This is a genomic window from Nocardioides sp. R-C-SC26 (assembly GCF_021246465.1).
In the GTDB taxonomy this organism is placed as follows: Bacteria; Actinomycetota; Actinomycetes; order Propionibacteriales; family Nocardioidaceae; genus Nocardioides.
The window spans coordinates 57,672-114,699 of sequence record NZ_JAHRHK010000002.1; the positions used below are offsets into that span (position 1 = coordinate 57,672).

Annotated in this window: 53 protein-coding genes and 1 pseudogene (2 of these 54 only partly in view); 45 read left to right on the forward strand and 9 right to left on the reverse strand. The window is 71.0% G+C overall.

The window, feature by feature from the left end:
- From KSO97_RS01970 to KSO97_RS01975, 3 genes and pseudogenes are all read left to right on the forward strand, one after another.
- On the forward strand, positions 1-203 hold the 3' portion of the coding sequence (locus KSO97_RS01970) for a tyrosine-type recombinase/integrase (RefSeq protein WP_232676190.1). It extends 451 nt beyond the left edge of the window; only the last 203 of its 654 coding nucleotides appear in the window; its start codon lies beyond the left edge, outside the window; it ends in the stop codon at positions 201-203.
- A 175-nt stretch (positions 204-378) separates the two neighbouring features.
- Positions 379-1,146, forward strand: a pseudogene (locus KSO97_RS18420) (SIR2 family protein); the annotation flags it as partial.
- A gap of 292 nt (positions 1,147-1,438) precedes the next feature.
- On the forward strand, positions 1,439-2,191 hold the full coding sequence (locus KSO97_RS01975) for a hypothetical protein (protein WP_232676191.1): 753 nt from the start codon (positions 1,439-1,441) through the stop codon (positions 2,189-2,191).
- Between the two features lie 52 nt (positions 2,192-2,243).
- Here KSO97_RS01975 and KSO97_RS01980 read toward each other — a convergent pair whose 3' ends face one another.
- The 3 genes from KSO97_RS01980 to KSO97_RS01990 form a co-directional block, all read right to left on the reverse strand.
- Positions 2,244-2,858: a hypothetical protein gene (locus KSO97_RS01980; RefSeq protein WP_232676192.1), complete on the reverse strand. Its 615-nt coding sequence runs from the start codon at positions 2,856-2,858 to the stop codon at positions 2,244-2,246.
- Between the two features lie 109 nt (positions 2,859-2,967).
- Positions 2,968-3,612 carry a dihydrofolate reductase family protein gene (locus KSO97_RS01985; RefSeq protein ID WP_232676193.1) on the reverse strand — a complete coding sequence of 215 codons (645 nt, stop codon included), beginning with the start codon at positions 3,610-3,612 and terminating at the stop codon, positions 2,968-2,970.
- 32 nt (positions 3,613-3,644) lie between these two features.
- Positions 3,645-4,070 (reverse strand): hemerythrin domain-containing protein, encoded by a 426-nt coding sequence (locus tag KSO97_RS01990; protein WP_232676194.1) that lies wholly within the window; start codon positions 4,068-4,070, stop codon positions 3,645-3,647.
- A 366-nt stretch (positions 4,071-4,436) separates the two neighbouring features.
- On the opposite strand from KSO97_RS01990, the gene KSO97_RS01995 reads away from it, so the two are divergent.
- From KSO97_RS01995 to KSO97_RS02035, 9 genes are all read left to right on the forward strand, one after another.
- A complete protein-coding gene (locus KSO97_RS01995; protein WP_232676487.1) occupies positions 4,437-5,807 on the forward strand; it encodes a serine hydrolase in 1,371 nt (456 codons plus the stop codon).
- A gap of 219 nt (positions 5,808-6,026) precedes the next feature.
- A complete protein-coding gene (locus KSO97_RS02000; RefSeq protein ID WP_232676195.1) occupies positions 6,027-6,587 on the forward strand; it encodes a hypothetical protein in 561 nt (186 codons plus the stop codon).
- A 184-nt stretch (positions 6,588-6,771) separates the two neighbouring features.
- The gene (locus KSO97_RS02005) at positions 6,772-7,524 is read left to right on the forward strand and encodes a DinB family protein (protein ID WP_232676196.1); all 753 of its coding nucleotides are present in this window, start codon (positions 6,772-6,774) and stop codon (positions 7,522-7,524) included.
- Positions 7,525-7,598: 74 nt separating this feature from the next.
- Positions 7,599-7,817, forward strand: a complete 219-nt coding sequence (locus KSO97_RS02010; protein ID WP_232676198.1) for a hypothetical protein — start codon at positions 7,599-7,601, stop codon at positions 7,815-7,817.
- A complete protein-coding gene (locus tag KSO97_RS02015; protein ID WP_232676199.1) occupies positions 7,814-8,530 on the forward strand; it encodes a nitroreductase family protein in 717 nt (238 codons plus the stop codon). Before KSO97_RS02010 ends, KSO97_RS02015 begins: the two co-directional genes overlap by 4 nt.
- On the forward strand, positions 8,527-9,486 hold the full coding sequence (locus tag KSO97_RS02020) for a zinc-binding dehydrogenase (protein ID WP_232676200.1): 960 nt from the start codon (positions 8,527-8,529) through the stop codon (positions 9,484-9,486). Before KSO97_RS02015 ends, KSO97_RS02020 begins: the two co-directional genes overlap by 4 nt.
- The gene (locus tag KSO97_RS02025; protein WP_232676201.1) at positions 9,483-10,247 is read left to right on the forward strand and encodes an enoyl-CoA hydratase/isomerase family protein; all 765 of its coding nucleotides are present in this window, start codon (positions 9,483-9,485) and stop codon (positions 10,245-10,247) included. Before KSO97_RS02020 ends, KSO97_RS02025 begins: the two co-directional genes overlap by 4 nt.
- Before the next feature lie 67 nt (positions 10,248-10,314).
- On the forward strand, positions 10,315-10,806 hold the full coding sequence (locus KSO97_RS02030) for a MaoC family dehydratase (RefSeq protein WP_232676202.1): 492 nt from the start codon (positions 10,315-10,317) through the stop codon (positions 10,804-10,806).
- A gap of 39 nt (positions 10,807-10,845) precedes the next feature.
- Complete coding sequence (locus KSO97_RS02035) at positions 10,846-11,466, forward strand: TetR/AcrR family transcriptional regulator (RefSeq protein WP_232676203.1); 621 nt, start codon at positions 10,846-10,848, stop codon at positions 11,464-11,466.
- A gap of 197 nt (positions 11,467-11,663) precedes the next feature.
- Here KSO97_RS02035 and KSO97_RS02040 read toward each other — a convergent pair whose 3' ends face one another.
- The 3 genes from KSO97_RS02040 to KSO97_RS02050 are packed head-to-tail and all read right to left on the reverse strand — an operon-like array spanning position 11,664 to position 13,736.
- The gene (locus KSO97_RS02040; RefSeq protein WP_232676204.1) at positions 11,664-12,182 is read right to left on the reverse strand and encodes a flavin reductase family protein; all 519 of its coding nucleotides are present in this window, start codon (positions 12,180-12,182) and stop codon (positions 11,664-11,666) included.
- Between the two features lies 1 nt (position 12,183).
- Positions 12,184-13,011 (reverse strand): VOC family protein, encoded by an 828-nt coding sequence (locus KSO97_RS02045; protein WP_232676205.1) that lies wholly within the window; start codon positions 13,009-13,011, stop codon positions 12,184-12,186.
- Complete coding sequence (locus tag KSO97_RS02050) at positions 13,008-13,736, reverse strand: enoyl-CoA hydratase/isomerase family protein (protein ID WP_232676207.1); 729 nt, start codon at positions 13,734-13,736, stop codon at positions 13,008-13,010. Before KSO97_RS02050 ends, KSO97_RS02045 begins: the two co-directional genes overlap by 4 nt.
- Before the next feature lie 312 nt (positions 13,737-14,048).
- Between KSO97_RS02050 and KSO97_RS02055 the strand changes: the two genes are divergently transcribed.
- From KSO97_RS02055 to KSO97_RS02105, 11 genes are all read left to right on the forward strand, one after another.
- The gene (locus KSO97_RS02055; protein WP_232676208.1) at positions 14,049-15,593 is read left to right on the forward strand and encodes an ABC transporter substrate-binding protein; all 1,545 of its coding nucleotides are present in this window, start codon (positions 14,049-14,051) and stop codon (positions 15,591-15,593) included.
- Between the two features lie 11 nt (positions 15,594-15,604).
- Positions 15,605-16,459 carry an ABC transporter ATP-binding protein gene (locus KSO97_RS02060; RefSeq protein WP_232676209.1) on the forward strand — a complete coding sequence of 285 codons (855 nt, stop codon included), beginning with the start codon at positions 15,605-15,607 and terminating at the stop codon, positions 16,457-16,459.
- Positions 16,456-17,475 (forward strand): ABC transporter permease, encoded by a 1,020-nt coding sequence (locus KSO97_RS02065; protein WP_232676210.1) that lies wholly within the window; start codon positions 16,456-16,458, stop codon positions 17,473-17,475. The genes KSO97_RS02060 and KSO97_RS02065 overlap by 4 nt, the downstream gene beginning before the upstream one ends.
- Before the next feature lie 5 nt (positions 17,476-17,480).
- Positions 17,481-18,419 (forward strand): ABC transporter permease, encoded by a 939-nt coding sequence (locus tag KSO97_RS02070; RefSeq protein ID WP_232676211.1) that lies wholly within the window; start codon positions 17,481-17,483, stop codon positions 18,417-18,419.
- Positions 18,419-19,279, forward strand: coding sequence for an ABC transporter ATP-binding protein (locus tag KSO97_RS02075; protein WP_232676212.1), 861 nt, complete (start codon positions 18,419-18,421; stop codon positions 19,277-19,279). Before KSO97_RS02070 ends, KSO97_RS02075 begins: the two co-directional genes overlap by 1 nt.
- The gene (locus KSO97_RS02080) at positions 19,272-20,687 is read left to right on the forward strand and encodes a zinc ribbon domain-containing protein (RefSeq protein ID WP_232676213.1); all 1,416 of its coding nucleotides are present in this window, start codon (positions 19,272-19,274) and stop codon (positions 20,685-20,687) included. Before KSO97_RS02075 ends, KSO97_RS02080 begins: the two co-directional genes overlap by 8 nt.
- Before the next feature lie 4 nt (positions 20,688-20,691).
- Positions 20,692-21,936, forward strand: a complete 1,245-nt coding sequence (locus KSO97_RS02085; protein ID WP_232676214.1) for an acetyl-CoA acetyltransferase — start codon at positions 20,692-20,694, stop codon at positions 21,934-21,936.
- A complete protein-coding gene (locus KSO97_RS02090; RefSeq protein WP_232676216.1) occupies positions 21,933-22,844 on the forward strand; it encodes an SDR family NAD(P)-dependent oxidoreductase in 912 nt (303 codons plus the stop codon). The genes KSO97_RS02085 and KSO97_RS02090 overlap by 4 nt, the downstream gene beginning before the upstream one ends.
- Positions 22,845-22,914: 70 nt before the next feature.
- Complete coding sequence (locus KSO97_RS02095) at positions 22,915-23,415, forward strand: VOC family protein (protein WP_232676217.1); 501 nt, start codon at positions 22,915-22,917, stop codon at positions 23,413-23,415.
- Entirely contained in the window at positions 23,412-25,007 is a 1,596-nt protein-coding gene (locus tag KSO97_RS02100; protein ID WP_232676218.1) for an AMP-binding protein, read from the forward strand. The genes KSO97_RS02095 and KSO97_RS02100 overlap by 4 nt, the downstream gene beginning before the upstream one ends.
- Complete coding sequence (locus KSO97_RS02105; RefSeq protein ID WP_232676219.1) at positions 25,004-26,569, forward strand: class I adenylate-forming enzyme family protein; 1,566 nt, start codon at positions 25,004-25,006, stop codon at positions 26,567-26,569. Before KSO97_RS02100 ends, KSO97_RS02105 begins: the two co-directional genes overlap by 4 nt.
- Before the next feature lie 85 nt (positions 26,570-26,654).
- Here the strand turns inward: KSO97_RS02105 and KSO97_RS02110 are convergent, their stop codons facing one another.
- Positions 26,655-27,638, reverse strand: coding sequence for an MBL fold metallo-hydrolase (locus KSO97_RS02110; protein ID WP_232676220.1), 984 nt, complete (start codon positions 27,636-27,638; stop codon positions 26,655-26,657).
- A gap of 138 nt (positions 27,639-27,776) precedes the next feature.
- On the opposite strand from KSO97_RS02110, the gene KSO97_RS02115 reads away from it, so the two are divergent.
- The 12 genes from KSO97_RS02115 (at position 27,777) to KSO97_RS02170 (ending at position 40,769) form a co-directional block, all read left to right on the forward strand.
- Positions 27,777-29,330 carry an AMP-binding protein gene (locus KSO97_RS02115; protein ID WP_232676221.1) on the forward strand — a complete coding sequence of 518 codons (1,554 nt, stop codon included), beginning with the start codon at positions 27,777-27,779 and terminating at the stop codon, positions 29,328-29,330.
- Complete coding sequence (locus KSO97_RS02120; protein ID WP_232676222.1) at positions 29,330-30,481, forward strand: acyl-CoA dehydrogenase family protein; 1,152 nt, start codon at positions 29,330-29,332, stop codon at positions 30,479-30,481. The genes KSO97_RS02115 and KSO97_RS02120 overlap by 1 nt, the downstream gene beginning before the upstream one ends.
- Positions 30,482-30,493: 12 nt before the next feature.
- Complete coding sequence (locus KSO97_RS18125; protein WP_232676223.1) at positions 30,494-31,525, forward strand: acyl-CoA dehydrogenase family protein; 1,032 nt, start codon at positions 30,494-30,496, stop codon at positions 31,523-31,525.
- A gap of 92 nt (positions 31,526-31,617) precedes the next feature.
- Positions 31,618-32,730 carry an LLM class flavin-dependent oxidoreductase gene (locus KSO97_RS02130; RefSeq protein WP_232676224.1) on the forward strand — a complete coding sequence of 371 codons (1,113 nt, stop codon included), beginning with the start codon at positions 31,618-31,620 and terminating at the stop codon, positions 32,728-32,730.
- Positions 32,727-33,728 (forward strand): LLM class flavin-dependent oxidoreductase, encoded by a 1,002-nt coding sequence (locus tag KSO97_RS02135; protein WP_232676226.1) that lies wholly within the window; start codon positions 32,727-32,729, stop codon positions 33,726-33,728. The genes KSO97_RS02130 and KSO97_RS02135 overlap by 4 nt, the downstream gene beginning before the upstream one ends.
- Positions 33,725-35,308, forward strand: coding sequence for a class I adenylate-forming enzyme family protein (locus KSO97_RS02140; RefSeq protein ID WP_232676227.1), 1,584 nt, complete (start codon positions 33,725-33,727; stop codon positions 35,306-35,308). Before KSO97_RS02135 ends, KSO97_RS02140 begins: the two co-directional genes overlap by 4 nt.
- Positions 35,305-36,315, forward strand: a complete 1,011-nt coding sequence (locus tag KSO97_RS02145) for an LLM class flavin-dependent oxidoreductase (RefSeq protein ID WP_232676228.1) — start codon at positions 35,305-35,307, stop codon at positions 36,313-36,315. The genes KSO97_RS02140 and KSO97_RS02145 overlap by 4 nt, the downstream gene beginning before the upstream one ends.
- 94 nt (positions 36,316-36,409) lie before the next feature.
- Positions 36,410-37,381, forward strand: a complete 972-nt coding sequence (locus KSO97_RS02150) for an enoyl-CoA hydratase/isomerase family protein (RefSeq protein WP_232676229.1) — start codon at positions 36,410-36,412, stop codon at positions 37,379-37,381.
- 7 nt (positions 37,382-37,388) lie between these two features.
- Positions 37,389-38,369 (forward strand): LLM class flavin-dependent oxidoreductase, encoded by a 981-nt coding sequence (locus tag KSO97_RS02155; protein WP_232676230.1) that lies wholly within the window; start codon positions 37,389-37,391, stop codon positions 38,367-38,369.
- Positions 38,366-38,722, forward strand: a complete 357-nt coding sequence (locus tag KSO97_RS02160; protein WP_232676231.1) for a VOC family protein — start codon at positions 38,366-38,368, stop codon at positions 38,720-38,722. Before KSO97_RS02155 ends, KSO97_RS02160 begins: the two co-directional genes overlap by 4 nt.
- The gene (locus tag KSO97_RS02165; protein WP_232676233.1) at positions 38,719-39,519 is read left to right on the forward strand and encodes an enoyl-CoA hydratase/isomerase family protein; all 801 of its coding nucleotides are present in this window, start codon (positions 38,719-38,721) and stop codon (positions 39,517-39,519) included. The genes KSO97_RS02160 and KSO97_RS02165 overlap by 4 nt, the downstream gene beginning before the upstream one ends.
- Positions 39,520-39,614: 95 nt before the next feature.
- Positions 39,615-40,769, forward strand: a complete 1,155-nt coding sequence (locus tag KSO97_RS02170; RefSeq protein WP_232676234.1) for a nuclease-related domain-containing protein — start codon at positions 39,615-39,617, stop codon at positions 40,767-40,769.
- Between the two features lie 5 nt (positions 40,770-40,774).
- On the opposite strand, the gene KSO97_RS02175 is transcribed toward KSO97_RS02170, so the two are convergent.
- A complete protein-coding gene (locus KSO97_RS02175; RefSeq protein ID WP_232676236.1) occupies positions 40,775-42,274 on the reverse strand; it encodes a catalase in 1,500 nt (499 codons plus the stop codon).
- 90 nt (positions 42,275-42,364) lie between these two features.
- Between KSO97_RS02175 and KSO97_RS02180 the strand changes: the two genes are divergently transcribed.
- The 5 genes from KSO97_RS02180 to KSO97_RS02200 all read left to right on the forward strand — a co-directional run bounded on the left by KSO97_RS02180 (position 42,365) and on the right by KSO97_RS02200 (position 48,695).
- Complete coding sequence (locus KSO97_RS02180) at positions 42,365-43,537, forward strand: hydroxymethylglutaryl-CoA reductase (RefSeq protein WP_232676237.1); 1,173 nt, start codon at positions 42,365-42,367, stop codon at positions 43,535-43,537.
- 97 nt (positions 43,538-43,634) lie between these two features.
- Complete coding sequence (locus KSO97_RS02185) at positions 43,635-44,069, forward strand: DoxX family protein (protein WP_232676238.1); 435 nt, start codon at positions 43,635-43,637, stop codon at positions 44,067-44,069.
- 96 nt (positions 44,070-44,165) lie between these two features.
- Positions 44,166-45,143 (forward strand): hypothetical protein, encoded by a 978-nt coding sequence (locus tag KSO97_RS02190; RefSeq protein WP_232676239.1) that lies wholly within the window; start codon positions 44,166-44,168, stop codon positions 45,141-45,143.
- 143 nt (positions 45,144-45,286) lie between these two features.
- Entirely contained in the window at positions 45,287-46,165 is an 879-nt protein-coding gene (locus KSO97_RS02195) for a nuclease-related domain-containing protein (protein ID WP_232676240.1), read from the forward strand.
- Positions 46,166-46,283: 118 nt separating this feature from the next.
- The gene (locus KSO97_RS02200; RefSeq protein ID WP_232676241.1) at positions 46,284-48,695 is read left to right on the forward strand and encodes a class F sortase; all 2,412 of its coding nucleotides are present in this window, start codon (positions 46,284-46,286) and stop codon (positions 48,693-48,695) included.
- A gap of 55 nt (positions 48,696-48,750) precedes the next feature.
- On the opposite strand, the gene KSO97_RS02205 is transcribed toward KSO97_RS02200, so the two are convergent.
- Positions 48,751-50,202, reverse strand: a complete 1,452-nt coding sequence (locus tag KSO97_RS02205) for an aminopeptidase P family protein (protein WP_232676242.1) — start codon at positions 50,200-50,202, stop codon at positions 48,751-48,753.
- 51 nt (positions 50,203-50,253) lie between these two features.
- On the opposite strand from KSO97_RS02205, the gene KSO97_RS02210 reads away from it, so the two are divergent.
- The 5 genes in view from KSO97_RS02210 to KSO97_RS02230 are tightly spaced (at most 51 nt apart) and all read left to right on the forward strand, a layout consistent with a single transcriptional unit that may run on beyond the window.
- Positions 50,254-51,411, forward strand: coding sequence for a PrsW family intramembrane metalloprotease (locus KSO97_RS02210; RefSeq protein WP_232676243.1), 1,158 nt, complete (start codon positions 50,254-50,256; stop codon positions 51,409-51,411).
- Positions 51,408-53,159, forward strand: coding sequence for a dynamin family protein (locus KSO97_RS02215; protein ID WP_232676244.1), 1,752 nt, complete (start codon positions 51,408-51,410; stop codon positions 53,157-53,159). The genes KSO97_RS02210 and KSO97_RS02215 overlap by 4 nt, the downstream gene beginning before the upstream one ends.
- Positions 53,156-54,772, forward strand: a complete 1,617-nt coding sequence (locus KSO97_RS02220; RefSeq protein WP_232676245.1) for a GTPase — start codon at positions 53,156-53,158, stop codon at positions 54,770-54,772. Before KSO97_RS02215 ends, KSO97_RS02220 begins: the two co-directional genes overlap by 4 nt.
- Before the next feature lie 25 nt (positions 54,773-54,797).
- The gene (gene ettA / locus KSO97_RS02225; protein WP_232676246.1) at positions 54,798-56,480 is read left to right on the forward strand and encodes an energy-dependent translational throttle protein EttA; all 1,683 of its coding nucleotides are present in this window, start codon (positions 54,798-54,800) and stop codon (positions 56,478-56,480) included.
- A 51-nt stretch (positions 56,481-56,531) separates the two neighbouring features.
- A protein-coding gene (locus tag KSO97_RS02230; protein ID WP_232676247.1) for a hypothetical protein crosses the window boundary here: on the forward strand, positions 56,532-57,028 show its 5' portion. It continues 487 nt past the right edge of the window; the window shows 497 of its 984 coding nt (coding positions 1-497); it begins with the start codon at positions 56,532-56,534; the stop codon falls past the right edge of the window.

Sequence of the window (57,028 nt, forward strand, 5' to 3'; positions counted from 1 at the left end):
CAGAGATCCCGCGACACATCAGCCCGCACTCGCTGCGCCACGCCGCGATCACCAATGCCCTCGACGCGGGCGTCCCGCTGCGGGACGCTCAGATCCTCGCCCGGCACGCTGACCCGCGAACCACCGAGCACTACGACCGTGCCCGAGGAAACCTCGACCGCCACGGCGTCCACTTCCTCACTGCCTACGTCGCAGGCGTGTAGCTTCCGCGGCACGCCACCCACTATGGGCGCCCCCTAACCGTCTGTTACCGCTGCGATGCCGCGTCCAGGTGACCGTGGGCGTCGCCTTCTTGGTGACCTTTCGGAATCGGTCGGCGTTCCGCGCAACACTGTGAGCGTGACGAAACCCGAACCTGAATCAGTCGCAGCGGAGGCCATGGTGCCGGTCGTACCTGGTCGTGCGCTCAGTCCAGCGGTTGCTCTCGCTACGGGTGTTCATGCCTGCCCAGGCGTCTACGCGCTGCTCTTGGGGTCCGGGGTGTCGACGGCCGCGGGTATTCCCACGGGGTGGCAGGTGGTCGTGGATCTGGTTCGTCGTGCTGCCGCAGCAACCCAACCCGACGACCCGGCAGCCGTGGACGCCGCCGCTGGTGATCCAGAGAGATGGTGGAGCGAGAACGGTGACGGCGCGCCGTTGGGCTACTCGAACCTCCTGGGGTCCTTAGCCTCCACCTCGGCAGCGCGCCAAGCCCTGCTCGCCGGCTACTTCGAACCATCGGATGAGGACCGCGAGGCCGGTGCGAAGCATCCCACCGCCGCCCACCGAGCGATCGCATCCCTGGCGGCGCGAGGGTCCATCAGAGTCATCCTGACCACCAACTTTGACCGGCTCATGGAGCGTGCCCTCGAAGACCTCGGCATCTCACCCCAGGTCATCCATAACCCTGACCAAGTCAAGTCGGCAACTCCGCTTGCGCACTCCAGAGTCACCATCGTTAAGCTCCACGGCGACTACCTTGACCTGGAACAGCGCAACACCGTCGACGAACTCTCCTCCTATCCCGAGGCCTACGACCACCTCCTTGACCGGGTCTTCGACGAATACGGCCTTATCGTCTCGGGTTGGTCAGCAGACTGGGACCACGCCCTCGTCGCTGCCCTCGAACGCCGCGCCACCCGCCGGTACCCCCTTTTCTGGGGCGCCTACTCCAGCCCCTCGGGGAAGGCCCGCCGGCTTATCGCACAACAAGACGGCGGCTTGATCTCGAACGTCACCGCGGACGCCCTGTTCGGGACGCTTACCAGTCAACTAGACGCGCTCGATCGGCTCGCGGCGCCACCCCTGACCCGTGACATGGCGGTGGCACGACTGAAGCGGGTCCTGCACGACCCGGTGCGACGGATCGAGGTCGCCGACACGATCCACGCCGAGACCGACCGCCTTGTCCCGTGGATCGCCGACCAAGCCAGGTTCCCGGTCTACATCCCAACCGGACGTGCCTGCTGCCTACGACCACGCCCTCGCCTCCATGCGCGCCGAGTCCGACACCCTGCTGCACCTGCTCGCCACTGGAATATTCCACGACGACGGTGCTCACGACCGCATCTGGCTCAGCGCTATCGAACGGCTCATGACAGCCCGCAGCCGAATCGACGGGAATTTCAACGAGTACCTCGACTCTTACCGGCACTACCCGGCGCTCCTGGCCCTGTGGGTCGCCGGCGTCGCCGCGATTGCGGCCGAACGCGAAGGCATCCTCGCCGAACTCCTCACCAAGCCGACCTGGCGGCCGCAGTTCAACGACCGCACTCCACGGTGCGCGGCAGATGCTCTACGCCCTATCTGGTTGCTGGAGCCCACCTGGCTCAACCAAATGCCGAGATGGGGCGAAGGGGCCCGCTGGATCTACCCCGCTAGCCACGTGCTCCGGTTGGACGCCCGGGACGCGGTGAACCGAGTCCTGCCCGACGACGCGGCATACGCTGAGGCGTGCGACCGCTTGGAATGCCTGGCCTCCTACGTCGCCGTCGATGCTGTCCGTGAACCGTCGCGCAATGCGCCGTGGATGGGTGAGTTCGTCCTAGACGACAGAACTGACCGCGCAGGAAACGGCGTTGCCACCCGCATCGCCGGCGAGATCACGCCGGACTGGGCGATGCTCGCCGCATTCGGCAACGACGTGGCTAGGGCGACCAAGGCGGCAGATGACACGGCCGAGTTCGTCCGAGAGCACGGCCGCCGCTGGTAAGCGGAATGCCACGCCGCCCAGTTTCAACCGGACGGAGCCCATTTCGCCGTGCTCAGGCGTCAGCGTCGTCGATCTCGACCCGGAATGGCTTGCTTTGGTCCGGCAGCTTCTTCGTCAGCGCGGCGATCTCACGCGCCACGTCGACCAGCGTGCCATCGTGACGCGCCACGGACTCACGGAAGTCAGCCAGGTCGATGATGTACTTGTTGACCGGCACCGCTCCATGAGGGCCTTCGCAGGAAATGCGGACGCTGTGGGCCAACGAACCAGTCCGGTTCACGAGGGCAGGCGAGGGTCCGAGAGTCCAGTGAAGAGTGCGCCCGGGTGCGAGCGACGAGAGACCGTCACGCAGGCGCTGATGCATTGCCTCGAGGTATTCACCCTCGTGATCGGTTGGCAACGGTGGGTCGATCAGCACCCGCACGTCCGTTGCGACGGTCGAACCGGAGTTGCCGACAACGAACTCCAAGTTCCAACCATTCCGCGATTGAAGGCGAACGTCGGCCCAGATGTAGGGCGAAGACGAACCCTCCGAGATCGCCTGCTGAAGGTCAGTCTGCCGTCTCATCTCGCCGACCTGTTGCCAGACGAATCGGCCCGACACCGCAGCCGCAGCAGCGGCTGCGACCGCCGCCAGCGCCGCGATCACCGCAATAGTGGTCTCCATGGTCGAGACGCTACGCAACGGGTCCGATAGCTTCCGCCACGCCCATATGTGATTCATCGAATCGAAGGTGCGTCATTGCACCGCAAGGGGTGCCGCAGAGGCCGTCTGCCTACCGCGAGAACGTGAGGTGGATGGCGCCGCTCTCGGCGACCTCGGTGGCGACGGCGTAGCCGGACTCCAGGCCACGAAGGTCGTCCCAGACGGCGATGCCGCGGCCGAGGATGATCGGGGTGACGGTCACGTGGAACTCGTCGACCAGCCCGGCCAGGAGGAAGGTGCGGGCGGTGCCGACGCCCCCGCCGATCCGGACATCGGCGCCGCCTGCGGCCGTCTTGGCTTCGGCGAGCACGTCCTCGACGGGCGCGTTGCGGAAGTGGAAGGTCGTGCCGCCCTGCATCTCCAGGTCCGGGCGCGGGGCGGTGCCGGTCAGCACGAAGACCGGGCAGTGGAAGGGCGGCTCCTCGCCCCACCAGCCCTGCCAGTCGGCGTCGTCGGGATGGGCGTGGAAGCCGAACATCCCGGCGCCGAGGATCTCCGCGCCGATGTTCTCGGCGTAGCGGGCGGCATACCCGTCGTCCACACCGGTGGTGCCGGCGCCGCTGGTGTCTCCGAAGGTGCGGGAGCGGACGCTGCGGGTCGCGACGTAGGACGCCATCAGCGGACCCCAGTCCTCGCCCATGGGCTGCTCGGGGCTCTGCCCGCCGGAGACGTAGCCGTCGAGGGAGATGTTGAGGTCGAGCCGGACTCGGGACATCGCGTTTCCTTCGGTTCGGGTGGTGGGCTGGTTCAGAGTGGGCCGAAGACGTCGTGGACGTCGGCTCGCAGGTCGAGGGAGTCGAGCACGGAGAGGAGTAGACGCTCCTCGTAGCCGAAGTGCGACTCCATGATGGCCGCGATGCCCTCCAGATGGCGGTCGAGTTCGCTCGGACCGGCGCGTTGCTCGACGGCGCGCTCGAGTCCCGCGAGCAGGTAGCCGATCATCGCGTGGTCCTGCTCCAGCTTGCGCAACGTCTCTCGCAGGTGCGGGTGGGCTGCGGCGATCGTGGGGAACAGCTCGCGGTCCTCGCCCTCGTGGTGCTGGGTCAGGGCCGTGCAGAAGCCGTGGCAGAACAGCTGGAGGTCGCGGGTCGCGGTCTCGGTGGGGTCGCCGGCGATGACCGCTTCACGAGTCACGTGCAGGGCCTCGCGCAGTCGATCGTGCACCGCGCGCATCTCACGGCTCCAGGCAACGAGCCTGGCGTTCTCGCCCTCAGTCACGTGAGGGCGAAGGGCTGGACGACGTCATCGTCACGTCCTTCGGTCCGACGCCTCCATGCCTGACACGGTCTGTCACCGGCACGCGACGTTGGGGTGATCGTAGTCGTGGCTGGTGGGGTGCGGGGTCTTCCGCCGTTGTCGGGTGCGGGGGCTTCGAGACGCCCGCCGGCGGAGTGGCGTCCGGCATCTCGACAGGCTCGATGACCGGGGCGGGTGGCGTCCGGCATCCCGACAGGCTCGATGACCGGGGCGGGTCGGCGTGCTGGGGTAGCGTCCGCGGGAATCCACCATGGAGACGATGAGGTGACTGCGGTGAAGCGGATGCGTCTGGCCGGATCTGTCGCTGCGGTGTTGATCGCGGGTGCCGCCCTCACCGCCGTGCCCACGGCGTCCGCGGCCGCGACGACTCCGCGTCCGCCGACCAGTTGCGCCCTGCCCGGCGCGGGGCAGGCCTTCGGCGCGGCGAAGCCGTCGGAGCAGAACCTGGATGCGGCGAAGGTCGCTCGTGCGGTCAGCATGCTGAGCCTGCGGTTGCGGCTCTCGGTGCAGGTCTTCCGCAACAACTGCCTGGTGTCCCAGAGTCCGCTGACGGCGCTGACGTCGTCGGTGCACAACAACGTGTGGAGCGTGACCAAGTCGGTCACGTCGCTGCTCACCGGCATCGCGGTCGGTGACGGCGAGCTGGCGCTCGACGACCCGATCGGCCGCCACCTGCCGACCGGGCCGGGCTGGGGTGACGCCGCGCACCGGGCGATCACCGTGCGTCAGCTGCTCACCCAGACCAGCGGCACCCGGCAGTCGATCCTCGCTGAGGCGGCGTCCACGGCGACCGACCCGAACCTCGCTCGGGAGGCGCTCGCCCAGCCGTTCGTGTACCGACCCGGTGCGAAGTTCCAGTACTCCCAGCTCGGGCCTGCGCTGCTCGCCTACGTCGTGCAGCGCGCGGTCGGCGAGGACCTGATCGCCTTCGCCCAACGCCGGCTCTTCGGGCCCATCGGCATCAGCGACGGCAGCTACCTGTGGCTGCGCGACCGCTCGGGCATGGCCTACGGCTACAGCAACTTGTTCCTCACTCCCGGGCAGCTCGCGCGCCTCGGGCTGCTGATGAGCAACGAGGGCCGGTGGGCCGGCAAGCAGATCGTGCCGCGCTCCTACGTGCGCGCCGTCAGCCGCCCCACCGGCACCAACGGTTGCTACGGCCTGCTGTTCTGGACCAACCGCGGCACCTCGTGCACCAGCGCCGACATCCCCGCCGCGCAGACGCTGAACCGACGCGCCATCCCGTCCGCCCCGGTCGACGCCTACGAGATGAACGGCACCGGCGGCCAGCTCGTCGTCATGATCCCCAGCCTCGACATGACCGTGGTGACCACGGGCTACTTCGGCAGCCTCGCTCTCAACCCCGGCGTCGTCCTGGGTGCGGCGCCGGACGAGATGCAGTGGACCTTCTTCCGCGAGCTGATGGCCGCCGTGCAGGACGTCGACGTGCCCGACGCGGGGCCGTACCGCGGCGATCCGATCTCCTTCGACCTCGACCCGCGCAACTTCCTCGATCCATCGGTGCTGCTGACGAACCTCGTCACCAATCCGCAGTGCAACATCGTGTTCTGCGACGGCGGGATCCCGACGAAGGGGCTGTGGCAGAACCTGCTCGCGCTGCCGGGGCTGGTGCCGGGGCTGGGTGTGCGGTAGCCGGGGACGGTCGACTGGCGGTCGAGGAGGTCGCTCTGCGACCGTCACGAGACCCGGTGAGCCGGACGCCTGCCCCGGCCGACGTGGGTTTCGAGACGCTCGCCGAGCTCGCTCCTCAACCACCGGAGGGGTGCGGGCTCCGCAACCATCGGGGCGCGAGTTGCCGGCGATGCACCAGACTGGTGCCATGCGCGGGAACGACGTCGTGAGGGGGCGGCCGTGAGCGACTGGCTCAACGGTCTGAGCACACTCGACCTGCTGTTCTTGATCGGTGTCCTGCTCGTCGCGACCTCCGTCGTCGCCGCCATCGTGGGCGCGGTGCTGGTGCGGTTCGGCATGCGTCAGCCATGGGTGCTGCGCCGCGCGAGCGCTCTGGCGTTCAAGCTGCTCGAACTCATCAAGCGGCCGCTCACCATCGTCGTGCTCGACGAGGTGGCCGCCGTCATCCAGACCGGCCACTACACCAAGAACATCTCCGAGGCGCTGCGGGAGAACCACGAGGAGCTCAAGGCACTGGTGGCCGAGAAGGTGCGAGAGGACCCGAGTTCACGCGTGGTCAAGCGGCTGCCGGGCTACGACACCATCGTCGACGAGGTCACCGAGACGACGTTGCGCGTGATGATCTCCATGCTCGGCGACCCGCGCATGGACGAGCTCATCTCCGACCTGCTGCGCAACAACCTCGAGCAGATCAAGGTGGCGGTGCGCCAGCGCGAGCACCAGCAGATCGAGTCGCGGCCGGCCGACCCGGTGCCGCCGACGGCACCCGGGGTTTCGTGACGGTCGCTAGCGCGAGCTCCTCAACCACCGGGGTGGCTGCTAGCGCGAGCTCCTCAACCACCGGGGTGGCTGGTGGTCGAGGAGGTCGCTCTGCGACCGTCACGAGGCCTGGTGAGTCGTCAGGGTTTCGTGACGCTCGCACCGGCGCCTTCCCGCGAGGCGGCCGACGCCCCAGACTGGCGCCATGCCGATCGAGAACGGGCCTGACGGGTCGCTGCGCGGGGCGAGGATCACCGACGCCAGTCTGCGCGGGGCGCGCTTCGAACGTTGCGACCTGAGCGACGTCGTGCTGCGTGCGGTGCACGTCGACGGCGCCGAGATCGACGCGCCCTGGCTGCTCGAGGGCGAGGGGTCGCTCGTCGTCAACGGCATCGACGTCGCCCCCTTCGTCGAGGCCGAGCTCAACCGGCGATTCCCCGGCCGACACCTGCGTCGCGCGGCTGATGCCGACCAGCTGCGGGCGGCGTGGGCGGTGCTGGAGGAGGCCTGGGCACTCGCCATGACCCGTGCCGACGCGCTGCCGGAGGACACACTGAACGCCAGCGTGGACGGCGAGTGGTCCTTCGCCCAGACCCTGCGCCATCTCGTGCTCGCGACCGACGTCTGGCTGCGCGGAGCGGTGCTCGAGATCGCCGACCCGTACCACCCGCTCGGGATGCCTCACGCCGAGTACGCCACCGACGGTTACGACACCAGCGTCTTCGACGACCGCACGCCGACCTTCGCCGAGGTGCGCCGTCTGCGCGCGGATCGGCAGGCGATGGTGCGCGATCACCTCGCCACCCTGACCGACGCCGAGCTCGCCGTCCCGCGCGACAACCCCTGGGCGCCAGGGCATCCGGAGACCACGCTGGCCTGCCTGCGCACGATCCTCGAGGAGGAGTGGGAGCACCTCCGGTTCGCCCTGCGCGACCTGGATCAGCTCACCGCTTCCTGAAAGCTCGCCCCGTGGGAGGAGGTGGACAGACGCGTCGAACATGCATACCATCCGGTCGGAATGAGGGAGGCTCCGTGAGCACGGATCTGCACGACATGCTGGCGACGACGCGCAGTGCGCGGCGTCGACTCGATCGACGTCGGCCGGTGCCCGTCGAGATGCTCGGGGAGTTCCTGCTGGCCCTCGGCGCGCCGCTCGCGCCCGTGGTCGCGCGGCTCGCCCCTCGGTCCGATGCCACCCGCCACGCCACACTCGCCCGTGGACGGGCCGGAGTCGCCGAGGCGGCCCGGTGAGCGAGTCGCACCACGCAGCAGGTGGCCCGGTGATCACCGACATCGACCAGGTGCTCACGACGACGAGGGCGGTCCGCCGCCGGCTCGACCTCGACCGGCCGGTACCACGCGAGGTCGTCGAGGAGTGCCTCGCGCTCGCGCAGCAGGCGCCGATGGGCTCGAACCTGGAGCACTGGCGCTTCGTCGCGGTGGACGACGACGTACTGAAGGAGCGCGTCGCCGCGCTCTATCGCGACATCTGGCACGAGACGGTCGTCGCGCCCCTGGCCTCGGGCGAGGAGGCGACCACCACGCGCCTCGCGCCCAGCACCCGGCCCGACGACGCCACGCGTCACCGTCAGGAGCGCGTGCTCGGCAGCGTCGAGCACCTCGTCCACCGCCTCGAGCGGGTTCCGGTGCTCGTCGTCGCCTGCAGCGTGAAGCCGCTGCCATCGGAGATCGTCGGCGGCACCGCCTCGGGCTACTACGGCTCGATCTTCCCCGCCGTGTGGTCCTTCCAGCTCGCGCTGCGCTCGCGCGGCCTCGGCTCGGTGCTCGCCACCGCGCTGGCCCACCGCGCGGAGGAGGTGCGCGACGTGCTCGGGCTCCCCGCCGCATGGCGTCCCATCACCCTCGTGCCCGTCGCCTACACCCGCGGGCTGACCTTCGCTCCGGCCGCACGCGGGCCGCTGCACGACGTCGTCAGCTGGAACGGTTCGGGGGAGCAGCGGTGAAGGCCGCCGTCGTCGAACGGGCGGCGCCGAAGGATCCGCTGTCGGCGCTCGCCGTCCGCGACGACGTCGAGGTACCGACCCCGCCCGACGCGGACTGGGTCGAGGTGCGCCTGCGCGCCGCCGCGCTCAACCTGCACGACGTCTGGCTGCTGCGCGGTGCGGGGCTGCGTGAGGACCTGCTGCCGCTCGTCCTCGGCAGTGACGGCGCCGGCGTCGCCGAGGGTCGCGACGTGCTGCTGCACGCCGTCCTGCCCGATGCGCCGGGAACCCTGGCGCCTGGCGCGACGCTGCTCTGCGACGGCGGGTACGGGACTCTCGCCCAGCGCACCGCGGTGCCCCGCACCCATCTCGTCGCCAAGCCGGCGCATCTGGACTGGGCTCAGGCGGCGTGCCTGCCCACCTCCTGGCTGACGGCGTGGCGGATGCTCACCACCCAGGCCGGGGTACGTGCCGGCCACCGCGTGCTCGTGCAGGGTGCGGGTGGGGGAGTGGCCACCGCCGCGGTGCAGCTCGCCGCCGCCATGGGATGCGAGGTGACCGTCGCCGCCCGCGACGTCGAGCGTGCCGAGCGCACCCGCCCGCTCGGGGCAGCGCACGTCGTCGCCGCCGGCGATCGGCTGCCCGCACTGGTCGACGTCGTCATCGAGTCCGTCGGCGCGGCGACGTGGGAGCACTCGTTGCGGGCCCTGCGCCCCGGAGGCACCGTCGTCGTGTGCGGCGCCGCCACCGGCTTCCACGCCGAGACCGATCTCGCCCGGGTCTTCGCCCGTCAGTTGCGGATCCTCGGGTCGTCCATGGGCACGCTCGCCGAACTCCACGACCTGGTGGCGTTCGTCGAGCAGCACGCGCTCGAGCCGGCGATCGACGTCGTGGCCACCCTCGACGGCGTACCCGAGCAGTTCGAGCGGCTCGTCGCGGGCCGGCCGTTCGGCAAGATCGCGGTGGACCTCACGTGAGCACCAGCGCATCGACGGCGGTGCGCCGCGAGCGCCGCGGCCCGGCGAGCTGGGCCGTGATCGACCGGCCCGACCGCGCCAACGCGTGCGGCACCCCGGTGATGGCCGCGCTCGAGGCATGGCTCGACGACGCCGAGCGCGACACCGCCGTCCGGGTGCTGGTGCTCGCCGGTGCAGGCGGCATCTTCTGCCCCGGAGCCGATCTGAAGGAGGCAGGCTCGCTCGCCGCCGACCGCGATGCGCTCGTGGCGTTCCTGCGCCGCGGCCGCGATCTGGTGACCCGTCTCCGATCCGCACGCGTGCCGGTGATCGCCGCCGTCGACGGCGTCGCGTTCGCGGGCGGCCTCGAGCTGATGCTCGCGTGCGACCTGGTGATGGCGACCCCGCGCGCACGGATCGGCGACCGTCACCTCAGTCAGGGCCAGGTGCCCGGGTGGGGCTCCTCCGCGCTGCTCGCGGCGGCGATCGGCGCGACGTCCGCGACCCGCTTGCTGCTCGGCGGCGAGATCTGGACGGCGGAGCAGGCCCAGGAGATCGGCCTCGTGGGCGACGTCGTGCCGATCGACCGCCTCGACGCCCGCGTCGCCGAAGCCGTCGACGTGCTGGCCGCTCACGACGCAGACGCGGTGGACCGGATGCTCCGCCTGACCCGGCGCAGGTCCGCCGACCTCGACGACGCCCTGGAGCTGGAGTGGCAGGTGCTGCTCGAGCACGTCGACCGGTCGCGCGCCCGCGAGCACGCCGCGGCGTTCCGCCGTTGAGACCCCCGCGCCTGCACACCGACCACGCCGCCACATCGTTCAGCCCACCCGAGTTCCAGGAGAGTCCATGACCGAGACAGCCGCCCCCGATGCCCCCCGCACCACCCGGGTCGACCGGCCGGCCGGCCTGCTCGACCTCGTCGGGCAGGAACTCGGCCGCAGCGGCCCGATCGTGGTCAGTCAGGCCGAGGTCGACACCTTCGCCGATCTCACCGACGACCACCAATGGATCCACGTCGACGTCGAGCGCGCAGCGTCCGGGCCCTTCGGCAGCACTGTGGTGCACGGATTCTTCACTCTCGCCCTGGTGCCGCGGCTCCTCGCCGACATCCTCGTGGTCGAGGAGTTCTCGATGGGCGTGAACTACGGGCTCGACCGGGTGCGGTTCGTCAAGCCGCTCCCGCCGGGCGAGGAGTTGCGCGCCGTCGCCGTCCTCACCCACGCCACGCCGATCGGCGACGGCGCGGGAGTGCAGGCAGGAGCCCGCGTGGCGTTAGAGTTCGCGCGCGACGCACAGACCTGCTGTGTGGCCGACATCGTGTTCCGCTACTACGACTGAGGCGCGGAACGGCCCACTGGATAGACGCAGGAGTTGGACATGGCCGAGGAGAAGACGGGCCGTCGACGCTGGCCGGACGGGTACGACCCCCAGCGCACTCGCAGCCATCTGGTGTCGAGCGCCCTGCGCCTCTTCGAGGAGCACGGCTTCGACCGCACCTCGCTGCAGCAGATCGTCGGCGACGCCAACCTGACCAAGGGCGCGTTCTACCACCACTTCGAGAGCAAGGAAGATCTGCTCTGGCGCATCCAGGACGAGTACCTGGAGACCCAGCGCGAGGGAGCTCTCGCCGTCGTCGAGAAGGGCGGCGATCCGCTCGACCAGCTGCGTGCCCTGGTCCAGCTCAGCCTCGAGGGCGTCGCCGAGCACCGTGCGCACGTCGCCATCTTCCAGCAGGAGCGACGTCACCTCACCGGCGAACGGCTCATCGAGGTGACCCGCAAGCGCGACGAGGTCGAGACGATCTTCCGCTCCGTCGTCCAGGCCGGTATCGACGCCGGGCGGTTCCGCTCCGACGTCAGCGCCCGGATCGTCACCTTCGGCATCCTCGGCATGTGCGCCTGGGCCTTCCAGTGGTTCAACCCGGCCGGCTCGCTGAGCATCGAGGACGTCGCGGACCAGTTCGGCGCCATCGTGCTCGACGGCCTGCTGCAGGACTGACCACGTCGTCCGGCGGTCGAGGAGGCCGCGCGGATTCGTTGGTGGTCGAGGAGGTCGCTCTGCGACCGTCTCGAGACCCGGCGAGAGGAACGGCAGCCTCTCGGCGCACCGGGTCTCGAGACGCTCGCTGGCGCTCGCGCCTCAACCACCGGGGTCCGCTCGCTCCTCGACGACCGGGGGCCCTGAGACCTGGCAGGTCAGGCGGTCGGCGCGACCGGGCCGACGGGCGCGGCGAACCGGCCCTGGTAGAAGGCCAAGGCCGAGAGCGGCGACGGCTTCAGGTCGACGTGGTCGACGTCGAGCAGCACGATGACGTGGTCACCGCTGTGGATCCGGTCGCCGACCGTGCCGAGTAGCGTCGCGGACGTGTCCGGCAGCACCGGCACGCCACCTGGACCGGCGCTCCACGAGACGCCGGCCAGCTTCTCGGCAGCGGTGACGCCCGAGGTCGCGAACCGACGGGCGATCTCCTCCTGGTCCTGGCGCAGCACGTGCACCGCGACTCGGGTCGCGCGGGAGATCAGCGGATAGCTCGAGGCGGAGGTGCCGATGCAGAACAGCACCTGCGCGGGCTCGAGCGAGACCGAGGTGAAGGAGTTGACCGTCAGTGCCGCGCACTCGCCGTCCGCGTCGATGGCGGTGACCGCGGTGACGCCGGTGGGGAACTGCGAGCACACGGCCCGGAACTGGGCGGTGTCGAAGAGCGGCTCGGTCATGTCAGGCACCTGTCGTGGTCGGGAAGAGGGCGCTCCGGCGCAGGCCGGTCTCGAGCGCGATGAGGTTGAGCGCGTTGCCTCCGGGGTCGTGCACGACCACCAGAACGCCGTGCTGGGTACGCACGGGGCCGAGACTCAGCGCGCCGCCGAGGGCGAGCACCGACTCGACGGCCGCGTCGATGTCGGCGACGCCGAGATAGGGCAGCCACCGTGCCGGCAGCACGTTGGGCCAGACCTGCTCCAGCTCCAGTACACCGGCCACCGGCAGGTCCTCGCCGACGGTGAGCACGGTGTAGGGCTGATCGGTCGGGGAGAGGTCACGGCGCGTGTCGAAGCCGAACAGCTCGCGGTAGAAGGCGATCGACCCGTCGGGCTCGCCCGTCGAGAGCTCGTTCCAGCAGAGGGCGCCGACGGTGTTGAGCGACTCGATGCCGGCGCGCGCCTCGCCCTGGTAGAGCCCGAGGATCGCGCCGAACGGGTCGACCACGCAGGCGCCGACGCCGGCGTCGGGCAGGGTGCGGGGCGGCTGCACGATCTCCGCGCCCAGCGCCAGCGCGCGGCGGACGGCGTCCGCGGCGTCGTCGACGGCCACGTAGGTGATCCACCCGCGGGACGCCCCGCCGTGCAGGTGCTCGGCCGAGACGATCCCGGCGACGTCGCGGCCGTCGAGTGAGCACATCCGGTACACGCCGTCACCCAGGCGCTCGTGGCGCACCTTCCACCCGAGCAGGCGGACGTAGAACTCCTCGGCGGCGTCCGCGTCGGCGGCACTCAGCTCGATCCAGGCCGGCTCGCCGGCGAGGAAGCGGGTGCGACCGAGGGTGTTCATGCTCGCGCCGATCCGCTGCGCAGCGACCTCGCGGCCGCGAGATAGGCCGGCTCCGGCGACCCGACGTCGAGCACGGCACGAGTCGCTGCGACGACGGCGCGCGAGGTGCCGGGAGGGTTCGCTGCGATCTGGGCGGCCAGATCGGCTACGGCGTCGTCCAGTTCGTCCGGGTCGACCATGCGCGCCGCGAGCCCCCACGCCGTCAGCTCGGTGGCCGTCGCGACCTTTCCGGTGTGCACGAGGAGCGCGACGGCCGGCGCGGGGAGGCGGTCGAGCATCGTGTGCAGCACCCCGCCCGGGCAGATGCCGAAGCGCGCCTCCGGCAGCGCCAGGGTCGCCTCGGAGGAGACGATCGGCACCGTCACCGAGGCGAGGAGACCGGCGCCGAAGCCCGCGACGCGGCCGCGTACCGCCGTCAGCACGGGCACGGGAAGCGCGGCGATGCGGGCCAGGAGCGCGTCGTTGTCGCGAAGATCGTCCGCGATCTGGCGCTCCGATGCCATCGCGAGGTCGGCGAAGGTGGAGGTGTCCCACCCAGCGCAGAAGTGCGCTCCGGCCATCTCCAGCACGAGCACGTGGACCTGCTCGTCGTCGGCCGCTCGCTCCAGCGCGGCGACCAGGTCGGCGAGTGCGGGTGCCGTCATCGCGTTGCCGCGGGCGGAGCGGTCGAAGCGGACCGTGGCGACGGAACCGTCACTGGTCAGGCCCACGTGGTGTTCGGACATGGGATCAGATAATACATACCAGTCGGTATGAATGGAAGAGGGCGGCGGCGATCGATCGCGTGGGGTCGTGCGACGGCCGCAGTGCAGCCGTCCCGACCGTTGGGTCCCCAGCGTGTGCGGCCTCCTCGACCGACGGCGACAGGCGCCCTCAGGGTGGCCGATGCCTCGACGGCTACCCCCGACCGGAGAGGATGTGATCACGGTCTCAGGAAATCGTTGACTTGATACCAACTGGTCGGTACTTTGCGTTCACGGTCCGCGTCTCGGGAACGCAACGGCGACCGAGTCCGCCCTGGAGAGAGAAGAGAGACCATGACCAAGCACCGTCGCCTGGCACGACGTTCGACCCTGCGCCGCAGCGTCGCCGGCGTCTCCGCCGCCGCGTTGCTCTCGTTCGGCCTGGCCGCCTGCGGTGGGGACGACGCGTCCTCGCCCGGCGGCGGCGGCGCGAGCGGCGAGCTGCGCGTCCTGCTCAACGCCCAGCCCGCCACCCTGGACCCGATCGTCGGCGCCCGCTCGGCCCAGGTCGTCTGGTCGACGGTGATCGAGCCCTTGATCGCCACCGACGAGAACCTGGACCCGACTGACACCGGTCTGATCACGGCCTGGGAGCGCACCGACGACACGACGTGGACGCTGACTCTGCGTGAGGGCGTCACCTTCAGCAACGGCGAGCCCGCCGACGCCGCCGCCGTGGTGAAGACCCTCGAGCTCACCCGCGACACCGACACCTCGATCCTGAAGTCCTACTGGGCCAACGCGACGTCGTTCGAGGCGCCCGACGCCACGACCGTGGTGATCAAGACCTCGACTCCGCAGTACACGGTGCCCAACCAGCTCACGACTGTGTACCTGGTGCCGCCGGCGTACTACGAGGAGCAGGGCAGCGAGGGCTTCGCCGCCGCGCCGATCGGCACTGGCCCCTACGTGTTCGAGGGTCAGAACGCCGGCCGCGACATGACCGTGGTCGCCAACGAGGACTATTGGGGCGAGAAGCCCGCGAACGACGAGATCGTCTTCAGCTGGTCGACCGAGCCGAGCCAGCGTCTCGCCCTGCTGCGCAGCGGCAGCGTCGACGTCGCCCTCGACCTCCCGCCGACCCAGCAGGACGAGGCCGAGGATGCCGGTCTGACCGTGGTCGCGGAGGAGTCGGCGATCAAGATCATCGGCTTCCTGCAGACCGACAAGGCCCCGTTCGACGACCCCGACGTCGCCAAGGCCGCCGCTCTGGCCGTCGACCGCGACCAGATCGTCTCCGGGATCTTCGACGGCAAGGCGGTCGCCGACGGCGGCCTGCTCGACGTCAAGCCCGGCGAGCAGCCCACCGAGGCCGTCTCGCCCGATCCCGATGCGGCGCGTGACCTGCTCGACGGTGCCTCGCCGGAGGTGCCGATCACCTACCCCGCCGGCCAGTACACCAACATCGAGGAGGTCGCCCAGGCTGTGGGCGGCATGCTCGAGGCCGTGGGCTTCAAGGTCACCTACAACCCGCTCGACTACGGCTCTCTGGTGGGCCAGGTGGTCGGACGCGAGCTGAACGGTCTCTACCTGTTCGCCGGCGTGCCGAACGTCGCCGTGCCGGACTTCTTCGCCAGCGGCTTCCTCAAGACCGCCTCGATCACCGGCAACTGCCCCGACCCCGCGATCGACGCCCAGGTGGCCGAGGCGCTGGAGCAGCCGGACGCCGAGGCGAGCCAGCCGATCTACGACGCGCTGAACACCACGGCCGTCGTGGAGAAGAACTGCTACATCCCGCTCTACCGCCAGGTCTACGCCTACGCGACCGCCGACGACGTCAGCGGCGTCGTCTACAGCCCGCTGAACGCGTGGAACTTCTCCCAGGCGACGAAGGGCTGATCCGAAACACCATGGCGAACACGCTCGAGCAGGGGACGGCGGCCGGTTCCGGCCGCCGTCCCGGCACGCCTCCCGGCGACGGCGGCACCGGCCCGGTGCTGGAGATCACCGACCTGGTGATCGAGCACCGACGCGAACGCAGCCGCGAGATGTTCCGCGCGGTCGACGGCGTCTCGCTGGCGATCGGTGCCGGGGAGACCGTCGGCGTCGTGGGCGAGTCGGGCTCGGGCAAGACGACACTCGCCATGGCTGCGACGGGCCTGGGAGCCACTGGGTCGGGCGGGCTGCGCCTGCTCGGACGTGATCTGCGCGCCCTCCGGTCGCGGGAGCTGCGTGCCCTGCGACCGGAGGTGCAGGTCGTCTTCCAGGACCCGCACGGCTCGCTGGATCCGCGCCAGTCGGTGCGGTCGGGGCTGCGCGAGCTGCGCGGCCTTCAGCCCGAGCGCACGTCGTGGATCGACGACGAGGCGCTGCTGGAGCAGGTGCGTCTGGCTCCGGAGCTGCTCGACCGCTACCCCCACCAGCTCAGCGGCGGGCAGGCCCAGCGGGTCTGCATCGCCCGCGCGCTGGTGATGCGGCCGCGCCTGATCGTCGCCGACGAGCCGACGTCGGGCCTCGACGTCTCGGTCCAGGCTGACGTGCTGGAGCTGCTGCGAGCCTCGCAGCGCACGGCGGGCGCCTCGATGCTCTTCATCAGCCACGACCTCGCCGTGGTGCGCAGCATCTGTCAGCAGGTGCACGTGATGTTCCGCGGGAAGGTGGTCGAGTCGGGCCCGGTCGACCAGGTCTTCACCGACCCGCAGGACCCCTACACGCGTCGGCTCATCGAGGCGATGCCCGGAGCGCGATGGAGGGCGCGGCGATGACCCAGGAACTGCAGGCCCCGCTCGCGGGATCGCCACCGGTGGCTCCGTCGGACCGGTCGGCTCCGGCTGCGCAGTCACCGGCTCCGTCAGGGCGCGGCGCGGAGCGTGCCCGCCGCATCCTGCTGCGCGTCGGCGGCGCGCTGGTGACACTGCTGATCGCCGTGACGATCGCCTTCGCGCTGGGTCGGATGTCGGGCGATCCGACGTCGACGATCCTCGGACCGATGGCCTCGCCCGAGCAACGCGAGGCCCTCCGCGCCGAGCTGGGTCTCGACCAGCCGTTGATCGTGCAGTACCTGGAGTACCTGCGCGGCATCGTCACCGGCGACCTCGGCACCTCGCTGCAGTTCTACCAGTCCAACACCCAGATGATCGCCGACCGTCTGCCCTACACCCTCCAGCTGGTCGGCGCCGGCATGCTGCTCGCCGTCCTCGTGGGCGTGCCGCTCGGCGTCCTGGCCGCCACCCGCGAGGGCACCTGGTGGGACCGCGGCGCCTCGGCGCTCGCACTCCTCGGCCAGTCGGTGCCGGTCTTCTGGCTCGGCATGATGCTGGTCCTGCTCTTCGCGGTGAAACTGGACCTGCTGCCGGCGGGTCAGTCGGGTTCGCCCCAGCATCTGGTGCTGCCCGCGCTCACGATGGCGCTCTACCCGATGGCGCACATCGCCCGTCTGACCCGCGCCACCATGAGCGAGGTGCTGCGCGAGCCGTTCATCGACGCCGCCCGCGCACGCGGGCTCGCGACCCGGCAGGTGGTCTGGCGACACGGCTTCGGCAACGCGGCGCTGCCCGTGCTGACGATCGTGGTGCTGCAGACCGGCACCCTGCTCTCGGGTGCCGTCGCCGTCGAGTACGTCTACTCCTGGCCCGGCCTGGGGCAGCTCGCGCTGCAGGCCATCCAGTTCCGCGACTTCCCGCTGGTGCAGGCGATCGTGGTGTTCGGCGCGATCACGTTCGTGCTGCTCAACCAGCTCGTCGACGTCCTGCACGCGCTCATCGACCCCCGGCTGAGGTGACCGCGATGTCCCAGTTCGACGCCTCCGCGACCGCATCCGCGGTCGAGCTCGCACCCGCCCCTCCGGGGCGCCGCCGCGCGACCCGACGAGCAGGTGGCGACCGCCCCCGCCGGGCCCGCCGCACCTCGGTCTTCTGGCTCTCCGCGCCGCTGATCCTGATCGCCGTCACGGTGGTCGTGCTCCCGTGGACCGGCCTGCTGCACGACCCGCACCAGCAGGACCTCGGCAACCCGCTGGCACCGCCGGCGGTCCTCTCCGGCGGTGAGTGGAGCCACCCGCTGGGCACCGACAAGCTCGGTCAGGACGTGCTCGCGCGCTTGGTCGAGGGCGGGCGGCTGACGCTCCTGATCGGCTTGGTCGGAGCGTTGGTCGCGATCGGTCCCGGCACGCTCGTCGGGGTGCTCGCCGGCTATTGCCGCGGCTGGGTCGACGTCGTGGTCTCGCGCGTCATCGACGCCCAGCTCGCGCTGCCCTTCATCCTCATCGCGTTGGCGGTGATCGCCAGCCAGGGCAGCTCGCTGCCGATCCTCTTCCTGGTGCTCGCCCTGACCGGGTGGGCGCCCTGCGCCCGCGTGACCCGTTCGGTCGCGATGACCGTGCGCGAGCGGCAGTTCGTGCTCGGGCTGCGTGCCGCAGGCGCATCCGAGGTGCGCATCGTGCTGCGCCACGTCGTGCCGAACCTGGCGGGCACGATCGTCGCGCTCGGCACCCTGCAGGTCGGGACCGCGATCCTGGTCGAGAGCGCGCTGAGCTTCCTCGGCCTGGGCATCGTGCCGCCCGACATCAGTTGGGGCGCGATGTTGGCCTCGGGCCAGGACGTGCTCTCGCGCGCATGGTGGGTCGCGGCCTTCCCCGGCCTCGCCATCACCGTGGTCGTGTTGCTCGTGAACCTCCTCGGCGACGCCCTGCTCACCCACCACGACCCGCGCAAGAGGAGGCGATGATGGCCGCCGAGCCAACCTTCGAGACCGCTCCCGCCGCCCGCCCCGACGGCGACCTGCTCGCCGTCCGCGACCTGACGGCGACGGCCGCTCTGGCCGATCGCTCGCTCACCCTGCTCGACGGCGTCAGCATCGCGATCGCGCCCGGCGAAGTGCTCGGCGTCGTGGGGGAGTCCGGCAGCGGCAAGACCACGCTCGCGCGCGCCGTCGTCGGCCTGCTCGAGCGCAACGTGAGCATCGCCGGCGGAGCGATCGAGCTCGCGGGCGAGACGATCGTCGCGCCCGGCGTCGGCGCCACCGACCAGGCACGGGGTCGTCGTGTCGGCATGGTCTTCCAGGGCGCCTCGCGCTCGCTCAACCCCCTCATCCGGGTGCGCCGCCAGCTCGCCGAGGTGCTCCGTCGCCACGAGCCCGGCATCAGCCGCGACGACGTCACCCGACGCTCGGAGGACGTGCTGCGCGAGATGCGGATCGAGGATCCCGATCGGGTGCTCGACAGCTATCCCCACCAGCTCAGCGGCGGACTCCGCCAACGGGTCGCGATCGCGCTCGCCGTGGTCACTCGCCCCTCGCTGGTGATCGCCGACGAATGCACCACGGCACTCGACGTCACCACCCAGGCCGAGGTCGTGCGGCTGTTCCGCACGCTGATCGACGACCTCGGCCTCGGTCTGCTCTTCGTCACTCACGACCTCATGCTCGCCAGCGACCTGTGCGACCGGATCGTGGTCATGTCGCAGGGACGCGTCGTGGAGAGCGGACCCACCGCCGAGGTGCTGGACCGACCGCAGGACCCCTACACCCGACGGCTGCTCGCCGCCGTGCCCACCTGGACCGAAGGAGTCGAGAACCCCCATGCCTGACCAGGTGCCTGACCAGGTGCCCTCACGCACGTCGATCGGACTGGCCGCCTATGCGGCCTACGTGCCGCTTCACGTGCTCGACGACAACCGGCTCGATCCCGACGCACCCCGGCCCCGAGGGGCTCGCGCCGTCGCGGCCTACGACGAGGACCCGGTGACCATGGCCGTCGAGGTCGCGCGCCGTCTGGGTCGCGCCCCGGCCGAGGACGGGCTGCTGACGCTCGCCACCACCTCCTCGCCCTATGACGCGAAGACCGCGGCGACGATCGTGCACGAGGCGCTCGCACTCGAACCGTCGGTGACCTCGTTGGACCTGCGCGGTCACCGCTCGGGACTGAGCGGGCTCGACCTGGCGCTGCGCACCGGGGGACTGGCGACGGCCGCCGACCTGCGGATGACCCGCCCCGGAGCGCCCGACGAGCTCGCCCAGGGCGACGCTGCCGCGGCGTTCCTCGGTGGCGACGCCCGGGCCGCTGAACTGGTCGCCCGCGCGACCCGCACCGAGGAGATGCTCGAGCGCTGGCGCCTGCCCGGCGAGCGGGTCGACCGGGTGTGGGACGAGCGCTTCACCGCCGACCTGCTCGTGCGCGCCGCCACCGACGTCGTCGGCCAGGTGCTCGCCGAGGCCGGCATCGAGCGCCCCGACGTCGTCGTGGTCAGCTCGTCCAACGCGCGTGCCGCCGCCACCCTGCGCAAGCGCCTGGGCGGAGACGGTGCCGACGCGGCGGTCGAGGCGCAGACCGGGTTCACCGGCGCTGCCCACCCGGGGCTGCTGCTCGCCTCGGCTCTCGACGTCGCCGAGCCCGGCACGCTCGTCCTGCTCGTCAGCGCCACCGATGGTGCGGACGCACTGCTCCTGAGAGTCGGGGAAGGCGTGCGCGCGGCGCGGGGCGGCCCGAGCGTCGCCGAGCAGCTCGCCCGGCGAGTGCCGGTCAGCTACGCGCGCTACCTGCGCTGGCGGGGCCTGCTCGACGTCCAGGGTCCGGCGCGGCCCGCGGCCCCCGCACCGGCGGCGCCGCCGATCCACCGCCGCCGCGACTGGAAGTACCGGCTGGAGGGGATGCGCTGCGACGCCTGCAGCGCTGTCACGACGCCCCCCGGCCCGGTGTGCGCCCGGTGCGGGTCGGTCGAGGGGGGCAAGCACGTCAGCCTGCGGGACCTGCCGGCCCGCATCGTCAGCGTCGCGCAGGACCGGCTGACCACCATGCCCGAGCGCGAGGTGGCGATGGTCGTCGCCGACGTCGAGGGCGGTGGCCGGCTGACGGCGTACGCGACCGACGTCGACCCTGCGACGCTCGCCGTCGGCGATCGGATGCGGCCGACCTTCCGTCGGTTGTGGACCACCGACGCCGTGCACAACTACTTCTGGAAGCTGCGACCGTGGGAGGACCACACCGATGGCGAGTAGGCGGATGACCCACGACGTGGCGATCGTCGGGATGGGCTGCACGCCGTTCCGCGATCACTGGGACCGCTCGGCCGACGACCTTCTCGTCGAGGCCGTCCGCGAGTGTGTCGCCGGCGTGCCCGGCCTGAGCCTCGACGACGTCGACGCGTTCTGGGTGGGCACCCAGGGTTCCGGCATGTCCGGCCAGACCCTCTCGCGACCGCTGCGCCTGCGCGGCAAGCCGGTGACCCGTGTGGAGAACTACTGCGCCACCGGCTCCGAGGCCTTCCGCAACGCCGCGTTCGCGGTGGCCTCCGGCGCCTACGACGTCGTGATGGCCACGGGTGTGGAGAAGCTCAAGGACTCCTCGTTCTCGGGGCTGACCGCGGTCTGGCCCCCGGCCGACGGCACCGACGTGGACTGGACGGCGCCGGCGAGCTTCTCGCTGCTGGCGCCGGCCTACCAGCAGGCCTACGGGCTCGAGGACGCCGACCTGCGCAGCACCCTGACCGCGATCGCGGTCAAGAACCACGCCCACGGCGCGCTCAACGAGCGCGCCCAGTTCCGCAGCCCGGTCACCGCGGAAGCCGTCGAGCGCGCCCCGCGCATCGCCGGCCCTCTCGGCGTGATGGACTGCTCGGGCGTCTCCGACGGTTCCGCCGCGGCGATCCTGGTGCGAGCCGAGGACGCCTACCGCTACACCGACACCCCGATCTTCCTGCGTGGCATGGGTTTCGTGTCGGGGTCCGGTGAGGGGCTGGCCGCCGACGAGTACGACTTCACCACGTTCCCCGAGGTCGTCCAGGCAGCCGGCGTCGCCTACGAACAGGCCGGCGTGACCGACCCTGCGACCCAGATCTCGCTGGCGGAGGTGCACGACTGCTTCACGCCGACCGAGCTCGTGCTCATGGAGGACCTCGGGTTCTCCGAGCGTGGGCAGGGATGGCGCGACGTCCTCGACGGACGCTACGGCCTCGGCGGTGGCCTGCCGGTCAACACCGACGGCGGGTTGAAGTCGTTCGGCCACCCGATCGGCGCGACCGGGCTGCGGATGATGTTCGAGGCCTGGACCCAGCTGCGCGGCGAGGCCGGCGACCGGCAGGTTCCCGACGCATCGCTCGCGCTGGTGCAGAACCTCGGCGGTCAGCCGGGCTCGTGCGTGGCCTTCGTCGCCGTGCTCGGTCGTGATCGTGACCCGGAGTACGCCGAGTCCGCGAGTGCTGGCGCCACCACGGGCACCAGCACCGGCGACGAGGGGGAGGCGGCGTGAGCGTCGACTTCGCCGGTCGCACCGTGCTCGTCACCGGTGCCGGCAACGGGATCGGCCGCGCCCACGCGCTGCTGCTCGCCTCGCGCGGCGCCCACGTCGTCGTCAACGACGTCGGTGGCTCGGTCCACGGCGAGGGCGGGTCGTCGGCGGTCGCCGATGCCGTCGTCGCGGAGATCGAGGACGCCGGCGGAAGGGCGACGGCATGCGCCGCGTCGGTGACCGAGGAAGCCGGAGGCGAGCTGCTCGTCGCGACCGCTCTGGAGGCCACGGGTCGCCTCGATGCCGTGATCCACAACGCCGGCATCCTGCGCGACCGGTCGTTCGCCAAGGCCGGGCCCGACGACGTCGACCCGGTGCTCGACGTCCACCTGCGGGGTGCGTTCCACGTGCTGCGACCGGCATGGCCGGTGATGGTCGAGCAGGGCTACGGCCGGATCCTGCTGACGACGTCCGCCTCCGGCCTGCTGGGCAACTACGGCCAGGCCAGCTACGCCGCCGCGAAGGCGGGTCTCCTCGGGCTGATGAACGTGCTCTCGATCGAGGGCCGGCGACACGGGATCACCGTGAACGCGCTCTCGCCGACGGCGGCGACGCGGATGACGGAGGGGCTGCTCGGCGAGCTCGCCGATCGGTTCGAGCCCGAGCACGTGGCTCCCGTGGCTGCGTACCTGGTCTCCGAGGCGTGCACGCTCAACCACCACGTGCTCTCCGCCGGCGGTGGTCGCGTCGCGCGGCTGTTCGTCGGCACCACGCCGGGGTGGTACGGCGGCCGCGAGCCCGTCAGCCCCGACGACGTGCACGACGCGATCGAGGAGATCTGCTCGCTCGACGGCTTCGTGGTGCCCGAGGACGGCACCGGCGAAGTCGAGCTGATCCGCGCCGCCCTGCTGGGCGACGCCTCGGCCTGAGACACAGCCCGCACCTCACCCGCTCGCCGCCCACCGTCGGCGCGCGACCCCGACCAGGACGAGGAGTCCGATGCCTGTCAGCGAAGTCCACCACGTGGCGATGACCGTCTCCGATCTCGAGCGTGCCGCCGGGTTCTACGAGCGCGCGCTCGGGTACACCCGCACGCTGCGTTCCGACGTCGGCGGCCCGGGCATCGAGGATTCCCTCGGCCTGCCGAGCGGCACGACGGGCAAGGTGCAGTACCTGCAGGGGCCCACCCGCGTCGGTCAGCTGGAGCTGATCGAGTGGAACGGCCAGACGCAGCGCTCGGAGACGGCGGGGCACCTCGAGCTCGGGACCTTCCTGCTGAGCTTCGAGGTACCCCTGCCGGAGCTGGAGGAACTCTACGACCGCGTCGTGGCCGAGGGCGGATCCCCGCTCACCCGACCGAATCGGGTGCTGTTGGAGAACTACGGCTACATCCACGCGTTCGCCGCTCGCGACCCCGACGGCAACCTGCTGGAGTTCGTCTCGCTCCCCACGCGGGAGGAGATCCTGGCCTACCGCGCGGCGAACGACGAGACGTCATGAGCTCCCCTGGCGGGGCCGGGCCTGCCATGGCTGCGACCCTGAATCCCAGTGAGGTGCTGCGGCGCCAGCGGCTGCGCCGCGGCGACCGTGAGGCGCTCGTGGACGGCGAGCGCCGCTGGACCTACGCCGAGCTCGACCGCGACGTCGACCGGCACGCCGCCGCGCTGGTGGCCGGCGGAGTCGGGGCGGACGATCTCGTCGGAGTGCTCGGACGCAACCACGCCACCTATCTGCTGGTGCTGCTCGCGCTCTCACGCATCGGCGCGGTCTCGGTGCCGCTCAACTGGCGCCTGCACCCGACCGAGCAGGCCTACGTGCTCGACCAGGCCGGCATCGCCGTGCTCGTGCACGACGACGACTTCGAGGCCGATGCCGCCGCCCTGCACGACCAGGCCGGCCTGCGCCTGGGCATCGCGATGGGCGACTCCGACGCCGTCGGTCAGCACCGACTCGCCGACCTCGTGGCTGCCCAACCCGACGGCGTCCGCGTCCCCGATGCGGAGAAGCACGCCGACGACGTGCACCGGCTGCTCTACACCTCCGGCACCACGGCTCGGCCCAAGGGCGTGATCCACACCTGTGGCAACGTCGCGGCCAACCACCTGGGTCAGGTGCTCGAGCTCGAGCTCACCGAGCGCGACCGCATCCTGATGTCGGCGCCGCTCTTCCACGTCAGCGGACTGGAGGCGCCGGGGTTGGCGACGTTCGCCGCAGGCGGCACGCTCGTGATGGGCCCGACCTTCGCCGCCGAGGACATCGCCGAGCTCGTCGAGCGCGAGCAGATCACCGGCATGGTGCTTGCCGCGCAGATCCTCTTCGGCCTGCTCGACCTGGTCGGTCCCGACACGGCCACCGCTCATCGCCGAGACGTCTCGTCGCTGCGCTACCTGCTGTTCGCCGGCGTCGCGCCCGCCGTCCGGCTGCGGGTCAAGGAGCAGCTGCCGCATGTGCGCATCATCGACACCTTCGGCATGACCGAGCTGACCAACGGCGCCTGCTACCTCGACGCAGCACATCAGGTGTCCAAGGTCGGCGCGCTGGGGGCGCCGTTCCCGCAGGTGCACCTGCGAGTCGTCGACGAGGAACTGCGCCCGATGCCGCCGGGAGAGCCCGGCGAGATCGTCGTCCGTGGTCCGAAGGTCTCGCCCGGCTACTGGCGGGACGAGGAGGCCACGGCACGGTCGCGTCGCGACGGCTGGTTCCTCACCGGTGACGTCGGCTACCTCGACGACGACGGCTACCTGTGGTTCGTCGACCGTCGCACCGACCTGATCAAGTCCGGTGGCGAGAACGTCGCCAGCGCCGAGGTCGAGCGGGTGATCGCCGGCCACCCCGACGTCGCGGAGGTCGCGGTGATCGGCGTGCCCGACGACCGGTGGGACGAGGTGCCCAAGGCGTTCGTCATCGCGCGCTCCGGCAGCGGACTGGACGCGGAAGCGGTCCGTGAGTACTGCCGCGCCCACCTGGCGCGGTTCAAGGTGCCTGCGCACGTCGACGTCGTCGACTCGCTGCCGCGCAACGACTCAGGCAAGGTGCTCAAGACGATCCTGCGTCAGCAGGAGGCTCAAGCGCGGGAGACCCAGGAGCGATGACCGAGAACCTGGCCCGCATGCTGCGAGGCAACGCCCGGCGATTCGGCGATCGCACGGCGCTCGTCTTCGAGGGCCGCCGCTGGACCCACGCCGAGCTCGAGGCCGAGGTGCAGGCTCTCGCCGCCGGTCTGGTCGCCCATGGCATCGGGCGCGGTGACCGGATCGGCGTCGTCGCGCACAACGTGCCGGAGTACCTGCAGCTCGGCCTCGCGCTCGCCAAGGTCGGTGGCGTCCTGGTGCCGCTGAACTATCGCCTCACGCCCCGCGAGCTCGCCCAGCTGCTGGACCACGCCGGCGTGGTCGCCGTGGCGACGGTGCCGGAGTTCGCCGACCTCACGACGTCGGCACTCGATCTGCTCGACCACGAAGCTCTCCGGCTGAAGCTGGCGTTGGAGCCGATCCCCGACGTCGACGGCTGGCAGTCGGTGGGGGAGCTCGTCGCTGTGAACCGAGGCGCCGAGGTGGACGACGCCGACCTCGGCGCCGACGACCTCCAGCGCATCGTCTACACCTCGGGCACCACGTCGTTGCCCAAGGGCGTGCTGCTCACACACGGCAACGTGAGGGCGAACATGCATGCCCAGGTCGTCGACCTCGGTCTGCGCGCGGGCGACACGATCCTCAACGCCGCGCCGCTGTATCACGTCGGTGGCACCGATCTTCCGGGCTACGGCATCTGGCACGTCGGCGGCGCGATGGTGCTGCTGAGGCGGTTCGATCCGCCGTCGGTGCTCGAGGCGATCAGCGCCGAGCGGGCGCAGGGCATGGTGTTCGCCGCGACGATGCTCGATCTGGTGCGGCGCGAGGCCGATCGGGCACGAGACGCAGGGACGCCCTACGACCTCACCAGCGTCGAATGGCTGATCTTCAGCCAGGTGACGCCGGCGCTGTTCGTCGTCGCGCGTGAGCTGTTCCCGAACGCTCGGCTGATCGAGGGCTATGGGCTGACGGAGACCTGCAGCGGCCTGACCTACCTCGACGCCGCCCATATGGAGAGCAAGCTCGGTTCGGTCGGGCTTCCGCTCGTGGGCGTCGACGTCCGGGTGGTGGACCCCGACGGTCGGCCGGTACCTCCGGGGGTCGACGGAGAGGTGGTGGCTCGGGGCCCGAAGGTCAGTCCCGGCTACCTCGACGACCCTGATGCGACGGCAGCGGCGTTCCGCGACGGGTGGTTCCACACCGGTGATGTCGGTGTGATCGACGAGGACGGCTATCTCACGATCCGCGACCGGCTCAAGGACATGATCCGCAGTGGTGGCGAGAACATCGCCAGCGCCGAGGTGGAGGCCGCCCTCGCCGACCACCCGTTGGTGCTCGCTGCCTCGGTGGTGGGCGCACCGCACCCGCGGTGGCAGGAGGTTCCGGTGGCGTTCGTCGTCGGCCGCCCGGGCCTGGAGGTCGACGACCTCGTCGGCCACGCCCGGGAGCGACTCGCGCCGTACAAGGTGCCCAAGGAGATCTTCGTCGTCTCCGATCTCCCCACCAATCCGTCCGGCAAGGTCCTCAAACGAGACCTCCGCGCCCTCCGACCGCAGCTCACGCCGTCCTGGTCCTACGACTGATCCGCTGGCCGGGGACGTCGCGCGCGGTCACTGGTGGTCGAGGAGGTCGCTCTGCGACGGTCACAAGACCGGGTGAGGCGGGTTCTCAGCCACTGGCGGAGCGGGCGGGGACGCCGCGCAGCAGCGCGGCGGTGTGCATGAGCGCGAAGCGCTGGGTGCCCAGGCCCATCTCGCTCCACGGCTTGGGCCAGGACAGGTGGGGTGCGATCTCCCAGGCCGTCTCGTGGTCGCGCGCCAGGCTCGCGACCTGGGCGAGCTCGCGGGCGTGGTGGTCGCGCAGGACGCGGGCTCGGGCACCGGGGTCGAGGTAGGGGTACTGATGAGCCGGGGCGGCGACCGAGGCGCCGAAGGAGGCGATGGCGTCGAGGCTGGCGAGCAGGTCGCCGATCGGGTCGTCGTCGGGGCGCGAGGCGATCGCGAGCTGGACCTGTCCCTCGGGCATGAGGGTGTCTCCGGTGAACAGGACGCCGTCCTGGTGCCCGAAGCAGACGTGGCCGTAGGTGTGCCCGGCCGTCGGCAGTGCGGTGATCACGGTGTCGCCGTACCGAAGGTCGGTGACGCCGTCGATCACCCGGTCGGCCACCAGGCTCTCGTCGTGGACGGCGACCGTCACCGCGGCGTCGTACATCGCGCTCACGACGTCGTCCGGCGCACCGGAGGCCACCAGGGCGTTCTGCAGTTGCTCCAGGAACCCGCCGCGCGTGGCCGCCTGCCGGGCGAAGTCGTCGCCGGCGTGGATCACGATCTCGGCGCCGGACACCTGACGTACCCGCTCGGCGAAACCGACGTGGTCGGGGTGGTTGTGGGTGATCAGCACCGCCGCGACGTCTTCGACGCGCTGCCCGCGGGTGGCCAGCGCGGCGACGGCGGCGTCCCAGCAGCTGGGGTGCCGGTAGGCGGCGTCGACGAGCACCAGACCCGCGGAGGGCTCGATGGCGTGCGCCATCACCGAGCGCAGCGGACTCCCGGCGAGCGGCACGGGGATCGCGGTGATCCCGTGGCCCAGGTCGCTCGGCGCCGGGATCTCGCGGCGTTGGTGGGCCGCGGCATGCTCGACGTCGAGGGGCACCGGGCGCGGTTCGGCGTCCGGGGCCGCCGGTGGCCGCGGGGGAGTGGATGAGGTGTCGGGTATGGACAAGGTGTGGGGTCCCGTCTACTGTGACGGCAGAACATACCGAATGGTCGGAATTGTCTCAAGGAGGAGACCATGAGTGAGCTGGACCGGGTCGGCTTCCGCCTCTGGGCGGCGGCAGAACCCGATCTGACCGCCCTCGTGGCCGCCGACGACAGCACCCTCACCTACGGGGAGCTTGCCGCCGAGGTCCATCGAATCAGCCACGGGTTCACGGCACTGCACGGGCTGCAGCCCGGGGACACCGTGGCCTGCGTGATGACCAACTCGCCCGGCATGGTGCAGCTCTACCTGGCCGCGATGCAGTCGGGCATCTACCTGGTCACGGTGAACTACCACCTGACGCCGCGCGAGATCGCGCACATCATCGCCGACTCCGGCGCGCGCCTGGTCGTCTGCTCCGAACGAGCCGAGGAGGTCGTGGTCGCCGCGGCCGCAGCCGCAGCCGCGGGTGGGACCCCGGTCGACGTCGTCGTCGACGGCAGCCCCGCGCACGGCTCCCGGCCCTGGACGGCGCTGACCGAGGGCATGCCGTCCACGTCGCCCGAGCACACGCCGGCCGGGTCGCTGATGATGTACACCTCGGGTACGACCGGTCGTCCCAAGGGCGTCAAGCGCCCGCTCTCCGGGGTCGACGCCGACACCGGCGCTCGCAGCTACGTCTGGCTCTTCGCCGAGTTCGGCATGGCGCGCGAGGCCTTCGGCGCCTGGCTGGTCTCCGCGCCGCTCTACCACTCGGCCAACATCACGCCGGCCATGGGCGCCCTGCATGCCGGCGGGACGATGGTGCTGATGGACGGCTGGACGCCGGAGGGCTTCCTCGCTCGCGTCGAGCGGCAGCGCATCACCGGTACGAGCATGGTTCCCACGCACTTCAACCGGTTGCTGCAGCTGCCCGAGGATGTCCGTGCCGCGGCCGACGTCTCCTCGTTGCGCTACGTGATCCACGGAGCGGCGCCCTGCTCGCGCGACGTCAAGCAGCAGATCATGGACTGGTTCGGGCCGGTGGTCTATGAGTACTACGGCTCCACCGAGGTTGGCACCACCATCGCGCGCCCGCAGGAGTGGCTCGAGCACCCGGGCACCGTCGGTCGTGCGGCGTCGATCTCCACGCTGAAGATCCTCGACGAGCGCGGCGAGGAGGTGCCCGTCGGAACCGAGGGCATCGTCTACATGCGTCAGGGCGAAGACGTCGTGGAGTACCACAACGACCCCGGCAAGACCGCCGGCGCGCGCCGCGACGGACTGCTGACCGTGTGGGACGTCGGCTACGTCGACGAGGACGGGTTCCTCTTCCTCACCGGCCGGGCCAGCGACCTCATCCTGGTCGGTGGCGTGAACGTCTACCCGGCCGAGATCGAAGGCGTCCTGCTCGGCCACCCGCAGGTCGCCGACGTCGGTGTGGTGCGGCGCGCCGACCCCGACCTCGGCGAGGTGCCGATCGCCCACGTCGTGCTCGCCGGCGACGCCGACCCCGACGTCGCGCTCGACGCGATCCGCGCCTACGCCGCCGAGCACCTCGCCGCGGTGAAGTGCCCGCGCGACTACCTCGTGCACCCCGCGCTCCCGCGCGATCCCAACGGCAAGCTCTACAAGGCGCGGCTGCGAGAGCCGCAGGAGGTGTCCTGATGGACTTCGACGACTCCGCGGAGGACCTCGCGTTCCGCGAGGAGGTGGGGGCCTGGCTCGACGAGGCGCTCGCCGACATCCCCGACCAGGAGGACCTGCCTCAGGCCGAGCGCGAGGAGTGGTCGCGGGTCTGGCAGGACCGCCTCTCCGCAGGCGGCTGGGTCGGGCTGAACTGGCCTGTCGAGCACGGCGGTCGCGGACTGGACGCCCTCGCGCAGGGGATCTTCAACGAGGAGTGCGCCCGGCGCGGAGCTCCGTACCCGCTCAACGGCGTCGGCACGATGCTCGCCGGACCGACGATCCTCACGCACGGCTCCGCCGAGCAGATCGCGCGCTACCTCCCGCCGATCCTGGAGGGTCGGGAGTACTGGTGCCAGGGCTTCTCCGAGCCCGGCTCCGGGTCCGATCTGGCGAGCCTGCGCACCTCGGCCCGCAAGGTGGACGGCGGGTGGGTGATCAACGGCTCGAAGATCTGGACCTCGAACGCCCACCACGCGACCAAATGCATGCTCCTCGCCCGCACCGACGCCGAGGCGACCAAGCACGCCGGCATCACCTACTTCCTGGCCGACATGGACCGCTTCACCGTCCGGTCGCTGGTGATGATCAACGGGGACACCGAGTTCAACGAGATGTTCCTCGACGACGTGTTCGTCGCCGACGAAGACGTGCTCGGGGGCGTGGGCAAGGGCTGGGGCGTCGCGCTGACGACGCTCGCCTTCGAGCGCGGCAGCATGGCGCTCAACCTCTGGGTCTGGGCGCGGCAGGCGGTCGACCGCGTCATCGAGATCGCCGCTGAGACCGGCGCGCTCTCCGACGCGGCCGTGGTCGATGCGATCGGCGCGCTGCACTGCGACGCCGAAGCCGTCCGCGTCGGCTCGATGCGGATGGTCGGGGAGACCCAGGCCGGCGGTGTGCCGGGGCCGGAGACCTCCGCGCTCAAGAGCCTGTGGGCCGGTGTCGTGCAGAACGCCAACCGGCTCGCCGTGCAGCTCGACGTCGCGGGCGGAGTGCTGCTCGACGACCAGGGTGCGGCCTCGCGGATGCGGCGCTACCTGCGCGCGCGGGCCCACACCATCGAGGGCGGCACCGAGGAAGTCCAGAAGTCGATCCTGGCGGAGCGGGTCCTCGACCTGCCCCGCTCGCGCTGAGAGGAGGGCCCGGTGCGGGCCACGTTCACCCAGGAGCAGTCAGACCTGGAGAAGACCGTTCGCAGCGTCGCCGAGGGCGAGCGGGCGCACGCGCGCCATTGCCTGGAGCACGGCTGGAGCGCGCCGGCGTCCGACGCCGGCCTGTTGCGTGACTTCGCCGTCCTCGGTGTACCCGAGGCCGACGGCGGCGTCGGATCCTCCTTGGTCGACCTGATGATCGCCGTCGAGGCGCTCGGTCGCTGGGCGGTGCCCTCGCGCCTGTCGGTGCACGCCGCGGCGGTCCAGGCCCTGGTGGGATCCGACGTCGATCTCGAGCCGGCTCTGGAGGGCCGTGAGGTGTGGGCGCTCGCCGTCGACGAACCGGGCGTGTCCGGCTGGGCCGGGCTGGCCGACAGGGCAGACGCGCCGGCCGCCAAGACCCTCGTGCCCGACATCGGTGCCGACGCCGTCGTCGCGCTCGGCACCGACGGCGCGCGACTGGTCGACGCGGCCGGTTGTGACTGGACCTCGCGCGAGTCGCTCGACGAAGCGCGTCCGCTGGCCGACGTCGTGGTCACGGGTGCCGCCCGAGCGAGTGGACCCACGCAGGCCGAGGGGCCGTTGCGCTCGGCGCTCGTCGTCGCTGCCGAGCTCTGCGGACTGACGCAGGGCGCACTCGCGCTGGCCGGCGACCATGCCCGTTCGCGACAGCAGTTCGGTCGGGTGATCGGTTCCTTCCAGGGCGTCGCCTTCCAGCTCGCCGACGTCGCCGTCGCGGGCAAGGCTGCCTGGGATCTGACCGTCCACGCCGCCTGGGCGGTGGAGAACGGCCGTCCGGATGCCGCGATCCAAGCCCATGCAGCCAAGGCTGCAGCGGGCAAGGCCGCCGTCTTCGCAGCGGAGCGGTGCATCCAGGTGCACGGTGGCATGGGCATCACGCGCGAGGCCGACCCGCACCTCTACCTGCGTCGGGCGTTCGTGCTCGACGCCACGCTCGGTGCCGGCTCGTGGCACCGCCGTCGGGTCGGTGAGCTGCGGATCGCCGCCACCGCGCCCCGCCCCTGACAACAGCTCACACACCGCCTGGTGCGTGGCCCTTGCCGTGGCACGCGAAGGCCCGTAACATACCGTCTGGTCGGAATAATCGAGGAGTCGCTGTGAAGTTCGGAATCATGAACCTGTTCCCCGCCAACGAGGGTGGCGGGTCGGACCACCAGGTGCTGCGGCAGACGCTGGAGGAGATCCAGCTCGCCGACGAGATCGGCTTCGACTCCGTCTGGCTCGCCGAGCACCACTTCTCCACCTACGGCATCCTCGGCAGCCCGCTGAACTTCGGCATGGCCGTTGCCGAGCGCACCAGCCGGATCACCATCGGTACCGCCGTCCTGGTGATCCCGCTGCACGATCCGCTGCGTCTCGCCGAGGACATCGCCACCCTCGACGTGCTCACCGGCGGGCGTGTCGCCATCGGAGTGGGCCGTGGCTACCAGCCGCTGGAGTTCGCCGGCTTCGGCATCCCGCTCGAGGAGTCCAAGACCCGCTACCAGGAGGCGCTGGAGGTGATCCGCCTCGCGCTGAGCCAGGAGGAGTTCAGCTTCGAGGGCCGCCACTTCCGCTACGACAAGGTGACGACCTACCCGCGCCCCTTCACGCCGGGTGGGCCGCCGATCCTGCAGGGCACCGTCTCGCCCGAGAGCTTCGCCGAGCGTGGCGCCGTCGGCGAGCGGATCATCACCTCGCCGAACTTCACGCCTCTGGGCATCATGAAGAAGAACTACGACCTCTACCGCTCCGCGATGACCGAGCACGGTCACGATATGGCCTCCTACGACCTTCCCTTCATGCAGCAGGTCTGGTGTGGTGAGGGCGAGGAGGGGCTGCGCCAGGCCGCCCAGGCGGCGCTGACCTACTACAAGTCGGTCGGCAAGGTGATCCCCGGATCGGAGGAGGCGATGGAGAAGGAGAAGGCCTACTACGAGGCCGTCGCCCGCAACATCGAGCTGCTCACCCTCGAGCAGACCCTCACGCACGGCGGCAACTTCGGCTCTCCCCAGCAGGTCATCGAGACCATCGAGATGCTGCGCGACCAGCTCGGCATCACCCACTACATCGGCTGGCTCCGCATCCCGAGTCTGGAGCGCAGCGCGGCCCTCCGTTCGATGGAGATGTTCGCCGAGCACGTCATCCCGCACTTCCGCGCCCAGGACGAGGCAGCCGCACGGAGCACCAGCGCCGCGGCCGACGAGGCCATGGAAGCGGTCGCGGGGTGAAGGTCAGCGTCTTCCTGAGCGCGCAGTTCGACCCGGCCGCGTCGGCGGTCGCGGGTGTGGACGACGTGCTCGCCCAGGCCGTCGCGGCCGAGGCGGGCGGCTTCGAGTCGGTCATGCTCGGTCACCACTACCTGGCGCAGTCGGCGTTCGTGCAGCCGATCCCGCTCGCGGGCTACCTCGCGCACGCGACGTCACGCGTGCGCATCGGGTTCGGTGTCCTGCTCGCGCCCCTGCTCAATCCGATCGCGCTCGCGGAGGAGTTGGCCACGCTCGACGTCTTGAGCGACGGCCGGCTGACGGTCGGGATCGGCGCGGGCTACCGTCGCCGGGAGACCACGGCGTTCGGCGTGGAGTGGGCCGACCGTCTGCAGCGGCTGCGCGACTACGTGCCGATCCTGCGGGCGCTGTGGAACGGCGAGTCCCACGACCTCGCGGGCAGCTGGGGAGAGGTCCCGGGCGCCTCCCTCGCGCTACGCCCCGTGCAGCCGGGTGGCCCGCCGCTGTGGATCGGTGCCTTCGCCGAGCCCGCCGTGCGCCGTGCCGCCCGGCTGGACTGCCCGTGGCTGATCGGGCCCAAGGGCAACGAGACCGAGGTCGCCCAGATGCTCGCCGTCTACCGCGAGACCCTCGCCGAGCACGGGCACTCCGTGGAGCGCGCCTATCCCATGAGCCGGGAGGCGTTCATCGCCGACACCCATGCCGAGGCGATCGCCTCGGTCCGGCCGCACCTGCAGCGGCAGTACGCGGGCTACAAGTCCTGGGACGACGCCCAGCAGCTCGACCTCGACCGTTACCTGGAGGAGGACTGCCTGGTGGGCACGGCCAAGGAGGTCGTGCAGAAGCTGCGCCGGTGGGAGTCCGAGCACGGCATCACCGAGGCGTCGCTGCGCCTGCAGTTCGTCGGTGCCAGCCAGGAGGAGGCCCTGGACCAGATCGCCCGGTTCGGCGCCGACGTGATCCCGCACGTCGCCGAGCAGCCGAGCGGGGTGAGCGCGTGAGTTCGGGGAGCGCCGAGGTGAACCTCGCCGGGATCCTGGAATCCCGTGCCCGCACGGCACCCGACGCGCTGGGTCTCGCCGGTGAGGACGGCCGCAGCTGGACCTTCGCCGAGGCCGACCTGGCGGCCGGCGGCGTGGCCGCGGCGCTCCAGGGAGCCGGGGTCGAGGCCGGGCAGCGGGTGGCGACCTACGTCGCCAACGGCCCCGAACTGGCGCTACTGCTGCACGGGATCTGGAAGGTCGGCGCCGTGCCGGTCACGATCAGCAGCCTGTACAACGCCCACGAGCTGACCGAGTCCCTGGTCAAGACCGCGCCCGCACTGGTGCTCGTCGACGACGCCAGGGCCGACGTCGTGGCCGATGCGCTCGCGCGCCCTGAGGTGGAGCACCTTCCGGCACGCAGCGTGCTCGGCTCGCTGCCCGACGTCGAGGCGCTCGCGTGGTCCAGCCCCACGGCCTGGCCTGCGGTCGAGACGGCTCCGGACGACGAGGCGTGCATCCTCTTCACCGGCGGCACCAGCGGACGACCGAAGGCCGTGAGCGTCACCCACGGCGGCATTCGCGGCTCCCTGCGTCGGCTGGCGCAGGTCTCCGCCGGTCGCCCCGACGGCGGGGACGGCCGCGCCGAGGTCGCCCCCAACCTGATCGCGCTGCCGCTCTTCCACAGCGGCGGGCAGCACGCACTGCTGTTCGCCCTCCACATGGGCCGCGGCTGCGTGGTCTGGGAGCGTTTCGGGATCGACCGCCTGCGCGACCTCGCCGAGCGCTACCGGTTCGACAATCTCTTCCTGCTGCCCACGATGCTCTACGACGTCGTGCACGCCGAGGAGCAGCTGCCGCTCGACTCCGTGCGTTCGGTACTGGTCGCGGGCCAGGCCCTCAGCTGGGACATCCGCCGTGCGTTCGAGGAGCGCTACCGCATCCCGATCCTGGTCAACTACGGCTCCACCGAGTCCGGTCACATCGCGGGCTGGAACGGCCGCGACATGAAGGCGGGGCTCTGGAAGCCGGGCTCGGCCGGTCGCGTGTACCCCGGCGTCGAGCTCGAGGTGCGCGACGACGAGGGTCGGGCCCTCGCGCAGGGCGACACCGGTGAGATCGTGGTGCGCTCCGAGCTCACCCGTGGCTACGTCGACGACGCCGCGGCCTCAGCCGATCTCGTGCGCGACGGATGGCTGCACACCGGCGACATGGGCTACGTCGACGACGACGGCGTGCTGTGGCTCGTCGGCCGCAAGCGCGACATGATCAAGTGCGGCGGATTCCAGGTCTGGCCCGAAGAGATCGAGGACGAGCTGCGCGCGCACCCGGCCGTCCGCGACGTCCGCGTCGTCGGGGTGCCGGACGAGCGTCTGGGCGAGATCCCGGCCGCGCTCGTGGTGCGCGAGGACGCGTCGGCACACGGCTCCGAGGACGATCTGCGCGACCAGCTCGTGGCGTTCGCGCGCGAACGGCTCGCCCACTTCAAGACCCCGCGTCGGGTGGAGTTCGTCGCCGAGCTCGAGCGCAGCGAGGCCGGGAAGGTCAAGCGGGGCGACGTGCCGGCGTTCAGCGGAGCTGCGACGGGGGAGGGCGCATGACGTCGCCGTCGGGTGAGGGCATGCGCTTCGGGATCATGGCCTCGCACCAGTACCCGCACGCCGACGATCTCGGTGCGCACCTACGCGACCTCTTCGGGACGGTGGAGCTGGCCGCGGAGCTGGGCTACGACTCGGTGTGGACGATCAACCACTTCCAGTCCAACCTCGCCACCCCTCAGCCGATCTCGATGATGGCGAGCCTGATCCCCTACTCGGGCGAGATGACCCTGGGCACCGGCATCCTCCTGCTGCCGCTCTTCCACCCCGTGCACGTCGCCGAGGAGTTCGCCACGCTCGACCACCTCTCCGGGGGCCGTGTCGTGCTCGGTGTCGGGGCGGGCTACCGCGAGAACGAGTTCGCCGCGTTCGGCATCGATCCCGACTCCCGCTTCCGCCGGCTCGACGAGAGCCTGCGCCTGATCCGGGACTTGTGGAGCGGTGAGCCGGTCACCAGCGACGGCGAGTTCTATCCACTCCAGGACGCCACCATCGGGATCCGGCCGCTCACGCCTGGCGGGCCCCCGATCTGGGTGGGCGCCGGCGGCAAGAAGGCCGTGCGGCGAGCCGCGCGGCTGGGCGATGCCTGGTACGCCCCGGGCAACTCGCCGAGCAAGCGGTTCCTGCCCGAGCACGTGGAGATCTACGACGAGGCCCTCGTCGAGGCCGGCAAGGATCCGGCCCGCGTCGAGCGTCCCGTCGGCGTGGAGCTCTACTGCGCACCGACCACCGAGCGGGCGGTCGACGTCGCCCTGCCGCACGCGCGCACCGAGTACTCCACCTACGCCGAGTACCCGGCGCTGCGCTGGCAGCGCGACCGGTTCGACGAACTGGTGGTCAACACCCTGCTGCTCGGCTCGCCCGACGCGCTGATCGAGCGGATCGGCGCGCTGCGCGACCTGGGGTTCAACCACCTGATCTTCCGGCCGGGCTGGCTCGGCATGCCTGCGGAGCAGGTGCGCGCATCCCTGAGGCTCTTCGCGACCGAGGTGTTCCCCGCCTTCCGCTGACACCGGGTGCCCCTGCACCCGCACCCGGCGAGCGACCCGTCGCCCGCCGTCTCGACCCACCCCTGGCACCACCCGACACGAGTGAGGAAACGACGTGAAGAAGACCGAGGCAGAGCTGCTGGAGAACCAGTGGGACGTGGAGAACATGGAGGTCGACCCCGAGGTGCTCGCGCGCTACGTCACCTACGACGTCGACGAGAAGAGGTCGGTCGCGACGATCACCTTCGACCGCCCCGAGCGCCTCAACGCGATCCCGGTCGCCGCCTTCGAGCGGGTCGGCGACCTGGTGCGCGAGGCCGAGGCCGACGACCGCGTCAAGGTCATCGTGTTCAAGGGGAACGGGGACCACTTCGGCACCGGGGCCGACGCCGCGGAGCTCGGCCACTACATCGGCTACAAGTCGGGCACGGACAAGGCCTCGCGCCGTCGTCCGGCCCAGCGCCAGCGGATCCTGCCGGACCGCAACGTCCTGAGCTCGGGCTTCACCAGGCCCATCGTGGAGTCGCTCAAGGCCACGATCTGCCAGGTGCAGGGCTACTGCTACGGCGGGCACTTCCAGATCGCGCTGTCGGCCGACATCGTCATCGCGACGCCGGACGCCAAGTTCACCCACCCGGCGTTCCGGTACCTCGGCCCGGGCCCGCAGGACATGTACCACTGGATCGAGAAGATGGGCCTGACGACGATGAAGGACGTCATGCTCACCATGCGCGCGATCGGTGCCGAGGAAGGCGAGCGGAAGGGCCTGGTCACCAAGGTCGTCGAGCACGACGAGTTGGAGAAGTGGGTCGACGACTACGCCGACGCCATCGCGGTCATGCCGCTGGACTCGCTGATGATGGGCAAGTCGATGATGCAGATCGTGATGGAGGCGCGCGGCAAGGGCCTGGGCTCGATGACCGGCTGGGTCGGTCACGGCTGGGCCACCAACGCCTCGTTCGACGAGGGCGACTGGAACTTCCTCAAGGAGCGGCGCGACAAGGGGGTCAGCCAGGCGCTGGCCGACCGCGACCGACTGGTGGCCCCCTACTTCCGCCTCAGCGACGACCGCTCCCAGGAGGCGTGAGTCGGCCGTGCGTTTCGGCATCCTGCTCGACCACCAGTACGAGCGCGAGGACGACGTCGGCAGGCGTGCCGGCGAGCTCATCGAGTTCGCCCAGCACATCCGCGACCTCGGCTACGACTCCCTCTTCGGCATCCATCACTACCTCTCCTCGCTGCGTACCCCGCAGCCGCTGCCGTTGCTCTCGCGGCTCATCGACCACACCGGGTCGATGCAGCTGGGCACCGGGATCCTGATCCTCCCGCTCGGTCACCCGGTGCACTGGGCCGAGGAGATCGCCACCATCGATCAGATGTCGGGTGGCCGGTTCGTGCTCGGTATCGGGTCCGGTTACCGGGAGGACGAGTTCGCCTCGTTCGGCGTGGAGAGGCGCACGCGGGTCTCGCGCATGAACGAGGCGCTCTCGGTGATGCAGCAGCTGTGGACCGGAGAGCCCGTGCACCACCAGGGCAAGCACTTCGCTCTCGACGGCGTCCGCTGCAGCGTGGTGCCGGCGCAGGCCGAGATCCCGGTCTGGGTCGGTGCCAACGGGCCGATCGGCATCAAGCGGATCGCCGGGCAGGGCCTGCCGTGGCTGGCGCCGAGCAACGTGCGCCGCAACTGGGCCGTCGGCAATCTCGCCGACTACCGCGCGCAGCTCGCCGAGGCCGGTCACGACGAGCAGGGCATGACCTTCCCGATCCACCGCGACCTGTGCGTGGCGGACTCCTTCGACCAGGCATGGGAGATCGCCGGCGAGGGCGTGCAGCGCTCCTACCAGGAGTACGTGCAGTACGGGATGGACTACTTCGAGTCGCAGTGGGAGGGCATCAAGCACAAGGCGCTCTTCTTCGGGTCGCCCGACGACATCGCCGCCAAGGTGGCCGACTTCGCCGACGCCGGCTACAACCACTTCGTCTTCCGGGCGCAGTGGCTCGGGCTCCCGATCGAGCGCAGCATCGAGATCGTGGAGCGGTTCGCCCGCGAGGTCATGCCGAGGTTCCGCCCGTGAGCGCGGCCCGGATCGGCCACGTGATCGTGCCGGCGGAGGGTGGCCTCGACGCGGCGATCGCCTTCTACGTCGACGAGCTGGGGCTGGAGCTCCGCTTCCGTGACGGCGACCGCTACGCCGCCGTCACCGACGGCACCACAACGCTCGGTCTCGCGGCCGAGTCCGAGCAACCGGTGCCGGGTGAGGTCTGTGTCTCGGTCCAGGTGCCGGACCTCGACGTCGCGCTGGAGGCGTGGCGATCTGTGGACGGCTATGAGATCGGCGCGGTCGTCGACGGTCCGCACGAACGGCGCGTCGTCGTCCGACCGCCCGACGGCGCCGCCGTCTGCGTCTATGAGAAGAGTCCGGCATGAGCGCCTCGGGCGCCGGCCCGCTGCGAGTCGAGCGGCGCGGCGCCGTCGCCGAGGTGGTGCTCGCCCGCCCCGACCAGGGCAACGCCCTGGACCGAGCGTTGAAGTCGGCGCTGGTCGAGACCCTCGCCGACGTCGGAGCCGACGACAGTGTGCGCGCGGTGCTCGTCGCCGCGGACGGCGCCTCGTTCTGCGTCGGTCAGGATCTTCGCGACCTCGTGCGGTCGCTCGAGGAGGACCCCGCCTCGGCGGCCGACACCGTCGAGCAGCACTTCAACCCGATCACCGCGGCACTGGCCACGATGCCCAAGCCGGTCGTCGCCGCCGTGCACGGAGCCTGCGTCGGCGCGGGACTCGGCTTCGCTCTGGCGTGCGACCTGCAGGTATGGGGAAGCGGCGTCACGCTCGGCACGGCCTTCACCCGGGTGGGCCTGACCTGCGACTCCGGCCTGTCGCGCTCCCTGGCCGAGGCGGTCGGCGCGATGCGCGCCCGTCGACTGGTGCTGACGGCCGAGACCTTCACCGTCGAGCAGGCGATCGACTGGGGCTTCGCCGGAGACGTCGTTGCTCCCGACGAGGTGCTGGCCACGGCCCGTGACCTGGTCGACCGGCTCGCGACTGGTCCGACTCACGCCTACGCGGAGTCCAAGCGCCTCCTCGCCGTCGCCGGCACCATGCCGTTGGCCGAGGTGCTGGCCGCCGAGGCGTCGGCGCAGCGTCGTTGCGGAGCCACCGCCGATCATCTGGAGTCGGTGCGGGCCTTCCTCGAACGACGTCCGCCGGTTCTCACCGGTACCTGACGAGCCCGACCGCCGTCCCGCTCAGCTTCGGCCCGCGCGGGCCGATGACTCGCAGACCGCGGTGGACCGGGCGCCGCGCGCGAGGAGGTCGCACGGTGGCAGGCAAGTCCGCTCGAGATCAGGCACAGCGACGTCGCACCGCGGCGGAGCGTGAGCTGCGACGCGCAGAACTCTGGGAGCGGGGAGCAGTCGGCGAGGAGACCACGGCGGCCGCGTTGGCCCTGCTGCCTCCCGACGAGTGGACGACGTTCCACGACCTTCGCTGGCCAGGGCGGCAACGCGCCAACATCGACCATGTCGTGGTCGGTCCGCCGGGCGTCTTCGTGATCGACACGAAGAACTGGAGCGGCCCGATCGTCGTGCGCGACGGCGTCCTCCGCCAGCGGGGTCGATCGCGCGACCGCAGCGTTGCCGGCGTCGTGGACGCAGCGCGGGCCGTCGCGGCGGTCTTGCGTGGTGGCGGCGACCAGAGTGTGTTGCCGGTGCTGTGCTTCGTCGGCGATGCTCCGCCGCCGGGGTGGGTTCGCGAAGTGATGATCGCCGACAGCGCCACGTTGGTGGAGATGTTGCGCTCGCGGCCCGCACGGCTCTCGCCCGAGCGATTGCGTGAGATCTGTCTCGAGCTCGACGCCGTCACCCGAACGGCGTTGGCCGCACCTCATCAGACCGGGCTGGCACCGACACCCGCGACCCAACGACTCGCGCTTCCGAACGCTTCCGCAGACGTCGGTCGACGGGTGGTGGCGGGAGCTTCACTCCGACCTAGTCGAGGCACGGCGTCGCGACCCTTCTCCCGCGGCCGGTCCCTCCCATGGCCGCGCTTGCTCGGCGTGATCGCCGTCGCGATCGCAGGGCTCGCCCTCCTGCCCGACGTCGCGCGCCTCGTGGCAGACCGGGTGGTGGTTACAGCCGCAGCACCGCTCCCCGCCGAACCGACCGTGCCGGCGGATCTCACCGGGCGCTGGCGCGGCGACGTCGACTGCGGCGACGGCGTGATCCGCGTCATCGTCCGAGTCTCGGCTCCTGATGGTGGATCCGACCGACAGGCGACGACAGTCAGCGCACGGTCGAGCGCAGGGGCCCTGTCGATTCCGGGCTCGATCAGTGATCAGCGGGCCGGCGCTCGCTTCGAAGCTCGCGTTGGGGGTATCACGATGGACCTGCTCCCCAGCGGTGAGGATCTCGTGCGGGCGTCCTTCGTCGGAGCCGCGGTCGCCCCCTGTCCCGAGTTCGCCCTGCGTCGCGGCTGAGGCCCTCAGCCGATCGGCTCCTCGGCCTCGGTCGGGCCGGGGGCGACGTCCTTGCCCTGGTCGGCGCGGACGGCGTCCTCGATGCGACGTCCGATCTCGGCGTCGACGCTGCTCCAGTACGCGAAGGCACGTTGCAGGATCGGCTCGCTCACTCCGCCGAGGAGATGGCCGGCGACGTTGCCGACGAAACGGTCGCGGGCGGCGTCGTCGAACACGTCGCGCACCAGGGTCCCGGGCTGGCTGAAGTCGTCGTCGTCGGCGCGCAGGGTGTAGGCCTCGCGCACCATCTCGCCGTCGGTCTCCCAACCATCGACGACGGGTCCGGTGAGGTCGGAGTACGGCTCGCCGTAGCTGTTCGGGGCGTACTTGGAGCGGTCGCCGGTGTGGTCGAAGGTCATCGCGCCGTCGAACTGGTAGGTGTAGGCGCCTTCGACACGGTGCCGGTTCACCGGCAGCTGCAGGTAGTTGGTGCCGAGGCGGTGACGGTGGGTGTCGGCGTAGGCGAAGACGCGGCCGAGCAGCATCTTGTCCGGCGAGAAGCCGATGCCCGGCACGACGGCGGACGGCTCGAACGCCGCCTGCTCGATCTGGGCGAAGTGGTTCTCCGGGTTCCGGTCGAGCCTCAGCGTCCCGACGTCGACCAGCGGGTAGTCCCCGTGGGGCCAGACCTTGGTGAGGTCGAACGGATTGATCCGGTACGTCATCGCCTCCTCGTACGGCATCAACTGCACCTTGAGCGTCCATGACGGGTGCTCTCCGGCCTCGATGGACTCGTAGAGGTCGCGGCGGTGGTGGTCGGAGTCCTCGCCGGCGATGCGGTTCGCCTCCTCCTGCGTGAGGCACTCCACGCCCTGGTCGGAGATGAAGTGGAACTTCACCCACGTCTTCTCGCCCGTCTCGTTGTAGAGCAGATAGGTGTGGCTGCCGTAGCCGTTCATGTGCCGCCACGTCCGCGGGATCCCGCGATCGCCCATCAGCCAGGTCACCTGGTGGGCCGACTCCGGGTTGTGGGTCCAGAAGTCCCACTGCATGTCGTTGTCGCGCAGGCCATTGCCGCCGCGTCGCTTCTGGGAGCGGATGAAGTGCGGGAACTTCATGGTGTCGCGGATGAAGAAGACCGGGGTGTTGTTGCCGACGAGATCCCAGTTGCCCTCGCTGGTGTAGAACTTCAGGGCGAACCCGCGCGGATCACGCCAGGTGTCGGGGGAGCCGAGCTCACCGGCGACGGTGGAGAAACGCGCGAGAGCCTCGGTCGTCGCGCCCGGCTGCAGCGCAGCCGCACAGGTGTAGCGACTGATGTCGCCGGTGATCTCGAGCGTGCCGAATGCCCCCGATCCCTTGGCGTGCACGTTCCGCTCGGGGATCCGCTCGCGGTTGAAGTGCGCCATCTGCTCGATGAAGTGGTGGTCGTGCAGCAGGATCGGTCCGTTGGGTCCGACCGTCAGGCTGTTGCGATCCGAAGGCGCCGGTGCGCCGGTTCCGGTGGACGATCCGTCGTGGCTCATACCCCCACTGTCGTCGGGCGACGTGCCCCCGGCGTCCCCCCGCCGGGTGAGGAGGCTCGGCGGAGCAGCCGAGGTGCCATCCTCAGCGCCATGACCGACCTGAGGATCCCGCGCGACCGTGACGACGACTACGGCGTCGAGGCCATCGCCGCACGGCAGCAGCTGGTGCGCGACCGGACGGAGTCCGCGCTGGAGCACGTCGGCAGGTACTCGCTGGACCCGGCGACGCTGCCGGGGAACATCGAGAACTTCCTCGGCGCCGCGCAGGTGCCGATCGGGCTCGCCGGCCCGGTGCTGGTCGACGGCGAGCATGCGCAGGGCGAGTTCCTGGTGCCGTTGGCGACGACCGAGGGCACGTTGGTGGCGTCCTACAGCCGCGGCATGAAGCTGTGCCGCGCCGCCGGGGGCGTCACCACCACCGTGCTCGACGACAAGATGCAGCGTGCGCCGGTGTTCAGCTTCGCGAACGCCCGCGAGGCGCGCGCGTTCGCCGTCTGGCTCGACGAGCACTTCGAGGAGATCGCCGCCGCGGCGCAGACCACGACGTCGTCGGGACGGCTCATCGAGATCCAGCAGTTCTCGGTGTCGAAGCTGCTCTACACGCGATTCAACTACACCACCGGCGATGCCGCCGGCCAGAACATGACCGGCAAGGCGACGTTCGCCGCGTGCGCATGGATCAAGCAGAACTATCCGGCCGAGGTGCACTTCATCCTCGAAGGACAGTTCGCCACCGACAAGAAGACCTCGGTGGTCAACATGCTGCACACCCGCGGCAAGCGCGTCGTCGCCGAGATCACCCTGCCCGCGGCGCTGGTGGAGGAGCAGATGCACGTCAGCACCGACAAGCTGTACGCCGCGCGCATGCGCGGGCAGCTCGGCGCGATCATGTCGGTCACCAACAACAACGGCAACCACTCCGCCAACGGCATCACCGCGATGTTCATCGCGACCGGCCAGGACGTCGCGAACGTCGCCGAGAGCTCGGCGATGTACGGCTTCTCCGAGCTGTTGCCCAACGGCGACTTCTACGCCTCGGTGACGTTGCCGTCGCTCATCATCGCCACCTACGGCGGCGGCACCGGGCTGGCGACCCAGCGCGAGTGCCTGGAGATCATGGACTGCTACGGCGCGGGCAAGGTGCTCAAGCTGGCGGAGATCATCGCCGCCACCGTGCTCGCCGGCGAGCTCTCGCTCGGCTCCGCGGTCGTCGCCGAGGAGTGGGTGCAGGCCCACGACGACCTGGGCCGCAACCGACCCTGACACGGACGGCGGCGGCTCGCTCGGAGCGCCTGCTTGACCGCGGCTCCGTCGCGCTCCACATTGGCTGAACAATCAACCATCAAGGAGCACTACGGCTATGGATTCCACCTTCTTCGAACTCGTGCAGTTCATCGGACGCGTGATGTTCGTGTTCCTGCTGATCGGCTCGGGCATCGGCCACCTCACCCAGACCGCTGCGATGGCCGGCTACGCCGAGTCGCGCGGCGTCTCCAACGCCAAGCTGATGGTGCAGATCAGCGGCGTCGCCCTCATCGCCGGCGGCGTCTCGATCCTGCTCGGCATCTGGGCCGACCTCGGCTCGCTCGGTATCGCGATCCTGCTCATCATCACCGCCGTGATGATGCACCCGTTCTGGAAGGAGACCGACCCGATGAACAAGCAGATGGAGATGGTCGCCTTCAACAAGGACATCGCCCTCGCCGGCGCCGCGCTTCTGATGTTCACCGTCTTTCGCTACGGCATGCCGTGGACGCTCACCGACGGTCTCTTCGCGCCGTCGTACGGCTTCTGAGTCCCACCCCACGAGCAGCGGCCCGTCAGCGTCTTCCGGCCCAGGCGGGCCGCTGCCGTCATCAGGACTCCGCCGTCTCCGTGCCAACATGGCCGGATGGCTACGCGACTCGGCTCTCACCCCGTGGCGGCATCGGCCGCGGCGGGGATGGTCGTCGCCCTCGCCGGATGCGGCACCGACGCCTCGACGTCGACGCGTGAGCCCACCCGCGAGCCGCGCCCGGTGGTCTTCCCGGCCGGCGACCTGACCTATGCGCTGCGCTCGACGCTGCACGTGGGGGAGCGCAGCTTCGACGTCGCGCCCGAGGTGATCACGAGCCTCGACTGGACTCCGTACGGCGTCTACCTCGAGCTGACCAGCGATCCCATCGAGGGGATCGCGCGCACGGTCTTCTTCGACGGCGAGAGCACCGCCGAGTTCGGCGGCGATCACATCAGCCGCGTCGTCACCTCCGCCGACGGCGGTCTGGCCGCGTGGATCGACTTCGAAGGGCCCCGTCGCCCTGCAGGGCGGGTGGCGGAGGTCGTGGTCGTCGACACCGAGACCGGCGACGAGATCTTCACGACGAGCGAGGGCATGGGCGGCGATGCCGGCGACGACCTCGGCGACCGCTACGAGGAGTTGCCGCCGAGCGTCACGATGTTCGACGGAGATGACCTGATCTGGGTGAACGCCGAGGGCAGCGGTGACACGCTGCGCTCCGATGTCCGTACCGGCGACACCGAGCGGTTGAGCGCGGTCGATCGCCAGCGCCTCCGCACGACGAGCGGATTCGAGTTCTCCTCTCCCGACGGTGCCTACGACGTCGATGCGAGCACCACCGGAAAGCTCCGGATCGCCCCGCGGCAGCCGGACTTCGGATACCGCTGGCAGACGGCCGGCCAGTGGCTCGACGATCACACGCTGCTGGTGCTCGGGCAGGATCGGTACCGCTTCTCCTACGACCCGACCGTGCCGGACACGATCCCCGGGGAACTGCTCTCCTGCGACCTCGCCGAGGGCCGCTGCGACGGACTGGTGCCGATCGACGGCGCGCGCGACGTCGTGTTCCCCGGCGTCGACTCCGCTTACTGAGCGCGCCCGCCGGGGCCGCCGTGTGATGACGCGTGCGGACCGGGACGATCGCGGCGGAGCCTCGCTGGTCTAGCCAGCCTCAGCCGCAATGGTCGACTGCCGAATATGATGCGAGCCACATCTGGGAACGCTCTGGGGGGAACGTGACCGCAATTACTCAGGCGCGTGCGCGCCAAACCGTCGAGGGCAGCCGCGCCGAACGCACCACGTCGTCCGCGTTGTCCGTGCTGCGTGAGCCTCATTGGGTCGTCTTCGACGACGTCGTCGTGCCGGGGGCGCGTGGCCGCGCTGTCGGCCACATCGTCGTCGGACCACCTGGCGTGTTCGTCATCGATGCCATCAATCTCAGTGGCCACGTCGCGCTGCAGGGCGGAGTGCTCAAGCAGAACGGCAAGAACCGGTCGCAGCTGGTGACCTCGCTGCACGGCGTCGAGCCGGCGATGCTGGGCGTCGTCCCGGGCCTGCGGCCCGACCACGTGCACCTGGTGGCCTGCCTCGTCGGGGGCGACCACGTCCGCGGCGCGATCGACGACATCGCCGTGTGTTCGCCGTTGGACATCGTCCAGGTGATGGCGAGTCGGCCGTCGATGCTCAGCGAGTCCGACATCGCGATCGTCGCGCAGCTGCTGCGGGCGGGACTCAACACCGGGACGGTGGCTGCCTCCTACGCCAACGCGCCGACGACGCCGGCGGCTGGGGTCGCGCCGCCGACCCCGCCGCCCAGCGCGCCCCGTGGGCACGCCGCTCCTGGCCGCCAGCGGCCTGCGGCACCGCGCACCGCCCCACCTCGGGCAGCCGCGCGGGGCGGCACCCGCGACGATCTCCCGCAACGGAGCGCCGTCGCGCGGCCGGGGCGCGAGCGTCGGCGTTCCCTGGTGCCCGACCCCATCAAGTACGGCCTGGCTGGCGCCTTCATCACGCTGTGCCTCACCTCGCCGCAGACCTTCACCGAGGTGTCGCACCGCATCGGTGACGTCTTCATCGACGACGCCGTCCAGTCGCCCGCGCCCGGCGCACCCTGATCGACGTCGCGCACGGTCGGCAACCGTTCGACGACCGTGCGGCTGTGGAGCAGTGACTGCTCCACAGCCGCACGACCACCTGCGTCGGCGCGTCGGTTGACTCGACGACGGTGGGCCCATGCCTACCGCCGCGCACATTCCGCCCTCCTCCGACCGTCCGCGACGTCGTCACGTGCGGCGCGCCCTCGTGCTCCGCACCCTGGCACCGGCGCTGCTCGCCACGGTGGCGTTGGTGCCGCTCGCCGTCGGTACACCACAGGGGCACGCCTCGGTCTCGCCGCGCTGGGAGGAGTCGACACCGCCGCCGCTCGCACTCGACCTCGAGCGGTCGGCGCGCCGCGTGGCGGCCGAGGAATGCCGCACGGTCGATCCCAACCTGGTACGCGGCGTCTGTCTGCGCTATCCGACCCGGCGCGGCACAGCCCTGACCTGGCTGGGTTCCTACCGGGCGCCGGACGGCCGGGTCTTCTTCTGCATCGACTACCTCTACGACTCACGCCTGCGCGCCGATGCGCGCGAGGTCTCGACCCGACGTCTGGTCAACCAGTTCGGTGATCGGATCGGCGTCGCCGAGGTCGCCGCGCTCAACTACCTCGTCTCCACCTGGGCCGGTCGCGGGTCCACGGGCAGCGACGTCGACGACGCGGCCATCGCGCTCATCGTGCGCCAGGTGATGTCCGACGGCGTGCGCGGCGACGGCGTCGTGGTCTACCCCCGGGCGCTGAAGGTGGGCGACCGAGTCCGCGAGCCACGCGGCGACCTCGACCGGCGCGTTCTGGACCGGGCCCAGAAGATGTGGCGTGAGGCCGGGCGCCTGCGTGGGCCCTGGAGGATCTCGTTGATCCCACGCGACGCGGACCCCATGCGCGTCGGTACGCCGCGGCGCTTCGCCGTCCGGGTGACCTCGGCCGCTGGCCGTGCCGTCACCGACGCCGGCGTCGTGGTGCGCTGCACCGGTCCGGTCACCTGCCACCTCGACTCCGTCGGGACCGGGAATCGCCGTCGCGACGTCGTCGTCGAACCCCGAGCCACCGGACGCTTCTCGTTGCGGGCCGCGGTGAGGGCGCCATCCGCGGGTGGTGTGCTCTATCGAGCACGCGGGTGGTCGACCCACGCGAGCTGGACCGCTCGTCGAGCCGGTGTCCAACGTGGCTGGATCGCGCAGGAGAGCCGTGCCGTAGTGGAGGCGAGCGACGAGATCCGCGTGCGCCGCGCACGCCCGGAGCTCACCACGCGGGCGTCCGCGGCGACGACGAGCGTCGGTGCCGCGCTCGCTGACGACGTCACGATCAGCGGGCTCCCAGGCGCGCGTCCCCTGCTCGCGACGGCGGAGCTCTTCGGCCCGTACCGCCAGCAGCCCGGCGCGGCGGACTGCACCGCCGACAAGCGCGTGGGCACGGTCCGGTTCGCCGTCGCGGGCGATGGCACCTATCGCACGCCCGGCGTGGTGGTGAGCGAAGCCGGGTACTACACCTGGGTCGCTGCCCTGCCCGCCGATCTCGACAGTCTGCCGGTGCGGCACGCGTGCGGCATCGCGGAGGAGACCACGCTCGTCCGGCGGCTCACACCCCAGGTCGGTACCCGCGCGTCGACGCAGCGCGCCCTGACCGGGGACAGGATCCACGACACCATCGAGCTCGCCGGAGTCAGCGAGACCGCCGTCCAGCTGCGCTGGACCCTCCACGGCCCCATCGCACCCCGGAACGGACGCTGCGCCGGACTGTCGTGGCGCGGAGCTCCCATCGCTGACCGCGGTGTGGTGCTGGCGCACGGCGACGGCCTCTACCGCACGCGGTCCACGACGCTGGTCACGCCCGGCTGCTTCACCTACAGCGTCCGGGTGCCCGCCACAGCCCGCACGACGTCGGCGCGACACGAGCCGGGTATCGCGGTCGAGACGGCGCTCGTCACCCGCCCTGCGACGCCGGTCGTGCCGGAGGTGCCCACCGGCCCGGAGATCGCGGTGCGACCCACGCAGCGGGTCGCGCCGCGCTATCTGGAGCGCCGCTACTCCGAAGAGATCTCGACCCCCGTTCCAGGGACGGACGCGCCTGGCGACTCACCGTCGGTGCGCGGGAGGGTCCGAGCCGATGCGGGAGCAGTGAGCATCGACCGGATCGGGCTCGTCGCTCCGGTCGTCTCCGCGCGGCTCGACGGCGGTGTCATGGCGATCCCCGACGACGTGCGCACAGTGGGCTGGCTCTCCGTCAGCGCCCGTCCCGACGACGTGATGGGCGCCAGCATCATCTCCGGGCACGTCTCCGACCGCCGGGACCGACGTGGCGCGTTCGGCCGACTGCACCGCGCGCAACGCGGAGACGTCGTGCGGTGGCGCGCCGACGACGGCACGATGCGGCTCTTCGATGTCGTGTCCGTACGCCGGTTCCCACGCGCGCACGGACTCCCCGCCTCCCTCTTCCGCACCGACGGGCGTCGGCTGGTGCACCTGATCACCTGTGCCGACCGCACGGTCTCGGGGGGCCGCGTCCACTATCGCGACAACCTCGTCGTCACGGCCGTAGCCCGATGACGAGCCGAGGCGCTCGCTACCGGGAGCGACGGTCCGGACAGTTTCGGTTGAGCGGTCAGCCGCGGTTCGCCTGCATCCACGCCTCGACGTCGTCCGCGGCGCGAGGCAGCGCGGCGGAGAGGTTGTGCGCGCCCGTGTCGGTCACCAGCACGTCGTCCTCGATGCGGATGCCGATGCCCCGCAGCTCCTGCGGCACCAGGAGGTCGTCGGCCTGGAAGTACAGGCCGGGCTCGACCGTGAGCACCATCCCCGCCGCGAGATCACCCTTGGCGTAGGACTCCGGTGCCGCCTGCGCGCAGTCGTGCACATCGAGCCCGAGCATGTGGCTGGTGCCGTGCAGGGTCCAGCGACGGTAGAGCAGCGAATCGGGCTCCAGCGCCTCCTCGGCCGAGACGGGGAGGAGTCCGAGGTCGGCGAGGCCGTGGGCGAGCACGGTCATGGCGGCCAGGTGCACGTCGGCGAACGGGGTACCGGGCGCGACGGCCGCGATCCCGGCGTCCTGGGCCTGCAGCACCAGCTCGTAGAGCTCGCGCTGGAGGGGTGTGAACCGGCCATCCACCGGAAGGGTGCGCGTCACGTCGGCGGTGTAGAGGTGATGCCCTTCGACGCCCATGTCGAGCAGCACCAGCTCACCGGGCGTAATCGGCCCGGTGTTGTCGATCCAGTGCAGCGTCGTGGCGTGGGAACCTCCCGCGACGATGGAGTCGTACCCGAGGTCGTTGCCCATCGCCCGGGCGCGGCGGAAGAAGGTGCCTTCGATCCAGCGCTCGCCGAACTCCAGCACACGGTCCCACTCCGCGACGGCGTCGGTGAACCCGAGAGTGGTGGCATCGCAGGCCCGCTGCAGCTCGTCGATCTCCCAGGCGTCCTTGATCAGACGCTGCTCGGAGGCGACCCGGCTCAGTTCGCTGTCGCGCCCTTCGTCGGCCGACACCAGGCGGTCGACATCGGCCGAGACTCCGCGGTGGACGCGGGTCTTGCCCGGTCGTGCCAGCGCCGCCTCCAACTCACCGATCGGACGCACCTCGATCCCGAGGGAGGAGGCCAGCTCGCGTGCCGAGGGCCGCTTGCCGGCCCAGAGCGCGCCGTACTGCCGGTCACGGAAGAACTCGTCGGACTCGCGTCCCGATCGCGGGCGGGCGTAGAGCACCGCCTCGCCGTCCTCGAGCACGAGCGTCGCGTCACTGGTCTGGTTGCCGCAGTAGTAGACGTGAGCGGTGTCGACCCGGAAGCGGTAGTCGGTGTCGTTCGATCGCACCTGATAGCCCCCGCCGGGGAGCACGAGACGCTCGCCGGGGAAGAGCGAGGCCAGGCGCGCCCGGCGCTCGGCGGCGCGTTCGGCGACAGGCGCGAGCGGGAGGTCGGCGTCCTCGTCGCGCCATCCGGTGCGCATGAACGCGGCGAGCGCCTCCGGCACCGTCGGGTCGTGCGACTGCGTGCCCGCGGCCTCCTCCGAGGCCGTCTCGGAGTCCTCTGAGATTCGCTGCTCCTCGATGTCCCCGTTCATCAGGCCACTGTACGAGCCGAATGGACCTCTCGCTCCCGATAGGCTGCCCCTATGCCGAGGACGGGCCCGAACGTGGTGATCGAGGCGCCCGTGGGGCGTCGTCTCGACACGATCACGTTCACCGTCGTGGTCGCGGTGGCAGTCAGCGTCGGCGCGCTCGGCATGTTCCTGCTCCTCGCGCTCTCCGGCGCGCCCGGCGTCGTGCTGCTCGCGACTCTGTTGGCCGCCGTCCCCGTGGGGCCGCTCGTCGCGTGCTATCTGTGGCTGGATCGCTACGAGCCCGAGCCGCGATCGTTGCTCCTCTACGGCCTGCTCTGGGGAGCCTTCGTGGCCACGGCGGCCTCGATCGTGATCGGCGGCGTGGGCGGCCTCTTCGTCGCCGTCACCGACGAGGTGTCGCTGGCGGTCGTGGCGCCGTTCACCGAAGAGGCCAGCAAGGGCCTCTTCCTCGCGTTGCTGCTGTGGTGGCGTCGCGCCGAACTGGACGGCGTCCTCGACGGCATCGTCTATGCGGGCATGGTCGGCATCGGCTTCGCCTTCACCGAGAACATCCTCTATCTCGCCGCGGCCTACAACGGCACCGACGGGATGGGGCCGGGCGGTGTCGCCGGAGTCACCTCCACCTTCGTGCTCCGCTGCCTGATCAGCCCGTTCGCGCATCCGCTGTTCACCGCGTGCATCGGGATCGGGGTCGGGCTCGCCGTCGCCTCGCGACGTCGTTCTGTGCGGTGGGGCGCACCGATGCTCGGCTACCTGGTCGCCGTGCTCCTCCACGGTCTGTGGAACGGCTCGACGGTGTTCGGGCTCGCGGGCTTCGCCGGCGTCTACCTGGTGCTGATGCTGCCGGCGCTGATCGGTCTGGTCTGCCTCGCGGTCTGGGCCCGATCGGCCGAGCAGCGGATGCTGAGCGTCGCCCTCGCCGACGCCGCGCAGCGCAATCTCATCCCCGCCACCGACATCGGCTGGGTCGTGGACCTGCGCGCCCGCCGCGCCGCGCGCTCCTACGCTTCGCGTTCGGCCGGGCCTGCCGGGGCACGCGCGATGGCGGCCTACCAGCAGGCCGCCATCGAGCTGGGCTTCCTGCATCACCGACTTCTACGTGGCACCCCGCCCGCGGACTGGCAGGAGCGCGGTGCAGCACATGTAACCCGCATCCGGACGATCCGGCCCTATGTCGCCTTCCCCGGACAGGTGGTTCCGGTCGCATGAACGCCGCACAAGGCAAGGACGCCGTCCGCATGCTGACTGCGATGGTGCACCTGCGCGCATCGCTGGCGGCGGCCGAGCTCCCCTTCGCTGTGCCGGACGTGGCCGGCCTGCGGCAGCAGCGTGCGGAGGTGATCACCCAGCTCGAGACCTACGTGATCCCCCGCGTGATGTCGCTGGAATCGCCGATGCTGGCGGTGGTCGGTGGGTCCACCGGCGCGGGCAAGTCCACCTTGGTCAACTCGCTCGTCGGTCACCGTGTCACGACGCCGGGTGTCCTCCGCCCGACGACTCGCTCGCCGGTGCTCGTGCATCACCCCGACGAGGCCACGTGGTTCGGTCAGGACCGGCTGCTCCCCGACCTGGTGCGCGTCGACCACTCCACCGACGATCCCGGCTGCATCCAGCTCGTCGCCACCGACGCGGTGCCGCGCGGACTGGCGATCCTCGATGCTCCCGATGTCGACTCCGTCGAGCAGCGCAACCGCGAGCTCGCCGCTCACCTGCTCCAGGCCGCCGACCTCTGGCTCTTCGTCACCTCGGCCGCGCGCTACGCCGACCAGGTGCCGTGGGTCTACCTCCGCCAGGCCGCCGAGCGCTCGACCGCCGTCGCCGTCGTGCTCGACCGCACGCCGGACGAGGCCGTCCAGACCGTCGCCACCCACCTGGCCCGGATGCTCGCCAGCCGTGGGTTGAAGGACTCTCCGCTCTTCACCGTGCACGAGAGCGCGGTGGACGACGAGGGACTGCTGCCCGCCTCGAACGTCGCGGAGATCCGTGGCTGGCTCGAGACGCTCGCGGCCGATGTCGAGGCGCGCGAGCTCGTCGTCCGACAGACCCTCGACGGTGCCGTCCGCGCCATCACGCGGCACGCCTACCCCATCGCCGACGCCGTCGACCAGCAGGCGCGGGCCGCCGCTGCGCTGCGTGCCGAGGCCGACGAGCAGTACGCGAACGCCCGCGATCGGCTCGGCCGCGGAGCGGGCGACGGCTCGGTGCTGCAGGGAGAGGTGCTGGCCCGCTGGCAGGAGTTCGCCGGGGGCGGCGAGCTGCTCCGATCGCTCGACAGCCGGGTCGGCGGTCTCCGGGACCGGGTCGTGAACACCATCCGGGGCAAGGCGCAGCAGGCCGAGCGGGTCACCGTGGCGGTCGAGTCGGCGCTCGAGGCACTGGTCCTCGGCGAGGCCGAGGACGCAGCAGCCGCTGTCTACCGGGCCTGGAACGACACCGACGAGGGCCGTGCCGCGCTCAGCGAGGAGCCCCGGAGCCTCGGCCGCGCCTCGGCCGACCTGCGGCGCCGCGCCGAGCGCACCGTCCGCGACTGGCAGCTCGACGTCGCCGAGTCCGTGCGCGGTCAGGCGTCCGACCGACGCACCTCCGCACGGTTCCTGACGATCGGCCTCAACGGCTTGGCGGTCTCCCTGATGGTCGCGGTGCTGGGCCGCTCGACGGGGACGTCCGGTCGTGGCGACCGCGACGACGCCGCGACGGCCGCACGTCGCGTCCTGTCGGCGGTCTTCAGCGCCGAGGAGCTCGACGACCTCCTCACCTCCACCGCCGCGTCGCTGGAGCAGCGCCTGGGCCGACTGATGGGCGAGGAGGAGGGCCGGTTCATCGCGCTTCTGGGCCCGGTTGCCGATGACGCGACCGATCGTGCGACCGTGACGCCCGGCACCACCGATGTGGCCGAGCGACTACGCGAGGCCGCGCGGCGTGTCGACGATCTGCGCTACAAGGGAGTGAGCACGTGACGGCAGCCGACCTCGACGAGGCGCGCGACCTGGTGCTGCGCGGCAGCGACATCGGCGCCCGGATCGAGGCGCTCGACGCTGCCGTCGACGCAGCCCGCGGGCGCTTGGACGACGCGGCCCTGGCCGACGCGCTCGGCGTCGCCGACCGCGGGGCAGCCCGGCTCCGGCTCTCCGCGCAGCACACCGTGGTCGCCATCGCGGGTGCGACCGGCTCGGGCAAGTCCTCGACGTTCAATGCCCTGACGGGCCTCGAGCTCTCCTCCACCGGGGTGCGCCGCCCGACGACGTCCTGGGCCACGGCCTGCGTGTGGGGGAGTGCGGGCGCGAGCGAGGTGCTGGAGTGGCTCGGCATCCCGCCGCGACACCAGACGATGCGCGACTCGCTGCTCGACCTCGACCACGACGCCGCCTACCGGGCCGACCGCGAGCTGGACGGCGTCGTGCTGATGGATCTGCCCGACCACGACTCCACCGAGGTGGCCCACCATCTCGAGGTCGACCGCCTGGTTCTCCTGGCCGACCTCATCGTCTGGGTGCTCGATCCGCAGAAGTACGCCGACGCGGCGATCCACGATCGCTACCTGGCGCCGTTCACCACCCACGCCTCGGTGATGGTGGTCGTGCTGAACCACATCGACACCGTGCCGCAGGACCGTCGCCAGGCGATGGTGGACGACGTGAAGCGGCTGCTGACACTCGACGGTCTTGCCGCCGTGCCGGTCTTCGCGATCAGCGCGCGCGAAGGCATCGGGGTCGACGAGCTGCGCACCGAGATCGCCCGACGCGTGGCGGAGAAGCGCCTGACGCGCGAGCGGGTCGAGTCGGACCTGCGGCAGAGCGCCGAGCGGATCGCCGCTGAGCACGGCGACGCCGACCTCGCGAATCCGACTGCCGTGTCGTTGGACGCACGCCGCGTGGAGGAGTTCGAGGCACGGTTGGCCGAGGCCGCTGCCGTGCCGGTCGTGGCAGACGCCGTCGAGACCGTCGTCCGATCGCGGATGCGCCGGATGGTGGCGTGGCCGCCGGCTGGTCTGCTGCTGCGGCGCGGTCGCCGTGACCGCGGCGGCATCGGAGCGCGGCTCCAGACTCCGCGAGCCCAGGTCACCGCGGAGGTGCGCGAGTTCGCTGCGGATGCGACGGCTGGGCTCGGCCGGCCCTGGGTCGACGCCGTCGACGACGTCGCGGAGGCGGCGATCGACCCGATCTGCGCGGGACTCGATGCCGCGGTCGCGGCCGTCGACCCGCAGCGCACCGGCGTTCCGGGCTGGGCTCGTGCCGTCGGCGTCGTGCAGTGGCTGCTGCTCCTGGCAGCGATCGGCTGCGGCGTCTGGGCGGGCCTGCTCGGCTCGCGGGGCGAGCTGCGGGAGTCCACGATCTTCGACCTGCCGGTCGCGATCGCCGCGGCCGTTGGTGCCGTGGTGCTGGGCCTGGTGCTGTGGATCGTCGCGGGCGCGCTGGCCTCCACCGGTGCTCGCCGCCGGCGGGCGCAGGTGATGGCCGCGGTCGGGGACGCCGTGGAGTCAGCCGCACGCGAGCACGTCGTCGCGCCCGTGCGGGCAGAGCTGGCCGCGCACGCGGAGGTCTCGCGGTCGCTGGCCGCCGCGCTCGCCTGACCCGGCACGCCCTAGTCTTGAGGGCATGGCGGAGTACGTGTTCACCCTGCGCAATGTGCGCAAAGCCCATGGCGACAAGGTCGTTCTCGACAACGTGACGTTGTCGTTCCTGCACGGAGCCAAGATCGGCGTCGTCGGTCCGAACGGCACCGGTAAGTCCTCGCTGCTGCGGATCATGGCGGGGCTCGACCATGCCAACAACGGCGACGCCATCCTCGACCCCGACGCCACGGTGGGCATGCTCCAGCAGGAGCCCCCCCTGACCGAGGGCAAGACGGTGCTGGAGAACGTCGAGGAGGCCGTCGGCGACATCCTCGCGAAGAAGAAGCGCTACGACGAGATCTCCGAGGCGATGGCCGACCCCGACGCCGACTTCGACACGCTGCTCGCCGAGATGGGCGAGCTGCAGGAGGCGCTCGACGCCGCCAACGTGTGGGATCTCGACAGCCGCCTCGACCAGGCCATGGACGCCCTGCGCTGCCCCCCGCCCGACGTCCTGGTCGACAATCTCTCCGGTGGCGAGCGCCGCCGCGTGGCGCTCTGCAAGCTGTTGCTGCAGCAGCCGGACCTGCTGCTGCTCGACGAGCCCACGAACCACCTGGACGCCGAGTCGGTGCAGTGGCTGGAGGGCCACCTCAAGAGCTACCCCGGCGCCGTCTTGGCGATCACCCACGACCGGTACTTCCTCGACAACGTCGCCGAGTGGATCCTCGAGCTCGACCGCGGCAAGACCCACCCCTACGAGGGCAACTACTCCACCTACCTGGAGACCAAGAAGGACCGTCTCAAGATCGAGGGGCAGAAGGACGCCAAGCGCGCCAAGATGCTCGAGAAGGAACTCGAGTGGGTGCGCTCCAACGCCAAGGCCCGACAGACCAAGTCCAAGTCGCGTCTGGCCCGCTACGAGGAGATGGCCGCCGAGGCCGACAAGGCCCGCAAGATCGACACCGCGGACATCAACATCCCGCCGGGACCGCGCCTGGGTGACGTCGTGCTCGAGGCCGACCACCTCACCAAGGGCTTCGAGGACCGGGTGCTGTGGAACGACATCTCCTTCAGCCTCCCGCGTGCCGGCATCGTCGGCATCGTCGGTCCGAACGGCGTCGGCAAGACCACGCTGTTCCGGATGATCACCGGCGGCGAGACGCCCGACTCCGGCGACCTGACCGTGGGCCAGACCGTGAAGCTCTCCTACGTCGACCAGAGCCGTGGCGGCATCGACCCGAACAAGAACGTCTGGGAGGTCGTCTCCGACGGCCTGGACTTCATCAAGGTCGCCAACTTCGAGATGAACAGCCGCGCCTACGTGGCCTCCTTCGGCTTCAAGGGCCCCGACCAGCAGAAGAAGGCCGGCGTGCTCTCCGGTGGTGAGCGCAACCGTCTGAACCTGGCGCTGACGCTGAAGCAGGGTGGCAACGTGCTGCTGCTCGACGAGCCGACCAACGACCTCGACGTCGAGACGCTCTCCTCGCTCGAGGATGCACTGCTCGACTTCCCCGGCTGCGCCGTGGTGACCTCCCACGACCGGTGGTTCCTCGACCGGATCGCCACCCACATCCTGGCGTGGGAGGGCACCGAGGACGAAGAGGGCGCCTGGTTCTGGTTCGAGGGCAACTTCGCCTCCTACGAGGAGAACAAGATCGAGCGCCTCGGCGTCGAGGCCGCCCGCCCGCATCGGGTCACCCACCGCCGGTTGACCCGCGACTGACGCCGACCTGATCCCAGGTCGGCGAGCCGACGGCAGAGAGGCCAGAGTCTGATGGTGTTCCGGCGCACGCCGAAGCTGCTCGGGCCCGGTGACCTGCCCGAGGGCTTCGCCTACCCGGACGGCGTGGTGGAGCGCATCCGCGACTACTCCTTCCGCGACTGGGAGTGGCTGCAGGGAGCGCGACTGCGGGAGGCCGCCGCCCAGCTGTGGCAGGCGTTCCCTCGCGAGTTCGTCCCCTTCGCGCTCCGCAAGGGCACGTCGTTCGTCGCCTGCCTGGACGCCGCGCGCGTGGGGCCGCAGGGCTTCGAGGTCGTCACGGTCGACGTCCGTGACCCCGGCCGCGGTCTGGTGCAGCACCTGCCCGACTTCCCGTCCTGGTTCGAGGCGGCTCGGGCCGAGGCCGAGGGTGGCCGCGGAGGCGGCGCGCCGACGTCGGCACCGCCGGTGCCGGGGCCGTCAGGCCCCGCGCCCCAGCCCGGTGCACCTGCCCGACCCGGCGGGTACGCCGCCGGCGGGCCCTCGGCACCTGGAGCGCCGGGGGAGCCGGT

Excerpts from the sequence above, each read along its gene's own strand:
- KSO97_RS02105 (WP_232676219.1), top strand. The coding sequence starts at position 25,004 with ATGACCGAGAACCTGGCCCGCATGCTGCGAGGCAACGCCCGGCGATTC.
- KSO97_RS02035 (WP_232676203.1), top strand. The coding sequence starts at position 10,846 with ATGGCCGAGGAGAAGACGGGCCGTCGACGCTGGCCGGACGGGTACGAC.
- ettA (WP_232676246.1), top strand. The coding sequence starts at position 54,798 with ATGGCGGAGTACGTGTTCACCCTGCGCAATGTGCGCAAAGCCCATGGC.
- KSO97_RS02040 (WP_232676204.1), bottom strand. The coding sequence starts at position 12,182 with ATGACCGAGCCGCTCTTCGACACCGCCCAGTTCCGGGCCGTGTGCTCG.
- KSO97_RS02120 (WP_232676222.1), top strand. The coding sequence starts at position 29,330 with ATGGACTTCGACGACTCCGCGGAGGACCTCGCGTTCCGCGAGGAGGTG.
- KSO97_RS02075 (WP_232676212.1), top strand. The coding sequence starts at position 18,419 with ATGGCCGCCGAGCCAACCTTCGAGACCGCTCCCGCCGCCCGCCCCGAC.
- KSO97_RS02175 (WP_232676236.1), bottom strand. The coding sequence starts at position 42,274 with ATGAGCCACGACGGATCGTCCACCGGAACCGGCGCACCGGCGCCTTCG.
- KSO97_RS02190 (WP_232676239.1), top strand. The coding sequence starts at position 44,166 with ATGGCTACGCGACTCGGCTCTCACCCCGTGGCGGCATCGGCCGCGGCG.
- KSO97_RS02115 (WP_232676221.1), top strand. The coding sequence starts at position 27,777 with ATGAGTGAGCTGGACCGGGTCGGCTTCCGCCTCTGGGCGGCGGCAGAA.
- KSO97_RS02185 (WP_232676238.1), top strand. The coding sequence starts at position 43,635 with ATGGATTCCACCTTCTTCGAACTCGTGCAGTTCATCGGACGCGTGATG.
- KSO97_RS02200 (WP_232676241.1), top strand. The coding sequence starts at position 46,284 with ATGCCTACCGCCGCGCACATTCCGCCCTCCTCCGACCGTCCGCGACGT.
- KSO97_RS02030 (WP_232676202.1), top strand. The coding sequence starts at position 10,315 with ATGACCGAGACAGCCGCCCCCGATGCCCCCCGCACCACCCGGGTCGAC.
- KSO97_RS01980 (WP_232676192.1), bottom strand. The coding sequence starts at position 2,858 with ATGGAGACCACTATTGCGGTGATCGCGGCGCTGGCGGCGGTCGCAGCC.
- KSO97_RS02085 (WP_232676214.1), top strand. The coding sequence starts at position 20,692 with ATGACCCACGACGTGGCGATCGTCGGGATGGGCTGCACGCCGTTCCGC.
- KSO97_RS02205 (WP_232676242.1), bottom strand. The coding sequence starts at position 50,202 with ATGAACGGGGACATCGAGGAGCAGCGAATCTCAGAGGACTCCGAGACG.
- KSO97_RS02145 (WP_232676228.1), top strand. The coding sequence starts at position 35,305 with ATGACGTCGCCGTCGGGTGAGGGCATGCGCTTCGGGATCATGGCCTCG.
- KSO97_RS02180 (WP_232676237.1), top strand. The coding sequence starts at position 42,365 with ATGACCGACCTGAGGATCCCGCGCGACCGTGACGACGACTACGGCGTC.
- KSO97_RS02095 (WP_232676217.1), top strand. The coding sequence starts at position 22,915 with ATGCCTGTCAGCGAAGTCCACCACGTGGCGATGACCGTCTCCGATCTC.
- KSO97_RS02070 (WP_232676211.1), top strand. The coding sequence starts at position 17,481 with ATGTCCCAGTTCGACGCCTCCGCGACCGCATCCGCGGTCGAGCTCGCA.
- KSO97_RS02210 (WP_232676243.1), top strand. The coding sequence starts at position 50,254 with ATGCCGAGGACGGGCCCGAACGTGGTGATCGAGGCGCCCGTGGGGCGT.
- KSO97_RS02005 (WP_232676196.1), top strand. The coding sequence starts at position 6,772 with ATGCCGATCGAGAACGGGCCTGACGGGTCGCTGCGCGGGGCGAGGATC.
- KSO97_RS02215 (WP_232676244.1), top strand. The coding sequence starts at position 51,408 with ATGAACGCCGCACAAGGCAAGGACGCCGTCCGCATGCTGACTGCGATG.
- KSO97_RS02065 (WP_232676210.1), top strand. The coding sequence starts at position 16,456 with ATGACCCAGGAACTGCAGGCCCCGCTCGCGGGATCGCCACCGGTGGCT.
- KSO97_RS02100 (WP_232676218.1), top strand. The coding sequence starts at position 23,412 with ATGAGCTCCCCTGGCGGGGCCGGGCCTGCCATGGCTGCGACCCTGAAT.
- KSO97_RS02080 (WP_232676213.1), top strand. The coding sequence starts at position 19,272 with ATGCCTGACCAGGTGCCTGACCAGGTGCCCTCACGCACGTCGATCGGA.
- KSO97_RS01995 (WP_232676487.1), top strand. The coding sequence starts at position 4,437 with ATGCGTCTGGCCGGATCTGTCGCTGCGGTGTTGATCGCGGGTGCCGCC.
- KSO97_RS01990 (WP_232676194.1), bottom strand. The coding sequence starts at position 4,070 with ATGCGCGCGGTGCACGATCGACTGCGCGAGGCCCTGCACGTGACTCGT.
- KSO97_RS02050 (WP_232676207.1), bottom strand. The coding sequence starts at position 13,736 with ATGTCCGAACACCACGTGGGCCTGACCAGTGACGGTTCCGTCGCCACG.
- KSO97_RS02165 (WP_232676233.1), top strand. The coding sequence starts at position 38,719 with ATGAGCGCCTCGGGCGCCGGCCCGCTGCGAGTCGAGCGGCGCGGCGCC.
- KSO97_RS02045 (WP_232676205.1), bottom strand. The coding sequence starts at position 13,011 with ATGAACACCCTCGGTCGCACCCGCTTCCTCGCCGGCGAGCCGGCCTGG.
- KSO97_RS02055 (WP_232676208.1), top strand. The coding sequence starts at position 14,049 with ATGACCAAGCACCGTCGCCTGGCACGACGTTCGACCCTGCGCCGCAGC.
- KSO97_RS01985 (WP_232676193.1), bottom strand. The coding sequence starts at position 3,612 with ATGTCCCGAGTCCGGCTCGACCTCAACATCTCCCTCGACGGCTACGTC.
- KSO97_RS02060 (WP_232676209.1), top strand. The coding sequence starts at position 15,605 with ATGGCGAACACGCTCGAGCAGGGGACGGCGGCCGGTTCCGGCCGCCGT.